Genomic DNA, 57,671 nt, shown 5'->3' on the forward strand with positions numbered 1-57,671 from the left:
GGGCTGTCGGTGTCGTGGGCGATGGTCGAGGCACCTCGCCAGTCGGTGATGGACCGCGTGCTGGTTCCGCTGCTGGCTGCGGGCCCGTTCGCGCGGCGGATGACCCTGCTCTACGAGCCGCTCTCGGCCGGTGCCGCCGCCGACGAGGTCGAGCGCGAGATCACCAACACCCAGGTCCGTCGGATGTGGGCGCACAAGACCAAACGCGACGAGACCCAGCGTGACCGTGACGATCTCTCGCGCGCGGTGCAGAGCGCCCGCGAAGAGGCCGAAGGCGCCGGCGTCGGCCGGTTCACCCTCTACGTGACCACCACCGTCTTCGACGCCGAGCAGATGCCCGCCGCGACCGCCGACGTCGAACAGCGCGCCGGGCAGGCCAAGGTGCGGCTGCGGCGCCTGGCGCGCAGATCACCGGGTTCGCCGCCTCCCTCGGTCTCGGGATCAACCCAGCCGAACTGGCCCGCCGCCCCCGCAAATGACCCACCGGTGCGCCTCGCTCACCTGCCTGACCAGGAGCCTTCCGTGACCACGATCTCCCTGCCCCCACAGCAGCAGCGCGACCCCGGTGCGCCGTATCGCGGTCGCCCGGTGCCCCGGGCTCTGGGTGGGCGCTGCCCGGTGCCGGTCGCGGCGAGCGCCGAGCCCGGGGTGATGTGGCAGGGCACGACCACCCAGGTGTGCGGGATGTTCCCGTTCGCGGTCAGCTCGGGTGCGGCACCGCCCGGGTGCCCATCGGCCATCACATGCACACCGCCGAGCCCGTGGGACTCGACCCGGCGGAGTGGCTACGCCAGGGGCTGGTGTCCAACACCGGCATGTGGATCCAGGGCCAGCCCGGCATCGGCAAGTCGACGATCGTGAAACGCCTGATGACCGGACTGGTCGCGTTCGGGTTCACCGCCGTGGTCCCCGGTGACGTCAAGGGCGAGTACACCCGCCTGGTCGAGCACCTCGACGGCCGCGTGTGGCGGATCGGGCGGGGCCTGCACTCGCTCAACCCGCTCGACGCGGGCCCCCTGCGGGCCGCGCTCGCCCAGACCAGCGGCGACGAACACGCCCGGCTGGCGGAAACCATCCGTGCCCGGCGGCTGTCGCTGCTCGAAGCGCTCGTGGTCATTGTGCGCCGCGCCGAGATCAGCGTGACCGAACGACGTCTACTCGGTGCCGCACTCGACCTGTGCGTGGATGGCACCACCGTCGGCGAGGAGCCGATCATCCCCGACGTCGTGCGGATCCTGGTCAGCCCGCCCGCGCTGCTGCTCGACATCGCTGCCTGCGACTCCAAGCTGGCCTTCCGCCGCGACGCCCGGGACCTGGTCAACACCTTGGAGCTGCTCTGCGCCGGCGCGATCCGGGGCCTGTTCGACCGCCCCTCCTCGATCACGGCCGACCTCGACACCCCGGCGTTGTCGCTGGACATCTCCGCCCTCGACGACGACGAGGACGAAGTCGTGGCCGCAGCGATGCTCTCGTCCTGGGCGTGGGCGGCCGCGGTCATCGACGGCTCGGCGGCGACGGGCCGACACCGCAACATCTTCCGCATCCAGGACGAGCTCTGGCGCGCGCTGCGCGTCGCCCCCGGGCTGGTGGAACGCTCCGACCGGGTCACCCGCTTGGGCCGCCACCGCGGCGAGATCTCCGCGCAGGTCACCCACTCCCTCGACGACCTCGAAGCACTACCCACCGAGGCCGACCGAGCCAAGGCCCGCGGCATGGCCCAACGCAACGGCGTCATGGTGCTCGGCGGCATGGCCGACAAGGAACTCGCCGCGATCAACGAGATCAGCCCGCTCACCGCAGCCGAGGCCGCGATGGTACGGGCCTGGGCCGCACCGCCGACCTGGATGACGGGCAGCACCCACCCCGGCCGCGGCCGGTACCTGATCAAGTCCGGTGAACGGATGGGACTACCCGTCGCCCTGTCACTGATGCCCAGCGAACGCGACCTCTACAACACCGACACCGCCTGGCAGCCCCGCACCGGACACGCCTGATGAGCACGCCTACGCCGCCGATCCCGTGGCAGCAGCTGGCCGTCCCCCTGATCGGGCTCGGGGCCCTCGGTACAGGGTTCGCGGCTACGACGTGCTGCTGGGTAGCAGCCACCGCCGCGGCCGAGGCTGCCCCGGGCTTCGGGGGCCGACGCTGCGGGCGATGGTCTCCGCCGCCGGGACGGGCACCCTCGACCCCCTGATCGGGGTCGACGGCTCGCGCCCGGTGTTCTGGTCCGTGCTGGCCGGGGGGTTGGCTCTCCCACTCGGCCCCATCGCCGGCGGCGGGGTATGGATCGGTTCCCGCTCGGCTCGGCGCAGCGAACCGCGCTCGGTGATGGCAGGGCATCGCGCCACCCGTGACATGCGCGGTCGTGCAGCGCGGAAGCGAGCACAGCAGCTGCGGCCCTCCCTGGCCGGCCTCGACCGCATCGACAACCGGGACCTGGGGCTGTGTCTGGGGCGCCGGCTCGGCGGCGTCGGCGAGTCGCGGCTGCTGCATGCCTCCGAGGAAGACGTGATGCTCATGATCGCCGGGCCGCGGTCGAACAAGACCTCTGCCCAGGTCGTGCCCGCGATCCTCTCCGCGCCCGGCCCGGTCATTGCGACCAGCAACAAGGTTGACGCCTACACCTTGACCATCGGGCCGCGCGCCGAGCTGGGCCGCTGCTTCGTCGCGGATCCTCAGGGCATCGCCGGGGTCGAGCAGAGCTGGTGGTGGAACCCGCTCGCCGACATCAAGGACCTGGCCGACGCCGGGTATCTGGTCTCCCACTTCTCCCGCACTGTCGGTGCCGGCAACTCCAACGACGCCAACCCCTTCTTCACCAGAGGCGCCGAGCGGCTGCTCACCCAGCTCGTTCTGGCCGCCTCATGCAGCACCGGCAAGAGCCTGCGCGACGTCCGCTCATGGCTGGCCACCCAAGCCAATGAACCGGTCGGTCTGCTGGAGGCCGGCGGCTTCACCGAGATCGCGGAGGGCCTGCGGGGTCTGCAGGAAGCACCGGCAGAGACTCGCGGCGGCCTGTTCGAGACCGCGCTGACAGCCCTCGGCTCCCTGGAGTCCGAGGCCGTCGCCCGCCTGATCACCCCGCCCTCGACGTGGCGGGAACCACCCCGGGGACCGGTCGAGGAGTTCGACCCGTGGCGATTCCTGGTCGGCTACCAGACCGACAGCTCCGGTAACCCGGTCCCCCGCGACACCCTCTATCTACTCACCTGCGAAGGCGCCGGCAGCGGTGCCCCGGTCGTCGCCGCCCTGGTCGATCACCTGCTGCGCATCGCCGCCCAGGCCGCCACCGCCCAGGGCGGGCGACTCGATCCCCCGCTGCGCCCGGTACTGGACGAGGCCGCCAACGTGTGCCCCATCGCGAACCTTCCCGACCTCTACTCCTACTTCGGGTCGATGAGCATCCAGGTCATGTCGTTCCTACAGTCCTACCAGCAGGGCGTCGCGGTCTGGGGCAAGTCCGGGATGGACAAAATGTGGTCAGCGGCCACGATCAAACTGGTCGGCGCCGGAGTGCAGGACCCCGAGTTCGCACGCTGGATCAGCGACCTCATCGGACCACTGGAGGTACCGACCTACTCCCACCAGTACGGCCGCGGCGGAAGATCCACATCGACGTCGATGCGGGAGAAACCGGTGATGACTGTCGCCGACGTGGGCTCGCTCGACAAACGCCACGCCATCCTGCTCTCCACCGGCCGCCGCCCGGTGCTGCTGGAACTGATGCCCTGGTACCGCGAAGACGACGCCGACACGATCAGCGCCCACGCCGCCGAGGCCACCGCCCAGGTCCGCCAATCGGCGGTGACCGCGCTCGGCCCCCGCAACCCACTCGCCCAGCTCCTCGCCGCCCGCGAGCACGACCCCCACAGAGGAGGCCATGATCGGCCCGGATCCCAGCGGCGACCTCGCACCCGGTGACTGGGCGGCGATACTCGCCGCACTTACCCAGCTGCGCACGGAGAACGCGACTCTCACCGCCCGACTGGGAGAACTCGACCACCGAGTCGAGAACATCGAGGGGGCCTTCGACGCGATAGAGGACGCCCCGCCGGACACCGGGCTGGACATGCGTGAACTCGTCCCGTGGGTACGCGACCACATCGCCCAGCTGCTCGAACGCCGGCTGCCGCAGAACAAGGGCCGCCTGCGGTGGTGTCGTAGCTGGTGGCTACACCCGGAGGCGATCGCACGCTTCGACGCGCTGCACCGCTCCTGGACCGAAGCGACCGACGCCAGCCGGGGCAACGCCCTGGCCACCTACTACGACCACCTCGACCGCCAGCTCGCGACCTTGATGGACGAACACGGCCCGTTCAGCGCCTGCGAAGGCGGACACCACGGCACCGAGCGTTTCGTGACCAAGCTCGGGCAGCTCGACCCGCCGGCGGAATACTTCGACGTCTTCGACGCGAAGATCGACCACATATAGCCAGCCTCAACCATACGGCGGTAGCACTGGGAAGCAGGAAATATCATCCATATGTATCTAATGTAGTCACCGAAATGATACGTTTTGCTGGTGCGTGCAGCTGCGGCCAGCGGGGCCCTCGCGCTCGGTGTGGTCCTGTCCCTCGGGTTCCTCCTGATCGTGGCCGTGGCAGGTGACGGCGGCCGGCTCGTCCCTGGCCTACCCGGTGTGGTGTGCGCGCCGCCGGGAGCCGATCCAGCGCAGCTGATCGAGGGACTCGGCCCCGAGCAGGTCAGCAACGCCGGACTGATCGTGGCCACCGGAGTCGAAATGGATGTCCCGCGGCACGGGCGGGTCATCGCGTTGGCGACCGCGATGCAGGAGTCGAGCCTGAAGAACCTGGCCAACTCCAACGTCCCCCAGTCGCTCGAACTGCCCAATCAAGGCGTCGGCAGCGACCACGACTCAGTCGGGTTGTTCCAGCAGCGCGAGGCCGGCTGGGGCGACGTCGCCACCCGGATGGACCCGCGCCAGTCCGCCCGCCTGTTCTACAACGCGCTCCTACAAGTCCCCGGGTGGGAATCGCTGCCCGTCACCCGAGCCGCCCAGCTGGTCCAGATCAGCGCGTTCCCCGATGCCTACGCCAAGTGGGAGCAGGTCGCCGCCACCCTCGCGGGGGCGTTGGAAGGGGTCGAGTGCGGGCCGCAGACCAGCTCCGTCCCTGCCGCCGATCCACAGATCCAGCGCGTCGTCGACCGCGCCATGTCCCAGCAAGGCCAGCCCTACGTGTGGGGCGGTGGTGACGCCAACGGGCCGACCCGCGGCGGGTTCGACTGCTCCGGGCTCATGGTCTACGCCTTCGCCGAGATCGGCATCGGCGTGCCCCACCAGACCCAGGCCATCTGGAACTCCTTCCAGCCCGCGATCACCGACCAGGCCGCGATCCAGCCCGGCGACATGGTGCTGTTCTCCTCCAACGGCCAGCCCGGCGGCATCCACCACGTCGGCCTCTACCTGGGCAACGGGCAGATGCTGCACGCCCCCGAAACCGGCGACGTAGTCAAGATCGAGCCCGACATCTGGTCCCACACCTACTACACCCAGGAATTCATCGGAGCTGTCCGCGCGACGAACCCCACCGCGGCATGACGTGTGCCCGGCACTGGGTCCCGCGCCTGCCGCTCCTCGACGACTCCGAAGTCAACGAAACATTGACGGCACTCTTCCTCTTCTCGGCCTGGCTCGGCTGGCCGAGGAGCTCAGGTGAGGGTGCCGAGGGCGAATACCGCGCAGGCCAGGGTGAACCCGACCAGGGAGATGAGGGTTTTGATCACGCTCCAGGTGCGGAAGGTGGTGGGGACGTCCATACCGAGTAGGCGCCCGATCATCCAGAAGCTGGCGTCGTTGACGTGGGGGAAAATCGAGGACCCGGCGGCGAGTGCCAGTACGACTGCGACGGTCTGAACGGGTCCGAGCCCGGCCGCGACGACGGAGGCGCCGAGGAGCCCGGCGGCGGTGGTGATGGTGACGGTCGCGGTGCCGAGCGCGATCCGCAGGATCGCTGAGACCGCGAACACCGAGACGATCACGGGTAGGCCGGTCGCGCTCAGGGTCTTGGCGAGTGCATCACCGATACCGCTGGCGATCAGGACCGCGCCGAACATGCCGCCGGCGCCGGTGATGAACACGACCGACGCGATCGGTTTGAGAGCGTTGTCGAGCAGGTCTTCCACGACCGCTGCGGGTTGACCGCGTCTGGTGCCGAGTACGTGGCTGGCGATGAGCACGGTGATCAGCAGTGCGATCGGGGTCGACCCGATGAACATCACGATTTCTGCCCACGCTGCTGCGTGATCGATCGTTCCGGTCTTCCCGAGAGTGGCGACCGTGGTGTTCGCGAAGATCAGCACCAGTGGGAGTAGCAGCAACGCGACGACCGTGCCCGGCCGCGGCGGTGGTGGCGGCGCTGTGCCGTCGGCGGCGTGGTCGACCAGTGGCCCGCCGGTCAGCAGGTCCGGGACCGGGAGCACGATCCGCTGCCCGATCCAGACGCTGTAGAGGTACGCGCCGAGGTACCAGGTCGGGACAGCGACCAGGACGCCGATCAGGATCACCAGGCCGACGTCAGCGCCGAGTAGCACAGTCGCCGCGACTGCCCCTGGGTGCGGTGGCAGGAACACGTGCACCGTGGACAATGCCGCCGCCGCGGGCAGAGCGTGGATCAACACACCGCCGCCGACTCGCCGGGCGATCGTGAAGATGATCGGCAGCATCACCATGAACGCGGCATCGAAGAAGATCGGGAACCCGAACAACAGCGACACCACACCCAGCGCCAACGGTGCCCGTTGTTCGGTGAACCGGGCCACCAAGGCATCCGACAACGCCCGCGCGGCCCCGCTGGTCTCGGCGAGCCGTCCGAACATCGCGCCGAGCCCGACCAACAGGGCGACCTCCCCGAGGGTCGTCCCGAAACCGTCGACGAGGACATCGAGTACCGCGCCCGGTGGGATCCGGGCCGCGAACGCCGTCGCCGCAGACACGACGATCAACGCCAGCAGTGGGTGCACCTTGAACCGGATGATCGCCACCAGCAGAACAGCGATCGCCCCCACCGCGATACTCAGCAGCCCGCCGGTGCTCAACGGTGAGACCCAGTTCTCCACCACCAGCTCCTGTCCACGCAAGAGGACCTGTTCGAGACAAGACGCCACGAGGACACCGCTGTCCTCTCGGAAACACTTCGAGGACGAAGACATCCTGCCGCACCAGAACGGCGCCGGCCAGCTACAGAGCGAAGCCACCTACACCGAGTGACCCCTGGGGACGGTGGCGGTGGGGACGTATGGCACCTTCCGCGACATGAAGGCTCGGTCATCCTGCTCTCCCCAGAACGCGGAGGTGCTCCAGAAGGCTGTTTCCCGATCGTGGTGGGGGCAGGCTGCGTGCGTCTCGATGGACACCGAGATGTTCTTCCCCAGCCCTCACAAGACCGGGGCAGATGCCGCCGCGAAGCAGACGTGTGCAGCGTGTCCGGTCAGTAGGCAGTGTTTGGAGCACGCCTTGTCCGTGGGGGAGTACTACGGGATATGGGGCGGTCTGGCAGCTCACGAACGTCAGAGGCTCCCCAGATGGGGCCCTCAGGGCGGGGTGACCCGCGAGTCGAGATCCCAGGCGGGGTAGCGGCTGAGCGCCCCATGAAGGTGACGTCACCCCAGACACCCTGGTCAACAAGCCACAAATTGCGCACAGTTAGCACATGAACACCCACCGCGACACCTCCCGCGATCGTCGACCCACGCGGGCCAGCCCCGGCAGCTATTCAGCCTCTACTGAGAGCAGCGATGAGGTCGCCACCATCGTGTTCACCAGAGCCGCGCTCGACGACGCCCTGCGCACCCCGCCTCGTCGTACTGACCGGCGCCGCACCGACCGACGACGGCAACAAGACCAGCACCGCGCCGCCGCCTCGGCAACCGCACCGACGCCAGCGAACCAGGGCTCCTGGCTCGCCCTCGTTGTCCTTGGGCTTGTCCTGGTGATCGTCATGCTGGTCATCACCATCACCTGGACCTGACCACCATCACACCGGGCTCTACACCAACCACGACGTGACCGAACACCGCTTCAACCGACTCCCCTCTCCCATACACGCGTATTGAGGCGTGGATATTGAGTATGGGCAGGTATGGATCTAGGGTCTCGGTCATGCGGATATATGCGGTGGCGAACCAGAAAGGCGGGGTCGGGAAGACGACCTCGACCATCAACCTCGGGCGCGCACTCTCAGAACTGGGGCGTCGGGTGCTCCTGGTGGACTTCGACCCCCAGGGACACCTGACGGAGGCGATCGGTGCTCCAGCGGCGCCGGCCGAAGGCGCGAACCTGGCACGAGCGCTACTGGGACAGTGGTCCGGCGAGCTCGGCGACCTGCTGCACAAGGTGTCCGACAACCTTTTCGTGCTGTGCACCAGCGACGACATGTTTCTGCTGGAACCCCAGATGTACGCGCGGACCGGGCGGGAACAGCTACTTTCGCGGTTCCTGGACGCGCTGACCGACGTGTTTGACGACGTCGTGATCGACTGCCCTCCCAGCCTGGGCGCAATCAACGACTCAGCGCTGGTCGCGACCCGCCGACGCACCACCGGCGGCCACTCCGAGGTCACCGGGAAGATCATCATCCCGGTCGGGGCCGAGGACTCCAGCATCCGCGCGCTGCGCCTGCTCCTGCGCCAGGTCCGCACGCTGTGTGAAGCACTGAACATCGAACTGAACATCGCAGGCCTACTGGTAAACCTCTACGACGCTCGCCGCGGCAAGGTCGCCACGACCACTCTGGAGGCGTTCAAGAACCACCCGCTCGGCGTGGTCGAAGTGATCCACGACCGTGCGAAGGTCCGCGACTCCTGGCGCGAACGCACACCGCTGATGGATTACGCGCCCGACTCCGAGAACGCCGAGGCATTCCGCAACCTCGCCCGCCGACTGGCCGTCAACGAGATCCCTGGCACGACGGCCGGAGCGACCACGGCGGTGACGGCATGAGCAAGAACTACCCACTGCCACCGCCAGACATGAGCGACACCGACCCCGACGCGGTGCTGCGGCGGCGCATCAGCATCCCCGACTCAACCACGCCCACACCTGCTCATACACCATCCAGACCTAGCCATACACAGGAAGACCCGAGTCCGCATCAAGCACGGAAAAGCAAGGAAGGTAAACGCGCCCAGCCCGATCCGGTCGGGATGCGACGAGTGTCGCTGTACGTCACCGAGGAGGCCGCCGACGCGTTGGAGACAGCAGCAGGCCAGGTACTCGCCACCCTGGGCGGCAACACGCCCCGCCACCTCGCACTCTCCGCGCTGCTGATCGCCGGCGCCGACCAGACACAGCCGGTCACCCGACACCTCGCCGCGCAGCAGGCCACCGAACTCACCGCCCGCCTGGCCGCGCTCCAGCAGGTCAACGACACATAGCCTCCACCGACCCACACACAGACACACACGGCCATACACGCCCGTACCTCCCCATTCCCGGAAGATGGGCGAGGTACGGGGCGCCCATGAAAGCGGGGATCGCTGCAGGCCACCGAGGAGGCCGCCGACGCGTTGGAGACAGCAGCAGGCCAGGTACTCGCCACCCTGGGCGGCAACACGCCCCGCCACCTCGCACTCTCCGCGCTGCTGATCGCCGGCGCCGACCAGACACAGCCGGTCACCCGACACCTCGCCGCGCAGCAGGCCACCGAACTCACCGCCCGCCTGGCCGCGCTCCAGCAGGTCAACGACACATAGCCTCCACCGACCCACACACAGACACACACGGCCATACACGCCCGTACCTCCCCATTCCCGGAAGATGGGCGAGGTACGGGGCGCCCATGAAAGCGGGGATCGCTGCAGGCCACCGAGGAGGCCGCCGACGCGTTGGAGACAGCAGCAGGCCAGGTACTCGCCACCCTGGGCGGCAACACGCCCCGCCACCTCGCACTCTCCGCGCTGCTGATCGCCGGCGCCGACCAGACACAGCCGGTCACCCGACACCTCGCCGCGCAGCAGGCCACCGAACTCACCGCCCGCCTGGCCGCGCTCCAGCAGGTCAACGACACATAGCCTCCACCGACCCACACACAGACACACACGGCCATACACGCCCGTACCTCCCCATTCCCGGAAGATGGGCGAGGTACGGGGCGCCCATGAAAGCGGGGATCGCTGCAGGCCACCGAGGAGGCCGCCGACGCGTTGGAGACAGCAGCAGGCCAGGTACTCGCCACCCTGGGCGGCAACACGCCCCGCCACCTCGCACTCTCCGCGCTGCTGATCGCCGGCGCCGACCAGACACAGCCGGTCACCCGACACCTCGCCGCGCAGCAGGCCACCGAACTCACCGCCCGCCTGGCCGCGCTCCAGCAGGTCAACGACACATAGCCTCCACCGACCCACACACAGACACACACGGCCATACACGCCCGTACCTCCCCATTCCCGGAAGATGGGCGAGGTACGGGGCGCCCATGAAAGCGGGGATCGCTGCAGGCCACCGAGGAGGCCGCCGACGCGTTGGAGACAGCAGCAGGCCAGGTACTCGCCACCCTGGGCGGCAACACGCCCCGCCACCTCGCACTCTCCGCGCTGCTGATCGCCGGCGCCGACCAGACACAGCCGGTCACCCGACACCTCGCCGCGCAGCAGGCCACCGAACTCACCGCCCGCCTGGCCGCGCTCCAGCAGGTCAACGACACATAGCCTCCACCGACCCACACACAGACACACACGGCCATACACGCCCGTACCTCCCCATTCCCGGAAGATGGGCGAGGTACGGGGCGCCCATGAAAGCGGGGATCGCTGCAGGCCACCGAGGAGGCCGCCGACGCGTTGGAGACAGCAGCAGGCCAGGTACTCGCCACCCTGGGCGGCAACACGCCCCGCCACCTCGCACTCTCCGCGCTGCTGATCGCCGGCGCCGACCAGACACAGCCGGTCACCCGACACCTCGCCGCGCAGCAGGCCACCGAACTCACCGCCCGCCTGGCCGCGCTCCAGCAGGTCAACGACACATAGCCTCCACCGACCCACACACAGACACACACGGCCATACACGCCCGTACCTCCCCATTCCCGGAAGATGGGCGAGGTACGGGGCGCCCATGAAAGCGGGGATCGCTGCAGGCCACCGAGGAGGCCGCCGACGCGTTGGAGACAGCAGCAGGCCAGGTACTCGCCACCCTGGGCGGCAACACGCCCCGCCACCTCGCACTCTCCGCGCTGCTGATCGCCGGCGCCGACCAGACACAGCCGGTCACCCGACACCTCGCCGCGCAGCAGGCCACCGAACTCACCGCCCGCCTGGCCGCGCTCCAGCAGGTCAACGACACATAGCCTCCACCGACCCACACACAGACACACACGGCCATACACGCCCGTACCTCCCCATTCCCGGAAGATGGGCGAGGTACGGGGCGCCCATGAAAGCGGGGATCGCTGCAGGCCACCGAGGAGGCCGCCGACGCGTTGGAGACAGCAGCAGGCCAGGTACTCGCCACCCTGGGCGGCAACACGCCCCGCCACCTCGCACTCTCCGCGCTGCTGATCGCCGGCGCCGACCAGACACAGCCGGTCACCCGACACCTCGCCGCGCAGCAGGCCACCGAACTCACCGCCCGCCTGGCCGCGCTCCAGCAGGTCAACGACACATAGCCTCCACCGACCCACACACAGACACACACGGCCATACACGCCCGTACCTCCCCATTCCCGGAAGATGGGCGAGGTACGGGGCGCCCATGAAAGCGGGGATCGCTGCAGGCCACCGAGGAGGCCGCCGACGCGTTGGAGACAGCAGCAGGCCAGGTAGGGCCTTACCCGTGCGTGGGCGGTGTTGATGGCCTTCTGGTTCGCTGACAGGGGCCGGTAGCGGCCGGTGTCGAGGTCACGGCGACGGCGGCGGTGAGGGACGGTGATCGCGGGGCCTCCGCCCTGGTATGCGGTGTCAGCGAACGCCTGCGAGCAATCGTCAAGACCTGTGGATGAAGATCTTTAGGCGGCTTCCGGTTGGTGGTGGTCGTCGGGTCGTTCAACGAGTCGTCCGGCTTCGAAGACTGCTCCGGCGCGGACGAGCGCGACCAGGTGCGGGCCGTTGACCGCGCGCCAGCGGTCCTGGGCGGCTTCGATCAGCTTGAACGCCATCGCCAGCCCGGCCGCCCGGGATCCCGGCCCCTTCGTGATCTTCGTGCGGTGCCGGACGGTGGCGAAGGTGGACTCGATCGGGTTGGTGGTGCGTAGGTGCTGCCAGTGCTCGGCCGGGTAGTCGTAGAACGCCAGCAGCTCGTCGAGGTCATCGGTGATCTTGGAGACCGCGTTGGCGAACTTCGCGCCGTAGGTGGTCTCGAAGGACTTCACGACGTCGAGGGCGTGACGGCGGTCCTCGGCGTTCCAGATCTCGGCCAGCGCCTTCTTCGCCCCGGGTTGGGCGGAGCGCGGCATGGCGCCGAGCACGTTGGCGATCTTGTGAAACCAGCACCTCTGCTCCCGCGTGGCCGGGAAGACCTCGCGCAGCGCGCCCCAGAACCCCAGCGCGCCGTCGGCGATCGCGAGTACCGGGGCCCGCATGCCGCGACGCGCGCAGTCGCGCAGCAGGTCTGCCCATGACTCGGTCGACTCGCGGTAGCCGTCGGCGAGAGCGACGAGTTCCTTGCGGCCGTCGGCGCGGACCCCGATCAGCACGAGCAGACACAGCTTGTGCTCGGCGAGGCGGATGTTGACGCGGATCCCGTCGGCCCACAGGTAGACGTAGTCCACTCCGGACAGGTCGCGGGCGGCGAAGGCGCGTTGCTCGGCCTTCCAGGTCTGGGTCAGCTTCGTGACTGTGGCCGCGGAGAGCCCGGCCGTGGAGCCGAGGAACTGCCCCAGCGCGGGCCTGTCCTCATCGACGATCACCAGGCTGACCGAGACCTGGAAGACCGAGCAGCAGGCGTTCTCCCACCGGGACCTGTCCAGGGTGGACTACGTGTACGTGTGGGCCGAGGGCATCCACGTCACCATCGGCCTCGCCGAGCACAAGTTGTGCCTGCTCGTGCTGATCGGGGTCCGCGCCGACGGGCACAAGGAACTCGTCGCCCTCGCCGACGGCTACCGCGAGTCGACCGAGTCCTGGGCGGACCTGCTGCGCGACTGCGCGCGGCGCGGCATGCGCACCCCCGTCCTGGCCGTCGGGGACGGCGCGCTCGGGTTCTGGGGCGCGCTACGGGAGGTGTTCCCCGAGACCCGTGAGCAGCGCTGCTGGGTCCACAAGACCGCCAACGTCCTCGCCGCACTGCCCAAGAGTGCGCACCCGGGGGCGAAGAAGGCGCTGGCAGAGATCTGGAACGCCGAAGACCGCCGCCACGCCCTGGACGCGGTACGCGCGTTCGAAGCCGCTTACGGGGCGAAGTTCGGCAAGGCCGCCGCGAAGGTCACCGACGACGTCGATGTACTGCTCGCGGTCTATGACTTCCCCGCTGAGCACTGGATCCACCTGCGCACCACGAACCCCATCGAGTCCACGTTCGCGACCGTCCACCACCGCACCCGGGTCACCCGCAGGCCGGGCTCACGCGCGGCCGGGCTGGCGATGGCGTTCAAGCTCATCGAAGCCGCCCAGGACCGCTGGCGCGCGGTCAACGGCCCGCACCTGGTCGCGCTCGTCCGCGCCGGAGCAGTCTTCGAAGCCGGACGACTCGTTGAACGACCCGACGACCACACCCACACCGAAGCCGCCTAAAAGATCTCCATCCACAGGTCTTGACGATTGCTCGACGGCCGGGCCGCGAGCACGACACCACCTGCGCCCGCGCCCATCCCGAACTGCTGCCCGCCCTCGACGCCTGGACCGACCAGCAGCACGTCACTCTCCCCGACCTGGGCTACGAGGGCGAGACCACCCGACTGGCCTGCCCGATCACGAAGAAGCCCCACAGACCAAACGGCGACCGGCTCAACGTCGACCAGCAGACGGTGAACATGCTCCACTCCGCCGTCCGGGCCACCACCGAGCGCGGGAACTCGCTACTCAAGACCACTCTCAAAGCGCTACGCCGGGTCAGCCTGCGCCCGTGGCGGATCGGCCACATCGCCGCCGCCGCGCTCGTCCTTCTCCACATCGAACACGGCCGCACAACATGATCAACCGCCTACCGGGAAAGGCTCAGTGAGCGTTTTTCATCCTGGTTGACGACACCAAGAGACAGGCGCTCGCTAACAGCGGAGGTGCGCGCGTGGATGCTCCTACCGCAGGTCATGCGGGCGATCATCCGGCGGGGGGACACCGCGGGAGCGTCGCTGTGACCTGCACGAACGGCAGGCTGGAAAACACTCAGTGGACATCACGCACCCACCACAACCCGACCGCATTATCGCGGAGTCGAGAAATGCAACTCCACCCGAACAATCCTGAACGTCATATCCCGATCATACGGAGGGACCGACCACTGCATCCGCTGAATATCATCGATAGCATTCATCACAGACACCGTACGCTCATTCCGCGCGAAGCCATCCTCCTGCTCCATCGTCACCGTCAAATACGCAGTAGCACGAGGCGGAACATCGAAACTCACCGACGTCACATTCCGAGCCCGATCAATATCCATCGCATCAGGACACATCGCCGGCCACGCCGCATCCTCACCCGGACACCGCATCACATGATCAACACCCGCATACGCAGGAGACGCAGGAAGAACCAACGACCCCGCCACCACCGCCCCCATCACTCCCACCGACACAGCCACCTGACGCGCAAACTTCCGAATCCTCACTCACCAACTGAAACCCGACACTTCAACCACTGTCAAGATCCACACTGTGCGGCCCGCGCCACTCGCGACCTGATGCGCCGCACCGCGTGTTTTTACGCTGAGCCTTTTCCATCGTGAGTTCGCTGGTCAGCGGCCCGTTGGGGGGTAGCGGGGCTGGGTGAGGCTCCCGGTAGGACAGCAGTCGACCAAGATCGACCATCCTGACCGGGAGCCTCGTCGTGTTGTCCTACCCTGCTGCGATCGCGTTGTCGACCCACACACTCACCCAGCTCAGCACGCTGATCCGGCGCCGTCGGCGGGATAGCACGGGTCGGTGGTGGCGGCTCACCGCAGGCCACCAGGCCCTGCTCGTCCTCGCGTATCTGCGCAACGGTGACACCTACGCCCGGCTTGCTGTCGGGTTCGGGGTCGCGATCAGCACCGCCTGGCGCTACGTCCACGACACCCTGTCCCTGCTCGCTGCGCGGGCCGAAAACATCGACCAGGTCAGCCATCGAATCGGGGCGCTGGCCTGGGTACTGCTGGACGGGACCCTGGTCCCGATCGACCGCGTAGCCGGGCAACGCCGTTTCTACTCCGGGCGCCATCGCCGGCACGGGATGAACGTCCAGGTCCTCGCTGATCCGTTCGGCCGACTGATGTGGGCGGCCCCACCGTTACCGGGGTCCACCCACGATCTGACCGCCGCCCGCCGTACCGGCGTCATCGAGGCTGTCACCAGCCAGAACATCCAGGCGTGGGCGGACAAGGCCTACCAAGGCGCCGGGAGCACGGTCAGGACCCCCACAGCAGCGTGCTGTGACCGATCGGCAAGGATCGGTCACAGCACAACCACGCCATCGGTCACAGCCACTCCCGAGCAAAACCCCAGTTCACAGCCCCACAGCACACCGCTGTGACCAATGTGCCCGCTGCGACCGATCAACCCAGACACCCCCCACCTCAGACTCCCTCCCCACTCCCTCGGGCTGTGCGCCCCGGGCGCCCGGCCCGCTTCTCGGTCAGACCCGCCCGGCTCAGCGGGTCGGGCGGGGCCCCCGCGGGAGCTGCAGCGGCTCGAACCTCGGCGGCGACTGCACCTCGGCCCGCCCCGGCCGCGCCGCCCTCGCATCCGGGACTGCCGCATCCGGGACGGTCGACGGCGGCCGGTGCGCGACCTCGACACGCAGCGCGGCCGCGGTCGGTGCCCCGGTCTCCTCGGCGTGGGCCAGCGCGCGATCCCGGTCGGCGCGGCGCTGCTCGGCACCGGCCTCGACCTCGGCCTGGCCGATGAGTTCCTCTCTCGGCCGGGTATCCGGGTCATCGAGCGTCCGAGCCTGCACCTCTGCCCACTCCTCAGCCTGATCAGCACGACCCCGCGCCCCGTCGGCCCGGTTGAACCGCATCCACACCTCTCCCGGGTCCGGGGCGAGCAGGATCTGCTCGATGTAGTCGTCGTCCTCGACCGTCCCCGCCCCACGCGCCATCTCCAACGCGGCACGATCGACCGCGTTGGTCGGATCGAGCTGGTAGATGTCGAACGGCGGCTCCGGCACGCCGTCACACATCTCCTCGGTGATCACACCATTCGACGACGCCCCGTACCCCCTGCTCGCCTCCCGCACCCGGGCAGCATGGGCGGCGTCGCGGCGCGACCGCTCCGACTCGCCCGCCTCCGCGGCCTGGTGCTCGCGGAACTCGATGCCGCGCCGCAGCACCGACTTCACGTACGAGGCCGGGGTCTTCCGCGACGAAAGACGCGACTCGACCGACAGCGCGGTCTGCGTGAGTTCCTGCGCGATCGGTGCGCCCTGCTCCTTCCACACGAGTAGCTGCTTGGCCAGACCAGGCCACGCCCGACAGCTGATCACCGCGTCTGCGGACCGCCCGGAGAAGTGCCGACGGATCATCCGCTCGGCCTCCCCCAGATCGGATCCGCTCCGGTGGATCCCGGCCGCGGTCTCCCCCGCCGCCCGGCCCGGCTCATAGGTACTCGGCCCACCCGTCGGAACCGAGCGGGCGCGCTCCTCCACCACCGCCCGCAGATACGCCGCGGGATACTGGGCTTGGCTGATCTTCTCCGCCGGAAGATCCGCTAGCAGAGCATCAAGATCCCGGCCGGCGAAGCGCAAATCAGTCAGTTGCGCCCGCAGCTGATCGAAGTACTCACTCCGCAGCACCCCGTCGCGTGCAACACCCGCGTCCCTCAGACCTCTGTCCAGCGCCTCATCGACTTCCCTGGCCACGACCGGATCGACCGGATCAGCGTCGACAACCTGCAACTGGTCAGCCGTCCGCTGCACCATCCGGTCCACGAAGTCAGCCAGCAGATGCCACTCCACAACCTCGTACTGCTGGCGAACCGCACCAAGATCGAGCCGCCTCACGACATCGGTCATCGAGTATCCGCGGTCCTCCAACCCGCGCAGCCTCGTGGCCAACCTGTCGATCGCCCCGTACCTCTGCTCTTCGGAGCCGCCATCCCCATTCCAGTACGGGCTGGGCGTCATCACCGCCGCAGCCAAATCGAAGTCGTTCGGCCAGACCTCACACAGGTTCCCCCACACCCGCACCCGCAACTGCCAGGGTTCCTCACGCACCTCCGTGCGGGCGTGCACGGCCCGCATGTGTCCGTAGGTGCCCAGCTCGCCGAGGTCTTTGAGGGTCCGCTGCTCTCCCTCGGTGACCTCGTCACGCAACCGCAGAGCAGTCTCCTTGTCCGCGACCACGAACACCGACAGCTTCTTCTCAGCAAGCCAGCCGTCCGCCCACAGACCCCATGCACCGTGCATCCCCGACGGGGAGTCCTCCGGCATCGGCCCCGTCGTCGTGTGCACCACCCAGCCGAACTGCTTCTCACCGCTTGTCTTGTCCTCGAAGCTGGACGGGTCGCGTCGTCGCGCCGCCTGGAACGCGGACTCGTCGGCCTCAACCATCGCCCGCACCCACGGATCGAGGTCGTTCGAGTACCGCTGGGTCGCCCGTGCAGCCGCCCACTCCTGGCTCCACGCCGCCCGCTCCTGGTTGACCCGGTACTGCCGTACCGCGTTCGCGGTCACCAGCATGAACTGCGTCCATGCCTGCACCTGGTCCCGACCGAGACCGAGCAGCGGAACGTCCTGGTCGACCGGCCCCGTCACCGTCCTCTCCCTCGCCTCTGCTTCTCCTGATACGTCGGCTCGTGAAGTCCCGACGACCTCGCCGGCCCCGTCGCCGACGCCGGCGGGCGCTGCCCAGCCGATCGGGCCGCGCCTCCGCGGGCCGGCCCGCTCGCGGCCGCTCGTGCCGCGCTACTGCGGGCCGATGCCTGCAGCGCTCCGCAGCTGCGGTGCGCCGCCCGGGCCTGCGCAAGCCGTGACTGCGTCTCCCGCAGTGTTGCGATCTCGGCGACCAACGTCGCCAGCGCCAGCACCAACCGGGCCCCGTCGCCCTCACCGTGGCGGCCCACCGTTCGCACCGACGCCAGCCGCCACGCCGACTGCCGCAGCACCTGAGCCACCGGCGACCACCGTGCTGGCAGCACCTGCTCCGGCACTCGGGCCGCTCGGTCGAGGTCGTTGCCCGCCTCCCTCCGGACCCGCCCGTCCGGGTCCTGACGGCCCGTTACCACCCCCACCGCGCAGAGCATGTCCCCGGCCGCGTGCGCGATCCCGTCGGCACCCACCCCGGTCTCGCCCGATGCCAACGTCGCGGTGGCATGCTCCATCGACGAGACCGCATCATCGATCGCCGCCACCCGCTCCTGCGGACTCACCGACGCCCGATACGTCCGCCCCGGAGCACCACCCACCACCGGTGCCGGCGGCGGCGCCGAGCTCCACCGCCGCTCCAGGTTCGGCAACGACAGGTCTCGGGCCAGCGTCCGCCCGGAGAACCACACCGGCTGCCCCGCCGCGGTCAGATCACCCGGCGCGGCGACCGAGTAGCCCACCATCGCCGCACCTTGCCCCGTCGCCGGCTCCTCCGAGCTGCGGGCGCGCACCAGCACACCGAGGTCCTTCAACGCAGCCACGAACCCCTCCGGGTCCCTGGCCTGTACCGCCGCGACCCGCGACATCCGTCGCAGCCACTCCCGCGAAGTCTCCTCCACACCCCGGCGCAGCGCCTTCTCCTGCTCGGCCTGCGTCGGCCCGGTCACCGAGCTGCGATCCGCAGCCGCCGTCGGCGTCAACCCCAGCTTCCGCTCCCAGTCCCGGCACGTCTCGCGCGCCCGGACGAAGTCCCGGAACGGGTGCAGCCGCTTCCCGGACTCCTGACGCACCAGAACCGCCGCGACGTGCACGTGGTCATCGGCGTGCCGGATCGCGACCCAACGACAGCCATCGAGCTCACCCCGTGCCGCGATCCCAGTGCGATCCATCAGGTCCTCGACCACCTGAGCCCACTGCGCATCCGACAACACCGGATCACCCGGCGCGTTGCGCAACGAGCAGTGCCACACCGGCCCCCGCCGCACCCGGCCGCCGGCCTCGGCGCGCGGCTCCCGCAACCCGACCCCCGCCGCGACCGCCGGAGCACCGACCGCATCGACGAGACCGCGCAGATCCCATCCACCGGCGACGTCCTGCGCCGGCTGATACTTCTCCGGCGCCCCGTCCCAGCTCGCGACGACCCGCTGCCCGGTGTGCTCGTTGAACCGCCCCGGCCCCATCAGGTAACGGACCAGCCCCTCGACCCGCCAGCCACGGCTCACCTTCGCGATCACCGTCGGCTCCCCGACCGCCGCAGCTGCGCCGCCGCACCGTTGACCTGCCGGTCCACCTCGGCCACGGTCCGGTCGACCCGCTCCACCAACCGCGCCACCATCGCCACGACCTGCCCCACCGTCGACTCGAGCACCCCATCGGTGTTCGCGACCCGAGCGATGTCGTTGAGGTTCCCCCCGATGTTGCGCAGAACCCGCCGATCCTCCATCAACTCCGAACGCAGCCCCATCAACTCCTGCATCCGCGCACCAGCCGAACCCGCCGAGACCCGCCCACCAGGAACCACCGGTTCAGGCGGCTCCGCCGCCCGAACCGCCGCCTCACCCACCCACGCACCCGGAGCCATAGCCGCCGACGCAGCAGCCACCTCGACTCGAGCCATCTCCCAATCCGAGAACCAGACAGTCGTCCGGTGCGGACGCCCGCCTTCAGCCCGAGATCGGCGAGTTCGGCCAGCCAGAGACATCCAGACCCCCTCCACTTCCGGCCGAGAATCTCACACCGCCACCCCCTGTCAGTGTTTTCTCCGAGAAAACACCTAACTTGCTCCGCCGCAGGCGGACACCCACCCCGCTCCGCCGCAGGCGTCGCGGTCACCTACCGTCGACCAGACCTACCCGTCAGTAACCGTGTTTAGGTGAAACCCATGCACACGACTTCCCGCACACGACGCGCCGGTGCCGCAGCACTCCTCGCCGCCGCCGCCCTCACCACCGCCGGCGCACTCACCACCAGCACCGCCACCGCCGCCGCCACCCAGCCCGCCGCGGCCCAGCAGCCCTACTACGAGGTCTGGGAACCCGGACAGCACCAGCCCCCGCACCCCACCGCAGGAGTCCACGTGCCCCGACCCGACACCACCACCACCGACACCGACGGCCCCCACGCCGTCGGCCCCCTCCCCGCCACACCCGCCGCACTCACCACACCGACCGACCCGACTGCCCCGACCACGCTGCCGATGCCGACCGGCGCCCCCTCCGCGCATCCCCTGCAGCAGGCCCTGATCGGCCACTGGACCCCCGCGGACGACACCACCGCAGGACGAGCGTTCGTCGAGTTCACCCCCGACGGACACTGGACCGGCTCCGACGGCTGCAACCACCTGACCGGCACCTGGGGCGTCCACACCGACGGCACATTCACCGCCACCGCCAACCCGACCACCCTCATGACCTGCGAGAACATCCCCATCGCCGACTGGCTCACCCAGACCAGCCACGCCGACATCACCAACAACACCCTCGTCCTGCGCGGCCCCGCCGGCGACACCACCACCACCGCCCTGACCCGCCACCCCTGACACCCCGGCACCGCCCCCACGACAACACCCTTCCCCCGCGCAGTGCGATAGGTCACACTGAAGGTGTTCGGGTCTGCAGCGGTCGCACCCACCCGGCGCGCTGGGGAGCGCACGCCACCCGCGACCGCCCACCAGGGCCGGGCCGCCCACCCCTCCGGCGACGGCCCGGCCCACCCCCTCACCCAGCACCCCCCGACCCCGCCGGACGCCCCCGGAGGCCCTCGGAGGCCCTCGGAGGTCCCCGGACTGCGCCGAACCAGGACAGATCAGGACACACCAGACATAACTACAGTGCGTGACACGACCGTGTCCCGTGTCCGATTAAATGCCCCATACGGGTGGTCGAGACTTCGACCGCGGAAACAGTCCGCGCGCGCCGCGCGCGGGCCGGGTGACAGTGTTTGACCTGCAGTTACCCCACCTGAACCCTCTCGTTGCAGCTGGCACGGGCTCCCCTCGTATCCGACGTGCCAGCAACAACCAGGAGGACATACCCCATGTGGAAGAAGACCGGGATCGTCGTCGCCGCCTCGGCCGCATCACTGATGGCGCTCTCGCCGGTGGCCATGGCCCACGGCACCCACAGCGGTGACCACGGTGACGGGATCGACAAGAGCGCCGAGGGCCTGATCGCCGGCCTCAACGGCAACAACGTCAACGTCCCGATCCAGGCCTGCAACAACAACATCCCGCTCAACCTCATCGGGCTGCAGGTCCCCATCGAGGACGCCGCCGCCGCGAACGGCCTCACCGGCGCTCTGGGGATCCTCGGATCCGGCACCGCGAAGTCCGGACACTCGGTCACCGACCAGTCCGACAACTGCGCCCAGACCGGCGCCGCCGGAGACACCGTCAAGGGCCACAAGTAACAACCCCGACCCCACCGCACGCTGGGTAGAGCCTTTACCAACCCGGCGACCACGCGGTCTGCTCGCCTGACCACCAACAGCACACAGACCGCACACAGACAGAGCCCCGCCCCGAGGGACCACGGCACTGACGCACAGGGTGCCCACCCCCCGGAGCGGGGCTCTCCCACATCCCCTGAGGTTCCCCCGCTTTGCCGGAGTGTCTGAACACTGGCTCGATCTTGAGAACCAGGAAGGAAGACACTGAGTGTTTTCCAACCTGCCGTTCGTGCAGGTCACAGCGACGCTCCCGCGGTGTCCCCCCACCGGATGATCGCCCGCATGACCTGCGGTAGGAGCATCCACACGCGCACCTCCGCTGTTAGCGAGCGCCTGTCTCTTGGTGTCGTCAACCAGGACGAAAAACGCTCACTGGTGCCGGCTCCGACCCGAACCGGCGGCTCTACACCCGCCCCATAAAACTGGAAACGATCCAGAAACCCCCAGGACCCCCGGGGGCGGGTCCGGGCACAGCGGATCAGCCCGGACCGAGCCCACCACGACCGGGATCGGTCAACTCCGGATGCGCCCGCAGATACGCATCCCGCACCTGCCCCGACAACCGCCCCCGAGCACCCACCGCATACCCCTGAGCCTGCGCCCACGCCCGCACCGCCCCCACCGACGGGACAGACACCGCCGAGGCAGACACCGCCGGGACAGACGGGACGGCCACCGCGACCTCACCACCGGAGTCAGCAGGGCCGGCAGGGTCGGCGAGCGGCCACAACGCCAGAGGGACATCCCCGTCATGGGCGACGCCACGCCGGGCCGGCCCCCGACGACTCCGAGAACCAGCAGCGCCCGACCCAACAGCACCGGCCGGCGCCGCGCCACCCGCGCCTGCCGGGCCACCCGCGCCGGCCGGGCCGGTCGGGCGGTCCGCGGGATCCCCGACGTCACCACGAGCAGCGCGGTCACCACAACCGGAGAGGTCACCACAACCGACGCGGAAGCCGAGGGAACTGAGGGAAGCGAGCAGCGTGTCGGTGACCACCCGAGCGACATCAGTGTGAGCGTGATGATCCAGAAACGCCGCCACCACCCCCAGAGCCGACAGCGCATCCGCTTCCCGCTGCCCCCACACCGGATGCGGCTCCACCCCCCGCGCCGCCCGCCGAGCCGACCGCACCGCATCCCCGACCCGACGAACCCGCACGATCTCACCCACCGCAGCCCCAGCCGCCGCAGCCCCAGCCGCCGCAGCCCCAGCCGCCGCGGCAGCAGCAGCGTCGGCGGCGTCGGCGTCGGCGGCGTCGGCGGCGTCGGCGGCGTCGGCGTCGGCGGCGTCGGCGGCGTCGGCGGCGTCGGCGGCGTCGGCGCCGCCGGGGATAGTCATCCGCCCCTACTCACCGGCCGGGCACCGACCCGGCCGACGCAGCGAGATAAGCCGCCCGGACCTGCGCTGGGATCCGGCCACGCTCCCCGACCACATAACCGTTCGCGCGAGCCCACTCCCGCACCACCCGCGCATCCACCCCACCACCAGCCGGACCAGTGGCAGCCGGACCACCAGCAGGCTGAGGTGAGGCATGATCCGGGCCGGCACCACCCGCAACGCCGCCACGCCGCCCTGACTCAGGGACGAGAGCAGAGGCAGGGGGAGCAGAGGCAGCGGCACCCGCCGATACCGCAGGCGGCGCCACTGCAGGCGGGGCCGCTGCAGCGGCGACAGCGGCAGCGTCCATGATCGGGCGCAAGATCTTCGCCACCGCATACGCAGCAACATCACACGCCTTCATCTTCGCCCCCTCCGTCGCCGTACACGTGACCACCTCACCCGCAGCATCCCCGACCAACAGCCGCGCCGACACCGTCGCCGCGAACCCCTGCGGATGCCCCGACTTCCCCACCCCCGCCGGGACCGCACCGATCTCCAGATCCGTGATCCGCTCCACCTGCCGCCAATGATGCAACAACGCCCGCGGAGACGTGTACTTCCCCAACACCGGATCCTGACCCGGCTTCACCCCACCCGGCACCACCCCAGCCTTCCCACCAGCACCCTTTCCCCCGGCGCCCTTTCCCCCGCTGCCCTTCGGGCCGGTCGGCTTCCTCTGCCCCGGACCTGTCGAACCACCGCCCACACCGCTACCCTCACCCCGAGCAGACCCCGACCCGGACACCACACCAGCAGTAACACCAGCCGTAACACCGGCAGAGTGTCCCGCGCCCGGGCCCACCTGCGACGCCGCCGCGGCCTGCACCGCGCCGGCGCCAGCACGTCCCGCCCCAGCCGCCGGGGGCGGGACGCTGCCCGGAGCCGCGAACACCGGCGTCACCGCCGCCCGCGACGCCGCAGACCCCGCCACCGACCCCGCAGCAGATTCTGCAGAGTCAGGGACCACCGCGACCCCCGCGGCCTTCAACCACGTCCGCAACGCCGCCGGCGGCACCTGCAGAACATCCGCCGCCGCCTTCGCCGACATCCCCCGCCGGATCATCGTCTCCGCCCGCTCCAAAATCCGAGCACGATCCCGCTCCGCATCCGCCGGCGTCCCCAACCGCCCAGCATGCTCCTTCTCCCCGAGCTTCAGATCCTCCGCCGCGGACAACACACACCCCAACGAGCAGTACATCCCCAACCGCAGATGCCGCCCCCCACCACCCGGGGAACGCTCCAACAAATACCAACCGGTCGGGACACTGATCCCCACCGCCGTCAACTTGCACGAACGACAAAAATACGACCGCTCCACACCACCAGCCGGCGACGAACCCCACGGCCCCCACCCCGACCCAGACCCCGCCCACCGATCCGGCACACGCCGCCCCGACGACTGCCGCGACGGCTGCCGATCCGACGAACCCGACCCCGACGCCCTGGAACGCTCATACCCCACCGCAACCCCACCCATCAGAAATATCCACAGACCGAATTTCGCCCACGGTAACCGGACACGGCACAACACCGCCGGGACCCGGCCCCGACCATCCGCACCCCGGGCCACATCCCGGGCCGGTCCCAAACCGGTCCCGTTGCTGGCAGGGCCCCGGCAAAGTCGCGATCGGCAGCAGCGGACGGCGCAGACTGACCGCCGCGCCACACCTACCTGGGGCCAGCTATATCACCACTCTGCGCCGACGCGCCGCGGCTCGCTACAGGATCATCTAGCGACTCTGTCGGGGACCTGCGTTTCCTTCGCCCGGTGCGGGTCAGGACCGCCGGTCTCGGCCGGGCCCCGCGGCGGGCGCCGGCAGCGCTCTCGGCCCTCCAGCACGTGTCGTGCGACCCCGCGCCGTCCAGGCGGCAGCGATGATGCCCGCCCCGGCCACGGTAGGTAGAGAAGTGGGTATAGAAAAGGAGCTGGTCCCGGCACCTGCAGAGCGATCATGAAGGGGGCTGCAGGTGCCGGGACCGCCATCACCACGGGGAAGGAAGCCCCGTGGGAGATCCAGGCGCGGCGGAGCCCGCCGCGCCGACCAGCCCTAGACCCAGGCTGTGAGGTCCATAAAGCCTGTGAGGCCCGTGAGGGTGGTCAGTCGTTCCAGACCGGGGGGCAGCTGATCCCCGCATAAGAGCTCGGCTGCCCGGGGAGCTTGGACTCCTTGGTGTGGTTGACACACCAGTCCTTGACCCAGTTCCAGTCCTTGTTGACCCGCCAGGGCTCATCAGCCATGTCATCGCCGGACTTGCCCTGACCACCGGCCGCGCTCCAACCCCGGTTGTCCACCGGCGCCGTCGGCACCACTCCCTGACCGGGAGCCGAACCGGTGGTGTCAGCAGCCAGCGCTGTCCCGGCGAGACCGAGCATCGGCGCCGCAGCCAGCGCAGCAACCGCGAGACCACCACCGAAACGACGAGAGACCGTCATCACACACACCATCCTTCCTTGAACACCGCGCACCACACAAGTTACTGCGCGTAAATCACGGTCACTCTAACGTGGCCTGGAGGTCGGGACGCCCACTCAGCGACACGCTCCACCGACCGACACCACAGCCCGTCCCCCGACCACTCGCTGCTTGATCTCCTCCCGGGATCTGCTTCGGCACGACCAGCCCCCTTCCAGACTCACAAGGAAACGGCCTCACACCGTGGACGCAACCTGGACGCTCCTGTTGACCCGTCCCCCAGGAAGTGGTAGTCAGCTCATCACGGGACGCCCGGTGGGCACTCGATGGTGGCGCTCGGTGGGCGCGCAGGCCTGCTGAACTCCCCCGGGCGTGTCTCCTGACGGGTTGTTCATCTCCTTCAAGGGGCGTCGATGTCGCCGCACAGCCAGTACGACTCCATCGGAGCCGCCTACGACGCGGTGAAAGAGCTCCCCGCCGCCCGCTACGGGGAAATACCCGCTGTCCGGGCGCTCCTCGGAGACCTCACCGGGCAGAAAGTCCTGGACCTCGGCTGCGGAACCGGCCATTACGCACGCCTATGCCGCGACCACGGAGCCCGACACATCGACGGCGTCGACAACTCCACCACGATGATCACCGAGGCCCGACGCCGGGAACAGCCCTCCCAGCCCTCGGGTCCCTCCCAGGCCTCTCCCGCGCCGATCACCTACCACGTCCACGACGCCGCCGAACTCCCCCACCTCGGCACCTACGACGTGGTCCTGGCCGTCTACCTGTTCAACTACGCCCCCGACCGGGCAACGCTGGAGGCCATGCTCACCTCCATCCGAGCGAACTGCCGGCCCGGCACCCGCCTCGTCGCGCTACTCACCGACCCCAGCTCCCCACTGTCACGACCAGGCCTACGCCACTACGGCATCGAATTCGACATCACATCCGATGCCGACCCCGATGCCGACCCCGATGCCGACTCCGATGACGCGCAGGACTCGACCGCCACGACAGAAATTGTCTTCACAGCGCACTGCGACCCCCCGGTGTCGTTCCGGCTCCACGCACCGCACCCACACCTCATCGACGAATGCCTCCGCACGGCAGGGTTCAGTGAGATCGAGTGGGGCCGATGCCCGGTCTCCCCGCAAGGCCGGGACCTGTTCGGCGACGCCTACTGGGCCGAGTACCAGCACTCACCACCCTGGATCACCGTCACCGCGCTCGCCGGCGTCTGACCAGCCACGATCGACGCACCGGCCGGCGAGGACAGCGACACCCTCACCCAACCCCAACGCCTCGATCAACATCGAGGCATCAGCCCCGTCCACCGCCCGCGCCAGCACGACCCGCGCCGCCGCGGCAGCGACCTGCGGGTCATGACCTGCCTCGGTGCGATACCCCAACGGCACCATCCGGTCGGCCATACTCACCGCCCACCACCCCGAACTCCACCAGCAGCACCAGACACGGTCCCAGACGCGGGCCCAGACGCGGTCCGGGCGGTGGCGCCACCGCGGGTGACCACATGCCGGATCCGCAACCCCACCAGCAACTTCGGATTCCACGCCCCCCGCACCAGCAACTGATGCTGCGACAACCACGCCACCGCCACCGGGAGCCGACCCTTCAGCCGTTCCCGATCCGCCTTCCCCAACCCGTTCGGGCCCGCTTTCCCCTTCTCCAGCAACGCCCCCACCACCGGGCCCAACGCCCGACGCACCTCCAACGACGGTGCTCGCCGCGCCATCACCGCCCCGATCCGCTGCTGCAACACCGCCTTATCCAGCGGATGCACCATCGTCAACGGTGTCACCTTCACCGGCCCCGACGACCCCACCAGCAGCCAGCCACCCTTCACCGCCTTCGACGCGTTCGGATCCGGCTTGGGCTTCGGAGGGGGCGGCGGCTGACGCTTCCGCTTCGGTGTCGGGCGACCCTTCGGCGGGACCTCCCCCACCAACCCCCCCACCGGGGCCAGGCCCAGCACACACACCGGGCCCGGGAACTCCTGCTGCGCCACCCCCTGCAGATACCCATCCCAGGACCGGCACTTCGTGAACGACGACAACTCCAGCCCCGCCGCCGCAGCGACCTGCGGCACCATCGACACCTCCGGCACCCGATGACACTGCCGCACCCGCAACGACAACCGCGCCGCCCCACCAGGCACCATCGCCATCACCACATCACCCACAGCCAGCTCATGATCAGCACCAGCCACGGTCGCGGTCTTCCGCCCATCGACCAGACGCGTCATCGCCCCCCGACCGAAAATCAACACCGGCGCCGAGTCATCGCCACCCGCGCCAACAACACCAGAGTCAGCGGCAGAGTCAGCGGCAGAGTCAGCGGCAGAGTCAGCGGCAGAGTCAGCGGCAGAGTCAGCGGCAGAGTCAGCGGCAGAGTCAGCGGCAGAGTCAGCGGCAGAGTCAGCGCTCATCAGGAATACCCCCCAGCCCGTCATCTCACCCGTGAACGACACCGATAATCGCATCCTGACGCTGCCAACACCCACACCAGAACACGGGATCCTCACCGACCCCGCCCCGGTCACAGCCGCGCCGACCCGTGAGCTCTCGTCGTGATCGCAGCCCGCCCCCGGGCGGGCGAGGAACCGGAAGCGGCTCCCGCGGCTCCCGCGGCTCCCGCGGCTCCCGCGGCTCCCGCGGCTCCCGCGGCTCCCGCGGCTCCCGCGGCTCCCGCGGCTCCCGCGTCCACGACAAGAAGCGAGCACCCCGTGGACGCTTCAACGAGAACCGAGCACGACCCCATCACCACCCGACCAGGTGACTGCTTTCACGACACACGACCACCTTCCGGTCACGCACAGTCCGTGATCTACTTCCATTCCGTGACGATCACACTCCCTGAACACGACCAGAGCTCCCCCCGACGCCCCCTGGTTCGACGCATCGTGACCGGGCTGGCCACCGCCGCCGCACTGGCCGCGGCCCTGCTCCTCTCCCCCGTCGCACCCGCTGCCCACGCCGACACCCCACCGCCAGGACAGCCCTACGGCAACAGTGGCTCCAGCCAGTCCACCGTGCGCCCCGGCGGGAACCCCGAATGCCGCCAAGGCGACCCGCTGTGGTGCGAGATCGACGGCGGATTCATCACCATCCGCTTCTACGAACCCGGCACCTACGAGTTCGAGTTCACCATGAGCGACGCCGACGGCCGCGGCACCTACACCACCCGCCACACCGTCAGCAACAACGGCCACAGCGGCCCCGTCACCATCCAGGTCGTCAGCCCCTACTTCCGCGAAATGGGCTTCAAGATCGACAAATTCAGCTACCGCTGGTGACGGCCCTCCCACGACGACAGCTCGACCTGACCTGAGCTTGATCTTTAACCTGTGCACTGATCCTTTTCCAACCTGACGTTGGCCCTGGTCGGAAGCTTGAGACGCGATGTCGGAGGCTGGCGGAGTCACCGGCGTGACCTGCATCGACAGGGAACGGGCGGGCCATCGGGCGGCCTTGGAGGACGTCCACCCACCCCGTCCCAGCCAGGTTGAAAAAGGCTCACTGAGCCTTTTTCAACCTGGCGTTTGTGCTGGTCAAGCCGTCGAGTGGGCCTCCCCGGACCGCGACCGCGCGGCGGCCTGACCTGCATCATCGGGGATCTGGCCGCTGCCGACGGGGCCCCTGCCGCCGCTTCGCGGCGGGTCCTCGGTCAGGTTGAAAAAGGCTCACTGAGGCTTTTCCAACCTGGCCGCGGAGCGTCTGCAGAGCAGCACCGAAGCCGCTCCGGCAGCACGACGGATAACCGCTGATGCAGGTCAGCCCTCTACCGGCCGACCCGGTGCGACGGCCCCGGAACGGCCTGACCTGGTCAAACGGCAGGTTGGAAAAGCCTCGCTCAAGATCGAGCTGCTCTACTGGCCCGGCACCACGTTCGCGACCCGCCGCGCCGCCGAGCACGCCTTGATCCGCTACCTCGACGGCTGGTACAACCCGCGCCGCATCCAGGCCCGCCTCGGCGGGCTCTCACCCGGCGAGTACGAAGACAACTATCGTCGCGCCCAGCGCGACGCCGACGGATAACCCGCACTCCGGCGAACCGGGGGAAGCTCAGCTTCACTCGGGCGACCTGCGGAAGTTCCGCCAGCCTTCGTGTTCCGACCACGCGGGAGCTACTTCGGCGAGGACTTTCCCAACACACACTAAAGGATATATGAATGTCAAACGTTTCCTTCTCGAAGGGCAAATTGACCCGTCGGCAGCTGGGGGCGTATTTTGGTGCAGGGGCCATGGCGCTCAGCGCAGGCGCGCTCCACGAAAAGCAGCCGTTGATGGAATTCATGGACGGGCATGTACGGGGCCTGCGATTGATTGTCCCAAACTCACCGGGCAGTGGATACCATATCAATGCCCAGGCCATGGCCGAAGCGCTCGAGAATGCCGATCTGGCTCACGATGTTGAAATTTTCAATGTTATCGGCTCCAGCGGCGTCGAAGGCCTCTATCGCCTCCTCGGTGATACCGGTAATTCTCGACTGCTGATGTCCATGGGGCTAGGCCTCATAGGAGGAGTGATTGCGAATAACGCTGACTCGTCACTGAGTGAGGCCGCTCCTATTGCTCGCCTCACGACAGAGCCTGAGTTGATCCTGGTGTCCGCCAATTCTCCGTACTACAACTTCAGCGATCTATTAAAAGATTGGAAGGACAATCCTTCTGCTGTTGCAGTGGGGGGCGGCTCCTCTCCGGGGGGGCCTGATCACCTGACGCCGATGCTGACCGCTGAATACATCAACCTGAAGCCAAAGCTAGTTCGCTACGTCGCCCACGACGGTAGAGGGCCCCTCCTGAGCGCGCTCCTCGATGGCAAGGTCTCGTTCGCGGCCGCAGGAGCTGGCGAGTTCGCCTACCAGCTCCGCACGGGGGAGCTCCGGGCCCTGGCGGTCATGGCCGACAGCCGCGTGAAGGGATTGGATGTACCCACTGGGCGAGAGTTCGGAGTTAATGTTGAAGTATTAAATTGGCGTGGCGTGCTCGGATCTCCTGGCGTAAGCCTGACAGAGCGATCTGGGCTGGAGCAACTCATATGGCGACTTGCAACCTCTGCTGAATGGAAGACTTATCTCGCCAGTAACAATTGGCAAGATGGGTACCTGTCTCCCTCCCAGTTCCACTCATTTTTGAATGTCGAGCGCTTGCGTGTTCGTCAAGTACTCGGCGAGATTGGAATATTATAACTATAAATTTTACGACCAAGGATGGAGTCTTTTCCGTCGTGTTTGTGCTGCATCTCGTGACGGCGAGTTGCACAACGACCCGAACACCTGCTGCGTGAGCTTCATCGACAGATTCACGGATCTCCGACAGCGAGAACTGCGGCTCGTACACAGCCTTTTCCATCGTGAGTTCGCTGGTCAGCGAACTCACGATGGAAAAGGCTCAGCGTGGACCACAGGTTCTCGGCGAGGGGTCAGCTCGACGCGTGAATGGACCGGGCCGTCCGCGCACAGGACGGCGTCACAGAGCTCGAACAGCGCATCCGCCCGCGCGGTCAACGAGTCGTAGAACTCCTGCCGGAACCCGGCGAGATCGCCCCGCCGAGCCGGAGTGTCGCCGAGCACCACCGGCCCGGCCACGGCACCGCCCCAAGGTTAAAGATCAAGCTGAGGAGCCTCGACCTCGGCCGCGCCAGAAAACCCGCCGTCGCTCTACACGCCGGTGGGGCGGCCCCCGGGGAGTCGGGGCCGCCCCACCCGGGGGAAGGCGATCCAGCGCTGGTCAGCCCAGGGGGATGACTCCCAGCGCAATCGCCGTTGCCATCATCACCAGCGAGCACACCGCAGCCCGCCAGATGACCTTCTTGTGGTGATCAGCCAGATCGACCTTGGCCAGCGACACCAGCAGCAACATCGCCGGGACCAACGGGCTGGTCATGTGCACCGGCTGCCCGATGATCGACGCACGAGCCATCTCCACCGGCGAGATACCGTAATGTCCGGCCGCTTCGGACAGGATCGGCAGGATCCCGAAGTAGAACGCGTCGTTAGTCAGGAAGAACGTCAACGGCATGCTCAGCACACTGACGATCACCGCGAACCACGACCCGATCTCCGGCGGCACCATCGCGATGATCCCGTTCGCCATCGCCGCGACCATCCCGGTCCCCGACAACACCCCGACCAGCACCGACGCAGCGAACACCATCGCGACCACCGCCACGATCGACGACGCGTGCGCGGTCACCGCCGTGACCTGATCAGCCGGGCGGGGGAAGTTCACGACCAACGCGATCGCCGACGCCGCAACGAACACCAGCGACAACGGCAACACATCCAACCCCAGCACCACCAGCAGCGCCACGGTCAACACCAGGTTGAACCAGATCAGCTTCGGCCGCAGCGTCGGGCGGGTCGGATCCAGAACCCCACCCGCATCGATGAACCCCACCCCCGACGCAGACTCCGCCCCACCGACACCCCCGGCACCGGCACCGGCACCGGCAACCTCGGCGGCGGCGACACCGGCGGCGGCGTGCTCGGGAACCCGGTCGAACTCCGAGGCCACGACCGGCAACGGCCGCCCCGCGGCGGCGAGCCTCTTCCGCTCCGAACGGCCAAGGAGCCAGGCCAGGACCAGCACCGTGACCATCCCCAGCACCATCCCCGGGATCATCGGGTTGAACAACTCCGAAGGCGACACGTTCAACGCCGTCGCCGCCCGCGCGGTCGGCCCACCCCACGGCAAAATGTTGAGGACCCCGTTGGCCAGGTTCGCCACCACCGTCAACGTCACCGGGCTCATCCCCAGCCGCAGGTAGATCGGCAACAACGCCGACACCGTGATGATGAACGTCGTCGACCCATCACCGTCGAGGGACACCGCGCCGGCCAGCACCGCGGTCAGCACCACCAGCCGGACCGGGTCGTTGTTCACCGCCCGCAACACAAACCGGATCAACGGGTCGAACAACCCGACATCGATCATCGTCCCGAAGAAGATGATCGCGAAGAACAGCAACACCGCCGTCGGCGCAAAGTCCTTCATCGCCGACGTGATCGCCTTGACGACCCCGTCCTCCCCCGACTCCGCGACCCCCGTACCGACCGCGACCAGAGCAAACGTCAACGGCACCAACACCAGCGCCAACGTCGGAGCAAGCCGCTTCGACAAGATCAAAAACATGAAGACCGCGATCATCGCGGACCCCAGAGCGATAAGCACGTGGACCCTCACCATTGTCGGTCGATGTGCGAACACTGGCCAGCCAGCCCCCCCACCCGCAACATATGATCACAAAGAAACTAACGATCACGTTGCAGACCGAAACTCCCCGGCGTCCTCACCACCCTCACCGGACCGACGAAAACCCCCGTCACGGCACCAGCACCGCAGACACCGCCCACGACGACTGCGACTGCGACTGCGACTGCGACTGCGACGACAGAGCCCAGTAGCGGCCGGTCTTGGTCACCAGCCCCGCAGCGGCGAGAGCGGTCAACGCTTTCGACACCGCCGGCGCCTTCCGCCCCGACGCCGCAGCGATCTCCCCGGTCCGAGAACACCCCGCAACCAGAGCGGCGTACACCTCGGACTGCGCCGGCGACAACCCACTCACCTCAGCACCGACCTCAGCGCTGAGGTCAGCGCTGAGGTCAGCGCTGAGGTCAGCGCTGAGGTCAGCACCGAGGTCAGCACCGAGGTCAGCGCTGCTCCCGAGGTCATCGAGGCCGGGCCCATCGCCGGCCACAGGCCCCCCACCCCGAACAGGCACAGACACGACATCGGCGGCCGTCAACGCCGCCGGCACCGACACACCCGACCACCCCGGCAACACCACCGAAGCCGCAGACTCCACGACCGGGGCGACACCACCGCCGACGCCGACGCCACTGGCCCTGGTGGCGGTGCTGGTGGCGGTGCTGGTGGCGGTGCTGGTGGCGGTGCTGGTGGCGGTGCTGGTGGCGGTGCTGCGGCGCCAGGCAGCCAGTTTCGCCGTCTGCGTCTCCCACCGCGCCCTCGGCGACAGCCCCTGAGCCGGCTGGAACCGCAGAACCGCCGCCGCGGTGTCCGGATCCAGAGCGGCACCGGGCACCGACCGCACCCACTCCCCCAGATCAGGCGCCCACGCCACCCGGCCCATCGCCATCCGCCCACCCGAACTCGCGAAGCAATACCCACCACCGGCCGGCAACGACGTCGGCGCCACGGCAAGCCCGTCGACCACGACGTTCTCACTACGGTTCATGTTGCGGAAAGCAAACAGGTTCCGGGCGGACAGAAAGCTCCGCAGCACCGTCGACCCACCGAAGTCCGGCGCCAGCAGAGACTGCGTCCCGACCACGACAGCGACCCCGTACTTACGGCCGATCCGCACCACCCGCTCCACCCGTCCGATGAAATCCGCCGCCACCAACACCGGATGCGTCGACAGCCGATGCAACTCATCGATGACCCACACCAGCCCCGGCAACCCCGGGGCGGGCAACAGCTTCCGCGCCGACGGCTGAACCGCCGGGTCCGTGATCGCCACCAGCACCCCGGGCACGCCGTCCGGGGCGGACGGGCCCTCAGTGAGCGTGGACTTCAGCAACGACCGCACCTCCAACGCGGCCTCCACCGCCCCCAGCTGGGCCAGGACACCCTCCGGGCCCGACTCCGCCCAATCGGCGACATCATTGAGCACCGGGCTGGAGCCGCCATCAGGGTCACCGTCACCGAAGAACACATGCCAGCACCCCGACGACGCCAGACCCAGCCCGATCGCCTCCAGACACGCCGACTTCCCCGACCCCGGCTCCCCGGTCACCAGACCGTTGCGCACACCGACAGCCTCCACCGCGTGGAAGACCATCTCGCCCTCCCCGTCGGCATACGGGCCCAACGGGATCGCACCGTGCTCATAACGGGGCCCGGTGAACGCGATCCCGCTCGAGAGCACGTCAGCGATGATCACCGTCAGCTGCGCCCAGCCCTCGTCATCGGGATACGGCTCCACCACCAGCTGTTTCCCCGACACACCCAACGCCGAGGCGATCCGGCCCCGACGAGACAGAACGTCGTCGAAACACAGCTCACCGGGCGGAGTCCGCACCGTCCACCGCACCGCCCGCGCCGAATCCGCACGGTCGGTCAACAGTGACCCGGGGAGAGCTTTCCCGCGGCCGGCGACGTTCTCAGCCCACCGCCACGCCAACCCGTCCCCCACATCTCCCTCGACCTCTTCGTGGCCCAGCACCAGGCCAGACGCGGGCACCGTGACCGGGTGAGCGGCCATCCACCCCGACCAGCACGCCGCCGATCCCGCCGCCAGCATTCCGAGCAGCGCCGGATCCGCCGGGCCGACCACCGCCGCCGCACCCACCCACACCCCCGCACCCACCACACCCGCCCACGACGCCGTCGTCCACGACGACGGGATCCGGCGCCGCCACCACCCCCGCGCCCCGGCCACCCCGGCGGACACAGTGAGCCCGGCACCAACGGCGGTCACCGCCGACGCCCCCGGCCCGCCCGAGACCGCGACCAGATCACACACCGCCCAGCCCAGCGCCCCAGCCGCCGCGGCCGCGGCCGTGGCCAGATACGGCACCCGCCGCGCCCACACCCGAGCCCGCACCCGCTCCGCCCGCTCACTCACCACAACCTGACCAGGGGATTCCCGCCGCAACACCGACCCCCGTGCCCGCACCACCACCTCCCCACCCGCGACAGGCTCGGCGGCGGTCAGGCGCTGCAACGCCGCAGCCAGAACCTCCGGACTCACCCCAGCCGCACCGGCCACCCCTGACTCGATCGCCGCACTCATCGATCCTCCAGACACTGAGTGTTTTCCAACCTGTCGTTCGTGCAGGTCACAGCGACGCTCCCGCGGTGTCCCCCCCCGCCGGATGATCGCCCGCATGACCTGCGGTAGGAGCATCCACGCGCGCACCTCCGCTGTTAGCGAGCGCCTGTCTCTTGGTGTCGTCAACCAGGATGAAAAACGCTCACTCAGCCATTCAGTGCTGTTCGGTGCTGTTCGGTGCTGTTCGGTGGTGCCCCGCACCGCCACGACACGGCCGCTCGACAGCCAGTACGCGCGTACCGGTTTCCGAGGACGGGGCTGACCCCGATGGGCTCCGACCTGCGTATTCACAAGCGAGAGCCCATCGAAGACGCGTCAGGTGCGGGTGCCGATGTAGGTGCCCGACACTGTCGCTGCCAGGGAGTCATCGGCCAGGACCTGGTCCTGGGTCGACAGATGCCGCGCGAAATGGCTCTGCGCGCTCGAGGCGCTGTCGCGGAACAACGCCGCGTGCTCCTGCATCTGCCCGAGCAGCGCGATCGGGGCACCCGACACCCCCGCCGAGGACAACGACGACACCGACTGCTCGATCTCGGTGAACATCCGCTCAGCCAACCCGCGCATCTGCTCACAGAAATGATGCGCACTCCCCGGATCCAGGGTCTCCCCACTCCCCATCGACGCCCCCGAAACGCCGACACTGCTGCTGCTGGCGCTAGCGCTGGTGCTGATCGCGGTCATCAGACCGTCCTTCCCATCGTCACTACTGGTCACGTCACTGCCGGTCACAGAGCTGTTGGTCGTGCTGGTCGGGTCCGGGCGGTGGAGCGGATGCACCGTCGCCCACCCGACACCCACACCGCTCTCGGTCTCGGTCTCGGTCTCGGTCTCGGTCTCGGTCTCGGTCTCGGTCTCGGTCTCGGTCTCGGTCTCGGTCTCGGGAACGCTGCCGTCGGTGGGCAGGTCCTCGGCTTCCTTCCCCGCGGGCTTCTTCCCCGGGGCCGTCCCGGTCACGGGCGGGTCGACGGTGATCACCATCAGCTCCTCCTCCGGAGTCCGGCCGGTGTCACGTTCCGCGGGTCGTGGCGGTCCCGGGCGAGCCGTCCACTCGCCGCGGCCACCCGCACCACGCCGCCGCGTCGTCTGCCCGGCGCGGTCGCGCACCGCGCGGGCCCAGCGTTGCCGCCGCAGCACCCCGGCCGCGGCCCGCTCATGACGGCGGCGCCGGCGCTCGGTGGCGTAATCCCAGCCATCAGCCCACCACGCACCCAACGCTTGCCGGGCCGGGCCGGGCTCGCGCCGACCCCGCGGGTGCGCGATCCGCTCCGCCACCCGCCCGGCCAGGGCTTCAGCGATCGTCGGCCCCAACCGGCGAGCGTCTTTCGCCATACGCCGTTCATGCGCACGTTCGGCGCGACGGCGCCGATCCCGCAGGCGGGGTGGCTCGGTGCCCCGAGCGGTCGCGATGACCTCCGCACCCGCGTATCTCACCAGGCCCCAGACGACCAGGGCGACCAGCAGGATCGTCTCCACCCGCGATCACCCGGTGATCCACGTCGACGCCACCGCACCCGCACCGCCGACCCCGCGAGCCAGGACGCTGTAGAAACCCGCCAGCAACGGCGCACCGGAGGCGACCGCGAGGGTCGGTGCGGTCAGCGCCAGCCACGGATGCCACGACTTCGGGCGAGCGGTCTTCGGCAGGATGCCCTTCACCACGACCTCCAAGGTGGCGACCACACACACCGCGGCCAGGACCGTCCCCCCAGCCACGCCCAACAGCTGGGTGACCGTGGAACTCGCCCCCGACACCGTCGTGAACACCCGACCCAGCAGCGTGCCCAGTACCCCGCCGATCCCGGTCCCCGCGACCAGGAACAACGCGTTCGTCGTCTTCGCGCAGTTCTGGTTGTACTTCAGCCACCCACCCAGGACCAGCGCCAACGCCGCGACCACCCCGGTCGACGCCCACCCCGCCGCGTTCACGACGTGCCCCCGGCAGACGAGGCCCCCGACAGCCAGGTCCCCAGCGACGCCGGCGTCCAGTAGGACCAGGTCACGAACTCCGGCACCAGCAAACCCACGACCGGGACCTGATCCAGTACCGACGCGACCGTCACCGCCAGCGGCCCGACCGTCCAAAGCCGGCCCGGGGTCCGTGACGCCCACCCCACCACCCCCGACACCACCAGAGCGGGGGCCTGCACCACCCAGAAATGGACGACGGCGACCTGACGCACCATCGGATGCTCCGATGACGTCCAGTCACCACGACGGGCCAGCTCCAGACCCTCGGCAACGGTCACCGGACGCTCCACCACGGCCCGGCAGCCCGCCACCGCATCGACAACTGCTCTCGACACACTGCGGGCGAGTCGCGCCCACCACGGCGGCCCCGCCGCCGGGACCGGACCCCACCCCGCCTTCCCCGCCACAGCCGACACCTCTGGAGTCACCCTCGGCGCCGACTCACTCACCGACGCCGCGCTCGCCGCTGTACTCGCTGCCGCGCTCATCGCTGGGCCCTTCCCGTCCTCAGCGGCTCCCGCGCCTGCAGCTCCAGGAGCCGATCCCCCACCGTGACCAGCGCCGAGGTCGCCGACTCGACCAGCCGCGACGCTTCAGCCGGGTCCGGATGCCGCCTACTCGCCGCACCCCGGGCGTAATCGAACGCCGCACACAGCCGCTCCACATCGCTCCCCGCCGCAGCGAAACGCACCACGAACCGCGACCTGCGCCGATCACGGCGACCACGACGCAACACCGTCTCCGCCTCCCCACCGGACAACACAGCGGCGCGACGGCGATACCCGCTCACCGCCGACCACCCCGACCCACACCACGCCCCACAGCACGCCGGTACTCACAAGCCCGGACCACCAGCCCGGCGACGCCGCACCACACCACCACCGCCGCCACCCCCATCACGACCCGCGGCACCGACCAGTCCCCGGCCGCCGGGAACATCGCCCCCACCAGCACAAACACACTGAACCCGACACCACCGGCACCGAGCAGCACCGGCACCGACGACACCACAGCCACCAGCCGCGGCACCCACCGCGACACCGCAGCCCGCACCGGATGCGGCGCGAACCGCGGACGACGCACCCGCACCCGCTCCGGCGGAAGCAACGACAACTGACCCGGATCGCTCGGGAGACCCGACCGGCCCGACGGGTGATCCAGCGAATGGACCGGCGAACGACGAGAAACCTGACGAGACAGCCCCGATGACGACACGACAACAGACACGCAAACCTCACCCCAAAAAGGAAGAAGCAGGAGATAACGGACACCTTCGCTCGCACAGCCACCCCTACAGCAGCTACAGCCAGACGAAGACAGCCCGAGAAAGAACGAGACAGAACGAGACAGACACTCACACCGAAACGGTCAGGACTGACCGCCCAGAGGGGGCGGGGACGCAGCCCGGCTAGGCCAGAGCAGCGACCCGGACACCGTTCACACGCCCCGACACCGCACGACCAGACGCAGCCGGCGAACCGAACGCCGTAGCGGCGGTCGACGCGGCGGCGCGGTGCAGGAACGCGGTGACGTGGTCATAGGCGTCACCGGCCAGCTGAGCCCGGGACTTCCCCACGCCGAAGGTCTTACGGATCGCCTCCCGCGACACCGACCCCGCACGCTCCCCCGACACCCCCGGGGCAGGAATCAGACCGTCAGCCACAGCGCGGCGGGTCCGCTCATAGAGCACCACGGTGTCCGCCGCGGCGTCATCGAGACGCGTCGGGGCGAGCTCGTCATACAGGTCGGCGAAGATCGGCCGGAACACCGAATGCAACACATGCTGGACAACGACCGCGGCGGCAACCAGCAGCGGCGGCAACACATGAGCCAGAGTCGACCCCGGGTCGAAGCCATACCGCACACCCCACGGCACCACCGTCAGGGCAAGCGACGCCGCCGCCAGGCCCGCGTCGAGGACATACAGGCCGCGGGGAACCCGGCGGCCGTGCTGCACCGCAGTGAAACCCACGAACAACGACACGACCAGCAGCACCGACGCCAAAGGCTCGATCAGATACCCGTACCACGGGCCGTCCACACCGACCACACCGTCATGCACGGTCACCGACATGAACAGCACACCCGCGGCGATCAACGCCGGCGGCACCATCGACAACCCGACATAGCGCCGATACGTCGACGTCAGCCGACGATCGGGGTTCAGCAGACGATCCCGGGACGCGACCGCACGCCCGGCCCAGCCGGCCTCCCGACGCTCCCCACGAGCAGCGGCGATCTCACCCATCCGCACCCGCCGGGCCTCCGCCCGCTCCGCGCCACGCAGCTTCTCGGCGACCCGGCGGTCCGCGCGGCGCTCACGCGCCGACCGCGCCTGCACCAGAGCCGGATCATCCTGCAACGCCACGACCGCGCGGGCCTGAGCCACCTCACGAGCCAACAGCCGGGCCTCACCGATCAGCCGCGGCGCCGCCACATCAGAGCCATCGGGACCGGCGCCCGGATCAGCGCCAGGGGCCGCAGTGGGGATCAGGCCCTCTGCCCACCCCTGCGGCCGGGAACCGTTCGAGCGAGAGCCGTTCGGGCGAGAGCCGTTCATCGGGCCCACCCCGGCGACCAGACCGACGCAGAACCACGCGGCAGCGGGATCGACGCCCACAGGCGATCGATCAGCGTCTCGGTCCACCCATCCGGGAACCAGCCGAGCCACTCACAGCCCAGACCCTCATCCGGAAGACTCGCCCCACCCGGGGGTGGAACATTGAACATCGTGCAGGCAGGATGCCTCACAGCCGATCACCTGTTTCGTTTCAGCAGGTTGGTTGGTGAGACCGGCGCCCCGGATATTGATCCGGGGTGTCGGTCGCCCACCCAGCAGCAGCCGGGCGGTCTTTTCCATGTCTAGCACCCCGCCCGACCCGGTGACAAGACCGGACCTCGACCCGCCGTCACCGCCCGGACACCCACCGCATCCGATACCGCACCCAGCCGACGGCCCATGCGGGACCCGGCGATCACAGCCGCAGCGGATGCCGCCGAGGGGAAATTTTCCGGGGCGCCTCGCGCGCGAGCGCGACGCGCGCCCACGCGCACATCGCGTTGAGACCCGCACCAGCCACCGACCACCGAGGAAATTTCCGCCAGGAAAAACCCCAGGCTCACCCCGGCGGGCCCCGGCGTCGAGGGCCACCAGCAGCACCGGCCACGCACCCGCCGCGACCAGCCCGACAGGCTGGCACAACCGGCACCCCCGGCAGAGACCCACAGCCAGCGATCCGGCCGGACGCGAGCCGGCCGGCGGCGAGCCGGCGACCGGCGCCGCACCACGATCCGACCGAGGACCGCGACCGATCGCAGCCGCAACAACCACACCGGCGGCGGCGGTGTCGGCGGCGGTGTCGGCGGCGGTGTCGGCGGCGGTGTCGGCGGCGGTGTCGGCGGCGGTGTCGGCGGCGGTGTCGGCGGCGGTGTCGGCGGCGGTGTCACGTGTCGGACGCTCGAGAGATCCGGCGGCGCCGACCGAGATGCCGGCGAGGAAATTTCCTCGCCAGACACACCGACGGGCCGGATCTCAACGCGATGCGCGCGTGAGCGCGCGTCACGCACGCACGCACGCGAGGAGCCCGGGAGATTTCCACCGGAGACACCCACCGAGACACCACAAGGAGACACTGCGGCGCGGGACCGTGACACGAACCTGGAGGGCGCCACCCGCGCGGTCTGAGGTTCCCCCGCTTTGCCGGAGTGTCTGAACACTGGTTCGATCTTGAGAGCCAGGAAGGAAGGCACTGGTGCCCGCACCGAAGAAGTACCCCGATGAGCTGCGTGAACGAGCGGTTCGGCTGTATCGGGAGTCCGACCCTCGCCCGACGTTCCGTGGGCTCGGCGAGCAGCTCGGGGTGCATCACGAGGCCCTGCGCAGCTGGGTCCGCCAGGCCGAGGCAGACACCGGTGAGCGTCATGATCGGCCGTCGACCGACATGCTCGCCGAGAACCGCCGGCTGGCGAAGGAGAACGCTGAGCTGCGGCGGGTCAACGAGGTCCTGCGCGCGGCGAGCGCCTATTTCGCCTCCGAGATCGGCCCGACCCGGAGGTGGTCATGAGCTTCGTCGACGCCCATGACTTCCCCGCCGGTCTCGTACTACGGGTCCTTGGTGTGCCGGTCTCGACCTACTACGACTGGCGCGCCCGCCGCGCGAACCCCTCGCAGCGCCAGCTTGACGACGCCGTGCTGCTCGAGCAGATCGTGAAGATCCGCTCGGTCAGCGAGTTCGCCACCGCCTACGGATCCCCGCGGGTCTGGCTGGAGCTGCGCCGCCAAGGCGTGCACGTGGGCCGCAAGCGCGTCGAGCGGATCATGCGCGAGCACGGCCTGCAGGGCGCCCACCTGCGCCGCGGCTGGAAGGGCGGCTCGACCCGGCAGAACCCCGCCCACCGGCCGGCGCCGGACCTGCTCGAACGCGACTTCACCGCGGCCGCCCCGAACCGGGTGTGGGTGGCCGATCTGACCCGGATCGTCACCGGCGAGGGCGTGTTGTGGCTGGCCTCGGTGCGTGACGCGTTCTCCAACCGGGTCGTCGGCTGGGCCACCGACCCCCGCGCCACGACGGTGCTGGTGCTCACCGCGCTCAACCACGCCCTGCGCTCGCGGGACCTGCGCCCCGGCCAGTTGATCTTCCACAGCGACAAGGGAGCCCAGTACACAGCGCTGCGGTTCACCCAGCGCCTGGTCGACGCCGGTGTCGCCCCGTCGACCGGGTCCACAGGAGACAGCTACGACAACGCCCTCGCCGAGAACCTGTGGTCCACCCTCAAGATCGAGCTGCTCTACTGGCCCGGCACCACGTTCACAACCCGCCGCGAAGCCGAGCACGCCCTGATCCGCTACCTCGACGGCTGGTACAACCCACGCCGCATCCAGGCACGCCTGGGCGGGCTCTCACCCGACGAGTACGAAGACCACTATCGTCGCGCCCAACGCGACGCAGACAGGTAACCCGCACTCCGGGAAACCGGGGGAAGCTCAGTCACGGCGGCCACGCCGGTTAGGCGGCAGCCGGCGCCGCGAGCGACGGTGACGGGAACGGGGTGGCCCACGATCCGGCGCCGGCAACCTCCCGGCCGGCCACAGCCGCTGGGTTCGGCCCGAGGGGCGGGCGGCAGCGACCCGAGGCGGCCCGGGATCGGCGGCGGATAGCAGGGCACGGGCGCGGCCGAACACGCCAACACCGAACGTTCCGACACTGAGTGCTCCGCCGCGGACGACCCGGGCAGCTCTGCTCGCCTGGCCGCGCAGAAGGCGTCCCATGATCGCTCCACAGGTAGCGGGACCAGCACTTTCACCTCACGCATCAGACGTCGGGCGGTGCGTCGGACACGGCCGGATGACACCGGCACCGAACCCGGCACCAAGAGGAATCCCCAGGTCAAGGCGTCGCGGCCCTACGGGTCGCGCCGAGCGTCAGGGCCTGACGGTATCCATGATCGTTTCTGTGTGGCGTTTCCGCTGGTCCCGACACTTACCGACACCTGATCGCCCGGAGCGTCGCGGGCGGCGGGCGCGAGTGGTGACTCCCCCCGGGGCGGGCCACGTACGGATACATCCGCAGGTCAGAGGAGCGATCCAGGGAACGAACACCTCACCCGGAGGGCCTCCGGCGCCCGGTGGGGCGATCATGAAACGGATCGTTTCCGCTGGTCCCGGTATTTGTCGATGCCCTATCGCATATCGGCATGAGGGTGGCGCGAGCGGCCGGCGGCGGTGAGCGGCCGACCTGAGCCTGAGAGAATCCCCAGGTCAGAGACCCAACCTCGCCGGGTCATCGACTCCGAGGGCCGGACGCGCGGAGCCACTGGTTGACCATGCATCGGCTTGTTTGCGCTGGTCCGGGCAGTTGTCGATGGCGTATCTCCCCCGTCCGGAGGTGAAGTCGGGGCCGGAGGTGTTGCTGCAGGGCGGCGGTGGGTTCGGGAGGATTCCCAGGTCGGTGCCGGTGCAGTGGTGGCGAGTGCCTCTCTGGACACCACTGGCGCGGACCCTTGCCTCGATCATGGTGTGGGGTGTTTGCGCTGGTCCGGGCGGGTGTGATGGCGCCTGGGTGATGGTGCCTGGGTGATGGTGCCTGGGTGATGGCGTTGTGGGTGTGGACGAGGAGCGGAGCGAGGAGCCGATGAGGAATCGGGTGTGGGCGGCGGGGCAGGTTTTCGAGGTCACCGACGAGACCGCGCGGGCGGTGGTGGTGCCGCTGCAGGCAGCGTTGGAGGCCGAGGCGCGCGGCCCGGATGCCCACCTGCTGCAGGACTTCTACGTCGAGGGCGGTGCTGAGCTGCGGGAGCTGACCGGGAGTGCATTGGTGATGCAGGTAGTGGTCGGGGCCGGGGACCGGCGGCGGGGGCGGGCGGCGGCGCAGCGGGTGTTGCGGCGGGCGTTCCTTGCCGCGGTGGTCGATCCGGGCGGGCCGTTGAGTCATCTGCCCGTCGAGGAACGCGGCGACGCCGCGGAGGCCCTCTACGAGTCCACAGGGGCCCGACCGGTCGTCGATGAGGAGCCGATCGGTGAGCAAGTGGCCCTGAGACCTGACTCGTAACAGCCGCCGCGCAGCAGGCCAGCTTCGACAACTACATCAAGATCGCCCCACAGGTATCGGGACCAGCACTTTCACCGCCCGCAACACGCGGCGCGCGGCACGCTGCACAGCGCTGGGCGGCACCGCCGGCGAAGTCCTTTCCGGGAGGGATCCACAGGTCAGAGCATCACGGGCGGTGCAGGTGTCCGGCAGCATGCCACCCTCCAACGTTCATGATCGCTCCCCTGGGCCGTTTCCGCTGGTCCGGGCACTTCCCGATACCCGCTCGGCGGGATCGGCGCGGGAGTGGCGCTCGGGCGGCGGCGGCAGCCGTGAAGGCCCCGGGGCGAGTGAATGCCCAGGTCAGCGACATGAAGATCCCGGCGAGCATCGCCGGGCAGGACCGGCACCGAGGGGGTCGGTTGATCACCGATCCAGGGGGTTTCTGCTGGTCCGGGCACTTGTCGATAGCATGTCGCCCTTTCCTGGCGGGACATGCGCGGCGCACGGCGACACCCGGGCCAGGGGCCTTCTATCGCAAAGATCTGCAGGTCAGAGCCCTCGGAGCCGGGCCCGCAGGGCGCCGGGCGACACCGGAGACCGGAGGCGCGACCCCACATGATGATCATGGATTGGGGTTGTTTCTGCTGGTCTCACTACTTCTCGATGTCTGGTCGCGGTAATGGGTGCAGGGTGTGCGGGCGGCCGGTGCTGGGGCCCGGTCAGCCCGGCGGGTTCACGAATCCCCAGGTCAGAGGGCTGTTCAGAGCTATCGGGCAAGGATGGATAGCAGCACCCTCCGCGGCGTGTGTCGATCATGGGGCGGGTCGTTTCCGCTGGTCGGGGTAGGTCAGCCTGGAGAGGGGATGCCTGGGCCGGGTGCTGGTGCTGGTGGAGAGTCCGGGTGGATGCGGTCAGGATGCGGTGGGGATGCGGGCCTCAGCGCAGGGCGACGAGGGAAGAGGGCGATATGCGGTCGTGGGTGGTGGTTCAGACCTTCGATGTTTCTGATGCGGCGGCGGAGGCGTTGGCGGTGCCGTTACGGCAGGCGTTGCGGGCCGAGCAGGCCGGTGCGGTGGGTCGGGTGGTGGAGGATCATGACGTCGTGGCGGGCGCGTCGGTGCGCGCGGAGATCGGGCGGGCCCTGGCGGTGATGGTGGCCGTGACCGCTGGGGATCGGCGGCGGGGGCGGGTGCACGGCCGGCGGGTGCTGCGGGCGGCGTTCCAGGCTGCCGCGCAAGCCCCGTGGGGGCCGTTGGCTCAGGTGGCCGCCGTGGAACGCGCCGAAGCCGCGGAACAGCTCTACACCCGCACGGTGGACCGGCTGGTCGTCGCCGAGACGGCGCCCGGACCGCTGCGGCAGATGCTGAAGCAGCAGCTGGGCGTGGACCTGATCCGCGGCGGCTTCCTCTGACCACTTCCACCCGAAGAGCCCAGTCGGTGTCACAGCGCGTGTCGGCGTTGACACCTGATAGGGCGATCTGCCTGATTGAGCCTGATTGAGGTGGTGATGGTGAAGGTCAGGAATGTTGTTCGGCGGGCGATGCTCGGGTTGGTCCTGGGTGGTGCGGTCCTGGTGGGGGCGGTGGTTTTCCCGGGTCCTGCCTATGCGGGTCTTCCGAGTGATCCGGAGACGTGTGCGGCGGAGAACGCGGTGGTGTTGGTGCCGTGTCCGCCTGCGACGGATTTTGATAGATCGTTGAACGTGACGAGGCTGCGGTTCACGTTGGCACCGCAGCTGCGGGCTCATCTGACGGTGACGTTGGAGACTGAGAACGGGCAGGGTCGTCACCAGCAGACGATCCCGTTCGTCAACGCGAGCGATCGTGTCGTGGAAAGTTCGTGGAGCGTCGGTGCCTATGACCAGGGCATGGGAGTGCGGATCGTGCGCGCCGAGTGGCACCCGGGCTGAGTCTCCAGGCGCCCCGGTTTCCTGGCTGGGGATCCTGACCGGACCTGCTGTCTTCCGCCGTGGCGCTCGTGTTGTCCTGGCCGGGTGACGGTCGGGAACGTTCGAGACCGCAGCAGAGGTGTTCGTAGCGGCTGCTGAGGTGTTCCCGGTGGTGTGAGGGGCGGCGGGTGGTCGTGGGCAAGCCGACCCGGACCGCAGCCCGCGCTAGCGGGCGAGGACCGGAAGCGGCGCGGCAGCACCGTTCGTGCGACGCGGCAGCGCGCGGCCGGGTGCGGGTGTTGGTGTTCAGCATGACGCTCCGGTCGAGCTGAGGCGTCGGGACCGCCGGTCGGCGAGTAGCGCGGTGATCTGTGCGTAGGCGGTCTCGCGGGCGCCAACGGAAATGACACCGTGGTCGGGGACGAGCCCGGTGAGGAGTGCGTGGCGGTCGCGGGCCTGGTTACGGACCAGGGTGGCCCGGGCCTGAGTGCGCTGCTGATCGTCAGCGCGTAGCGCGGCAACGGTGAGCTGGGTGTGGCCGTAGGGCAGCCGCTGGGCGGCTGCGTGGCCGTGCCGGGCCGCGAGGCCGGCGCGGTGGGTGGCGTCGACGTGGGGGGCGGTGAGGGGCCCGGACGGGCCGGTCCAGGGTGCGAGGCGGTGGCGGAGCCACGCCGACGGCCAGCGCACCTGGGAGGCGGGGCAGCGCTCGACCCGGCGGGCAGGTCCGTCGGTGCTGGGCTGGTGTGCCAAGGCGTGGCGTAGGTCGTTGTTGGTCCATCCGGCCCGCCAGAACGGCTTGATCCGTGCCCGGATCGCCCGCGGCGAGAGCCGCGCGAGGTGTGGGTCGTCGCGGAGCTGTCGGGCTGCGGCGAGCATCTCCCCCCCGGTGAGCGGCACCCGGTCATCGAACCAGTCCCCGTAACGGCGGGCCTGGCGGGGCGGCTCGGGCCGCACCGGCCGTTCCCGCCGCCACGGCCGCGTAGCACCCCAGGCGCCGTCCCGGCCCCGGCCTCTGGCCGGGGTGTGGATGATCGTTTTCGCGCGCGTGTGAACAGAACTCTTACCTTCGGTAAGAGTAAACCCCGTTGGGGTCCAACTTTCGCCGCGCAACGACCCCGACGAGGTCTCGAGAGGGCCCGCCGACGTGGTTTCGGAGGGGATGTCGCCGATCTCGGTGAGGGGTGCGTGGCGGGCGTCGTCGGGCGCCGCGGCGGTGTTCGACGCGGTGACCGCGTGGTCGGGCAGGCGGAGTTGGTAGACCGCCGCGCGGTTCCCGGACCGGCCGTGGATCGCGGTCTGGAGCGGCCCGCGGTACTGCGGGGTCGAACCGGACTCGACCAGCAGCAACCAGCCCGCCTCACGCAGCTTCGCGAGCCAGGACGCGACCGAGGACCGCGCCCACCCCGACACCTCCTGCAAACGAGCCCAGGTCGGCCACGTGTAATGATCAGCCCAGTCCGCACGGCGGGCGAGCTCGTCGAGCAGAAGATCCGCACGAGGACGGACATCACCACGCAGCTCCCGATACCAGGCCGAAGCACGGATCGCGCCCACCCAGTCCCGGGCAGTCCGCGGCAGGACCCCGGCGGCCTCGTCGTCACCGGCCCCGGGAGCATCGTCATCGGTGGCAGCCTCGTTGGTGACCGACGCCCAACACCGATCACAGACCACCGAGTCCAACACCGTGTCCCGCGACCGCCCGGACCGACGCACACAACCCGTACACATCACCGGCGCCGCAGACACCGCCGCCAGCTCACAGACAGAACGCCACTCGACCCCGGCCACCGCGGCCGCTGTAGCGGCCAACTCCCCCGGAGCAAGCTCGACCAGAGGCCAGAGCCCGACGTCGAGACCGGCCCGAACCGCACACCCACAGACGCTCTGAGCGTCCTCGACCGGGGGGGTTGATGAGCCTTGACCGGTCGAGCTATGGTTGTCCTGCGCATGCAACGCGTATCCGCCCCTCTTGGTGGGGGCTGAAGGGATCGGAGCTACTACTCCGTTGCACTTCCTACATCGGGCCCGACCTCTTTAAGGGGTCGGGCCCGACGTAGTTCTAGCGTGCCTCTGATCCTCAGCCCGGGATGTTCAGTAGTTGGATGGGTCTAGGTCTGCATCGCGCTGATCCTCTCATCGTGCGTGTCGTGCGTGTCGTGCGTGTCGTGCGTGTCGTGCGTGTCGTGCGTGTCGTGCGTGTCGTGCGTGTCGTGCGTGTCGTGCGTGTCGTGCGCCGAGAAGCCGAGAAGCCGAGAAGCCGAGAAGCCGAGAAGCCGAGAAGCCGAGAAGCCGAGAAGCCGAGAAGCCGAGAAGCCGAGAAGCCGAGAAGCCGAGAAGCCGAGAAGCCGAGAAGCCGAGAAGCCGAGAAGCCGAGAAGCCGAGAAGCCGAGAAGCCGAGAAGCCGACCGACGGTGGATCCTAGCGGTTCTGGCGTGGGGTCGAGTGTCCGCCGCGCTGGTCCCGACCGAGCTCTTGTGTGTCGTTGATCATGCGATCATGTCCATGAGTGGATCGAGGATGTTCTGGGCGGCGCGTAGGTGTCCGACTGCGGTTGCTTGCGCTGGCGACTCGGCTAGCGGGTCAGCGACAGTCTGCGCGGCGTGGAGGACTTCATGAGCGGCGCGGAAGAGCTCGCCTCGGAGCCAATTATCGCTGGCGCCGCTTGCGGGGGCAGGATCGAGGGCGGGGTACATGTCGGGACCTCATCATCGTCTACTCGGGGCCGGCGGTCACCTGTTCGGCGTGGCGGTGCTTACTTGGGGAACGACGGCCACGGCGTCTAGTGACGCTCGGTAGCGCTTACCTCACCACACTGCACCACCGTCGTCAACGGGGTGTGTCATGCTGCAGTCCAAGGCTTGCAGGACGCGAGGTCGAGCGCGCATACCAAGGGGGAGACTGGTGGGTCAGGCGGCGGTGGAGCTGGGTGAGCGGCTGCGATCTGAGATCAAGGAGTACGAGCAGCGAACGGGACAATCGTCGCTGTCTATGCGGAAGCTGGCTCGACAGATGCGCGATGCCGGCGTGCAGATCTCACACGAGAGCCTGAGGCGAGCCCTTGCAGGGACCCATGTGCCGCCGACGATGAAGTTGCAGGAGATAGCCGCATTCTTCGGAACTAGCTTCCTGGCGTTTGACGTGAATCTCGACCCTCGTTGCGTTCGGGTGATGGGCCGCCTTGCGCGTCTTGATGATGCAGGTCGTGTGGCTGTGGAAAATTTTCTTGACACGTTGGGCCAGTCGGATTCCCCCGAGTCGAGTTCGCAGTGAACCTCTGGTTGAGAAAGTCCCAGATCGACCCTGTCGCAGCCCCGGTCACGGCGATACCTCGCGGGGTGAATATGCGTGCGGCGAAGCGGGCACTGCGCTGGTCGCGAGAGCAGCTTCACTCAGTGCCGGAACTCCCTTACCCGTGGGATGTTGACAAGTTTATCGAGGGTCTCGCCGCGAGCCGAGGTCGAGAAATAGTCATATCTTCTATTCGAATGAGTGACAGTTCGGCTTCTCCTTCGGCTCTCTGGTATGAGCATCCAGATTTCGACGAGATCAGGCTCGATGAGTGCGGCGGCGATTGCCTGGAGCGCGATAATCGCATCATCCACGAAGCTTCGCATATGATCGCAGGACATCGGGGCGTCGTGATCTCAGAATCGAGTGCGGGAGCTGAGCTGGAGGAATCTGCTGATGGCGGGGGTCGATCCTCATCAATCAGGGTTCTCCATCGTAACCACTATGCCGACTATCGCGAGTTGCAGGCCGAGACTCTTGCGTTCTCGATCTGGGAGGCAGCAGGGGCTCGCTTGTTCCCGGACGGCGATGTTGATGCCGCCCGTCTCGTTGGAGCGTTCGAGTACCGGCTCGGGCGGTGCGGGTCGGGGTGGTGACAGCGCACGACGCGATCCAGTTCATGCTGGTCGGCCTTATCGTCGGCGCGGCGATCGCGAAACTCTTCCAGCTGCGCTTCCCGGTCGCGGAGACGAACCGTCCAGCTGCTGTCGCGATGTGCGCTGCGATCATTTTCATGGGGATCGCTACGTTCCAGGAGAGCATGGTCGTCACAGACTTTCTGGGGCGGTCGCTCGACACCAATATCTCCTATGCGCAACGGCACACTCCGGCCATAATCTCGTTCGCGTGTGTGCGGATGGCGTTTGTGTGCTGGATCTGGTCTCCGAGCCGTCGTCGCCGCCGCCGTATGGCCATGCACTTCGCTGTTCTTGTAGCCGTTCTAGCGATGAGATGGTCGATTGCGGTGGTGTCATCACCGCACGATGCTGCTGCTGCTTTGGCGGGGGATTGGACTGCGGCACCGTGGACAACGGCGGCCGTCCTGCTCTACATCGTTTATGTTGGCTCCGTATTTGTGGCTACGGCTTTGATGGCGTGGGGATGGGCTCGTGAAGAGAGCATCGCGCGCCGATGGACGGCGACCGGATTGAAACTTATCGCGGCATCGGCGTGCGGATTCTTCGTGTATATTGGACACAAGGCGCTGTTCCTGCTTTCGGCGTACACGGTGGGGCGTCCAGGCTATGATCCACTTGCGGCGGAGCGCCCTATTTTGGTGACGTCGGTGTTCCTGCTTGTAGTCGGTTTGGGGATGCCGTTGGTGGCGACGGGTGTCCCGGCCGTGGCTCTCTTGGCTCGCCAGCGAGTGGTGTATCGGAAAATGGGCGGAATGTGGCTGTCGCTGGTGCGGTTCCGACCTGATGTGGTGTTGATGACGTGGGCCCCGTCGTGGGTTCCTAATCGGTGGATCGGGTTCTGGGAGGCCGTAGATATTCGCGAGATGGCGTTCCGGCTGTTCCGTCGTGTTATCGAGTGCTGGGATGTCGTCCGGTGTCTTCGACCTCATCTCGATGTGTCGTTGCGGGCTTGGGCGTTGACCCGGGCTCGAGCCGAACTCGACGAGTTCGCCGCCGCTGGTGTCGGTGACGCAGTCATGTTGCGTGTGGCGCTCACCCGGGCTCGTTCTGGTGCCGCTGCGCTGGAAGAGGCGCAGCGCGCCTTGACCCCGGCCGGCCTTCGCGAGCTCGGCCAGAACGCGTCCTGGTGGCAACGTGTCGCCCGAGCGTGGGATCACCCACTCACCCTCCGTCTCACCGCTGAGGTCGATGCTCGTGCGACCGTGTCCACATGAGCATGGTCGTGATCGGCGGGTAGCCGGGCGATGGTGGTGCCGGTCCCGTTCCGACGGCATGATCTACGGTGTGATTGTCAGTTTCGATGAGCAGTTCCAGGCCGACCCGTACGCGAGCTGGGATAAGCTACGACGGAGTGGCCCCGTCCATCGTGCGATGACGCCGGATGGAGCTCCGGTCTGGGTGATTGTCGGCGACGAACATGTTCGGGCCTTGGCTGCTGATCCGCGGTTGACCCTGGACCGCAGATATTCTCTCCGCGGGTACACAGGATTTTCGTTACCGCCGGATCTGGACCGGAACCTGTTGAATATGGACGGCGCCGACCACCGCCGGATCCGCCGCCAGGTCGCCGCAGGACTCACCTCACGGCGCGTTGAGGTACTCGGGCCTGCAATCAGCGCCGCCGCGGCCGAGCTGGCCACGAACTTGCGGATCCAGCTGGCGGGCGGCGCACCGGTGGATGTGATCGCCGAATACGCTTCCCCGTTCGCTCTTCGTGTGATCGCAATGATTCTAGGTATCCCGCCGGCAGATCTGTCTGATTTTCGTGGATGGACCGATGAACTTCTGGCCCCATCAAGTCAATCGGCATCGGCTGATGCAGTCAGAGAACTTCATCGCTACATCTGCACTCTAGTTGAAAGATTACGTAAAGAAAAAGAGGGCAGCGCCGACAGTTTCCTGGGGGGGCTGGTGCGTGACGCTGACAACGATCCGGAGCGACTGTCGATGGAGGAGCTGACCTCGGCAGCGTTTCTCCTGCTGTTTGCCGGGTACGAGAACACCATCCGAGTGATCGGGAACGGTCTGATCGCTGCCGCGGACGAGACGGGGGGCCTGGAAATGTTACGGGATGCCCTGGTGGAGGGGGAGTTTCCGCAGGCAGTGATTGATGAGTTGTTGCGTTATGATCCGCCGCCGCAGTTGGCGATCCGCCGGTTCACCCGTGAGGACGTCACCATTGGCGGCATGGGGATCGCTAGAGGTGAGACGGTCATGTTGTCATGGGCCTCGGCTAACCGCGATCCGCTGGTGCACTCTGGTGCTGATCAGTTACGTCTCGATCGCTGTCCGAACCCGCACCTGACATTCGGGCATGGGGAGCACGCCTGCCCCGGAGCGGCCCTGGCTCGGATGGAACTTAATATCGGACTGGCGACTCTGTTCAGGGAAATTCCGGGTTTTCGGTTGGCGGCTCCGATGAGTCATGTGTGGCGTTCATCGTTTCGGAACCGGGGCGTCATCGAGTTGCCGGTGGTCATGGGGTGATTGAAAGCACGGCAGTTCAGGGTGTGCCCCGGGCTGGGGCGGCGCCGGAGTTGTTGTCGTCAACTATCCCCGCCAGGAGTCTGTGGACGGCGTCCTGCTGGCCTGGAGTGAGTTGCGCATAGAGCTGAACCAGTTCCGCGGCACGGTTGTTCCTGAGCAGGACAACGGCACTCTGATGCAGCCCATTGATAGGGGCGGGCTGCACCTCTCGGAAAAAACTGACAGGAACCGCAAAGAATTCACTGATCCAGCGGAGGTAGTCTTCGCCCGGATTTTTACCGCGTTCACCAGTGAGGAGCTTCTGCATGTAGACGGTGGTGATGTGTCCGCCGTTTGCGTTGATCCAGCGGGCGACATCTGCGGCAGGATAGGGGCGCTTGGCGGGTCCGACGATAGTGGTGAATAAGTAGTACAAGCGTTGCGGGATTGATCCAGATCGGTAGCCGTCGAGGCGCTGTTGAATGCGTTGATCCTGGCGGGGGCCGTCGATGGGTGCAGGTTCGGGATCGGTGAAATATGCGGAGGGCAGGCAGAAGAACTCAGTCAGAACGGCGAGCTCGTCAGGGGCCGGTGCCGGTTTTGGCGGCTTCCCGACGCGCCTCAAGGCGGTGATTCGCTCCCGGCTGGTCGGCGTTCGGTGAGCGTTGATCCACCGCACGACCTCGTCGGTGGAATAGGAAGTTCCATCGGTGTGCCGGATAGTGACGAATAGATGATCCAGTCGTCCGGCGATGTCTTGCTTGGCGAGGGGTACTGCAGGTTGACTGTGGGCCTCGGGCACGGGTCCTCACCTTCGTGGATGACATCGCTGGTCGGTGGGGCGATCCTAGATCGCTGGTCGGGTAGTGGTTTCCGAGGAGATGCGAGTGTATGAGCGGTGAGGGTGATGGGCTGGTCCTTGCGGGTGGAGTGCCGCCGGGCGGCTGGGGCGGCCGCGGCGCGACGCCCCAGGTCGGCCCGGCCGCGACTCCGGGGTGGGCTGCCCCGAGTTCCACTCCGGAGGGGGTGGGCCAGGCGCAGTTGGCGGCCTCGTGCGTCACCGCTGAGGGCGGGCTGGATCTGTCGCCGCCGCGACGAAGGGGCCCCCGGGCATGGCTCTCCATCGCCTCCGGCGCGGCCGCGGTCGCCGGCGGGGTGTTCTCTGCGGTGGTGTGGCCGGGCTGGGCCATCAGCGTCATCTTCGAGCAGGAGGCGTTGCAGTCCGGCGTGCGCGCGGTCCTGGTCGAGGACTACGAGCTGACCGTGACCGCCGACATGCAGTGTCCCGCCGAGGTCCCCGTCGTTCTTGGGCAGCGGTTCACCTGCCAGACCATGATCGATGGTGAAGCTACCGAGATCACGGGAGTCGTGCTGACCCCAGACGGCAGATACCAGGTCGATCGGGCCTGATCCCCGGCCCAGCCTGTCCGGGCAACACCAACCCATACTAGTGTACTATCTCTGCTGGACGGAATGTACATCTGGTGGTTGTGGGGCGGTGGCGGTCGACAGGCTGGTCGACTTCGCGTCCCGTCCGGGCCTGGTGGATCGGTGGCGGTGATGGTGAAGACACGGCGGGTACGTCCGGAGCCGGCGGCACTGCCGCCGTGGTGGTCGAACAACGCCGCGATACCTCTCGGGGGCCGCCGCTCCGATGACGACCGGGCATCGCTGGAATCGATCGTGGCCGTCCCGGCCGTCGAGCCGCCGCCGGAGCTGTGGGAGCAGGTAAGCAGTCAGACGGTGGCCGCCGGTGATCTCGTCGATGCCCGCGGCCCGGCCGCTCCCAGCTCGGTGTTGGCGCCGTCGACAGGCGAGCTGCCGGTGTCACTGTCTGAGCATCGAGCTGCGGCGTCCGATCCGGGTATGCCTGCGCTGCCCTCGTGGCGGCCGGCTGATGACGAGCGCAGCACCCAGACCACGGTGGACCGCCCCGTTGAAGCGTTGCGCCCGATCGACCCGGCGGAGGCCCGCCAGCTTGCGGAGTGCTTCGCGATGGACTACCTGTCCTGCGACGCGGAGGATCCAGGTCGTCGGCGCCTGGCGTTGGAGCCGTATCTGGCGCGGCAATCAGATGCTCTGCTGGGGTGGCCGGGTGGCGTGCACGGTCACGGGCGACGCCGCGCGGTCCACGCGAGAGCCGGTGAGGTGCTGGCGCACGGCTATGTCCTCACCGTCGATGTGAAGGCACTGGTCGAGATCTTTGATCCTGTTCCATCTCACGCTGGATTTGTCAGCATGGACGGTGCCGCCGAGGCTACCGCCGCCGAGGCCACCGGCGCCGGTGAACCGCAGCAGGGGGATCCTGCGCCGGTTCCGCGGTTACCGGTAGGGGCCCGATGGTCGGCAGTCCCACCATCGATCGCGGAGGGCTGGGCGCCGGTGATGGCGGTGTGGCAACGTCTCGGAGTCCCAATCCGCCGCCACGATCACGGTCATCTCGTTGTGGAGCTGCAGCAACTGCCCTCTCCCGACGATGACCGCCTGCAGTCCTCGCCTGAGTCTGGGATCTGTTGATGACCGACGCCGTTGCTGATTCCGACCCTTTGCGCCGCACGTGGGATCTCCCCACCGGTGCCTCTGATCCTGATCTGGCCACGTCGGCCGTCCCGCTGCCGCAGGCGGTGCCGCAGTCAGGATTGGACGTCGGCAGTGCAGTGCGGTGCGGTCGTCGTCCGGGGCCACGATCGACATCGTTGCCCTGGGACAGCGACCTCTGGGCGGGGCCGGCACCGGTCGGAAGCCTCGATGCCGTCTCGATCAGGCCGGCACCGGTAGCTCCCGTACCTGCCACCACTCCTGTTCTGCAGTCGGACCCATCACCCCGGGAACGTTCTGAGTCGGTCCCCGCTGGGTTGCTGCCCCGGGACCTGGGGCCGGCGCGGCTCAACGCGTTGCGGCCTCGGCAGAGCGCGCCGACCAGCGGCTGGCGGGCTGCGGCGTTCCGGCTCAGCGGCGGGAAGTGGAACCCAGGCCCCTCCGCGGCGGAGGAGCGATACACCGACCTGGCCCGGCGTATCGGTAACACCCGTCTGGAAGGGCCGCACTCGGTCATCGTCGGCTCGATGAAGGGCGGCGTCGGGAAGACCACGGTGTCCTGCTTGCTCGGCCTGTGCCTGGCTGAGCACCGCGGTGATCGAGTCGTGGCCGTCGATGCCAATCCCGATGCCGGCACCCTCGCCGACCGGCTTGTCGGTGAAGAGTTCGCCGCGCAGGTGACCGTCCGCGATCTGCTGGCCCACCTCGATGAGGTCGAGACCTTCACTGATCTGTCGAAGTATGTCCACTTGACCCGCCGGTTGCAGGTCGTGGCCTCCGATCAGGAACCGGAGTCCAGCGAAGCGTTCTCGCTATCTGACTACGAGTCGGTCGTGCGGGTGTTGTCCCGGTTCGCGCAGGCGATCATCACCGACCTCGGTACGGGAATCGTGCACTCGGCCGCCCAGGGGGGCCTCAAACACTGCGACAGCCTGGTCATCGTGGGGACGCTGACCCAGGACGGAGCCTCGCGCGCCCAACGAACCCTGGACTATCTGGCGAACTACCGTGACCCCGCCGGCGGGCTCCCGCATCGGCACCTGGTCAAGGACGCGGTCGTTGTGCTCTCCGGTGATCGTTGGAGCGAGTCGATCGACGCCGAGGTGATCCGTGATTACTTCCGCGGCCGAGTCCGCGCGGTATTGGAACTTCCTGCGGACCGGCATCTAGCCAGCGGCGGCCCGATCGACCTGGCACTACTGCAGCCGGCTACTCGTGACGCCGTTTTGGAGATCTCCGCGACCGTCGCGGACGGTTTCTACGGCCGTGACACGCACGGCCTCGCCGCACACGGCTTTAGAAGCAGCAGTAGCCACCGGTGAGCGTCGACACCAGAGGTGCCGATGGGCCCGGTTAGCGCGATCACAACGCTCGTAACGTCCGCGGTACTGGCGTTCGGTGGAGCACCAGCCGTGTCGTCACCGGACGAGCTGGAGGCGAGGTGCGGGTGGCGTATCACGGCTGCCCGCGTCTTCGCTGAACTGGCCCCCGACGCCAGGGACACTGCGGGGGCGTTGCGTGCGGCGCTACTCGCTCTCGGCGCGGGCACCCCGGGTTTCGTCCCCGCTCGCTGCTACGCCGCTGGACCTGATGATCAACGAGCGCACACCGGGGAGGACTCGCCCCCGTCAGTCGGATCACCCCAGTGGTTGCCCGCGCAGGACACCACAGACATCACGGGGAGCGGCGCGGGTGGCAGCAGACAGGACACGGCCCAGGCGGTGTTCGGATGGGGCGCCCCCGACGTCATCGACGACTTCACCGGCACCACCCTGGGTGCGGGGTGGAATGCCTATGACGGCCCGGGTCATGCCGGGAACGGCACCCGTTCCCCCGCCGCAGCCACCGTCACCGACGGTGTGCTGACCATCGACGGCACCGGGGACGGCACGACCGCCGGGCTGGCGTGGACGGCGCACTCCCAGAAGTACGGACGCTGGGAGGTCCGGATGCGCGCCCCGACCGGGTCGCCGTCCTACAACGCGCTGGCGCTGTTGTGGCCGACGCAGGAGAACTTCCCGGTCGGTGGGGAGATCGACTTCGCCGAGATCATGAACCCGGCCCGCGACACGATCGAACTTTTTCTGCACTACGGCGCGGACAACTCCCAGGTCCACGGCGAACTGAAGGTCGATGCCACGGCGTGGCACAACTACGCCGTGGAGTGGACCCCGGATGGTGTGACGGCGTTCGTGGACGGCCGCGAGTGGTGGAAGACGACGGATACCTCGATCTTGCCGCCGGGTCCGATGCATCTGTGTCTGCAGCTGGACTGGTTCCCGCGCGGGGACGGCGAGACCGGGCAGGTTCAGTACGACTGGGTCAAGCAGTGGGGCCTGGCCGCCGGCGAGGGCGCCTCCACCGATTCGTCGGGCAGCGAGGGTTCCACGGATGCGGACTCGTCGACGTCGATCACTGACGAGGTCAACAACGTCGGTAGTCGCCGATGACTCGGCTGCCGACCTGCGCTGGGGCCTGCGACTCGCCCTATCTGTTGATCATGAAGGAGATCTTCTGATGTTCTCTCGTTCTGCTGCTTTTCGTTCGGCCTCGGTGTCGTCGGTGGTAGTGCGTCGTTCGGCGGTCGCCGCGTTGGCGGCGGGTGCGATGCTCGGCGGGACCGCGCTGACCCCGGCCCTGCTGGGTCCGGCCGCGGCGGCGGAGGAACACGCTGCGGTCGCACTGCGGGTGACCGCGACTGGCCCGAGTCCGGCGGTGGATACGGCTCAGGTGCATGCCCAGGCCCGTGCTCTGCTCACTGACCTGGCCTTGTCGGACAGCCCGCACGCGCAGGAGCTGGCCCGGAAACTGGTCGGGCTCGGGGTGAGCCCGGCGACCCGTCCGGCGGGCTGGCGTCAGCAGGCGGTCGATGTGTCGGACCGGTTGCATGCGGTGCACGGCACCCACCGGTCCCTGGATGTGGTCGCGGTGGAACTCGCCGCTGCCGGCTTCGGCCCCACTCCGGCCAGCCTGCGCATCCTGACCGAGCCGCCGCCCGCAGCGCCTCCGGGGGCCGGACCGGTGGGTGTCCTCGGCGGTCTGACGGATGCGGGCCACGCAGCCGTGGACGCTGTCGGCGCCGCCGGTGGTGCGGTCGCCGATGTGGTGACCGGCCCGGCTCCGGTCCCGTCATCGGCGAC

At 68.5% G+C, this 57,671-nt stretch carries 53 protein-coding genes and 4 pseudogenes (1 of these 57 running past the window's edge); 39 read left to right on the forward strand and 18 right to left on the reverse strand.

Translation table 11 applies throughout. The features are described from left to right. From Ae717Ps2_RS37520 to Ae717Ps2_RS29180, 5 genes are all read left to right on the forward strand, one after another. The coding region (locus tag Ae717Ps2_RS37520; protein ID WP_369804886.1) for an SCO6880 family protein at positions 1-861 on the forward strand (861 nt) is incomplete at its 5' end. Continuing rightward, positions 762-1,994, forward strand: coding sequence for a hypothetical protein (locus Ae717Ps2_RS29165; RefSeq protein ID WP_143510577.1), 1,233 nt, complete (start codon positions 762-764; stop codon positions 1,992-1,994). The genes Ae717Ps2_RS37520 and Ae717Ps2_RS29165, both read left to right, overlap by 100 nt. A 160-nt stretch (positions 1,995-2,154) precedes the next feature. Then, complete coding sequence (locus tag Ae717Ps2_RS29170; protein WP_075334409.1) at positions 2,155-3,921, forward strand: type IV secretory system conjugative DNA transfer family protein; 1,767 nt, start codon at positions 2,155-2,157, stop codon at positions 3,919-3,921. Further along, positions 3,881-4,432: a DUF4913 domain-containing protein gene (locus Ae717Ps2_RS29175; RefSeq protein WP_075334410.1), complete on the forward strand. Its 552-nt coding sequence runs from the start codon at positions 3,881-3,883 to the stop codon at positions 4,430-4,432. Before Ae717Ps2_RS29170 ends, Ae717Ps2_RS29175 begins: the two co-directional genes overlap by 41 nt. 90 nt (positions 4,433-4,522) lie before the next feature. After that, complete coding sequence (locus Ae717Ps2_RS29180; protein ID WP_075313345.1) at positions 4,523-5,560, forward strand: C40 family peptidase; 1,038 nt, start codon at positions 4,523-4,525, stop codon at positions 5,558-5,560. A 110-nt stretch (positions 5,561-5,670) separates the two neighbouring features. Here Ae717Ps2_RS29180 and Ae717Ps2_RS29185 read toward each other — a convergent pair whose 3' ends face one another. Beyond that, a complete protein-coding gene (locus tag Ae717Ps2_RS29185) occupies positions 5,671-7,083 on the reverse strand; it encodes a gluconate:H+ symporter (RefSeq protein WP_075334444.1) in 1,413 nt (470 codons plus the stop codon). Positions 7,084-7,273: 190 nt separating this feature from the next. On the opposite strand from Ae717Ps2_RS29185, the gene Ae717Ps2_RS40580 reads away from it, so the two are divergent. The 11 genes from Ae717Ps2_RS40580 to Ae717Ps2_RS29240 all read left to right on the forward strand — a co-directional run bounded on the left by Ae717Ps2_RS40580 (position 7,274) and on the right by Ae717Ps2_RS29240 (position 11,619). Next, positions 7,274-7,594 carry a WhiB family transcriptional regulator gene (locus Ae717Ps2_RS40580; protein ID WP_075334445.1) on the forward strand — a complete coding sequence of 107 codons (321 nt, stop codon included), beginning with the start codon at positions 7,274-7,276 and terminating at the stop codon, positions 7,592-7,594. Between the two features lie 76 nt (positions 7,595-7,670). Next, entirely contained in the window at positions 7,671-7,988 is a 318-nt protein-coding gene (locus Ae717Ps2_RS29195; protein WP_075334411.1) for a hypothetical protein, read from the forward strand. A gap of 131 nt (positions 7,989-8,119) precedes the next feature. Continuing rightward, positions 8,120-8,959: a ParA family protein gene (locus Ae717Ps2_RS29200; protein ID WP_075334412.1), complete on the forward strand. Its 840-nt coding sequence runs from the start codon at positions 8,120-8,122 to the stop codon at positions 8,957-8,959. Then, positions 8,956-9,393, forward strand: coding sequence for a hypothetical protein (locus Ae717Ps2_RS36510; protein ID WP_143510583.1), 438 nt, complete (start codon positions 8,956-8,958; stop codon positions 9,391-9,393). Before Ae717Ps2_RS29200 ends, Ae717Ps2_RS36510 begins: the two co-directional genes overlap by 4 nt. Positions 9,394-9,525: 132 nt before the next feature. Then, the gene (locus Ae717Ps2_RS29210) at positions 9,526-9,711 is read left to right on the forward strand and encodes a hypothetical protein (protein ID WP_075313340.1); all 186 of its coding nucleotides are present in this window, start codon (positions 9,526-9,528) and stop codon (positions 9,709-9,711) included. A 132-nt stretch (positions 9,712-9,843) separates the two neighbouring features. Beyond that, positions 9,844-10,029: a hypothetical protein gene (locus Ae717Ps2_RS29215; protein WP_075313340.1), complete on the forward strand. Its 186-nt coding sequence runs from the start codon at positions 9,844-9,846 to the stop codon at positions 10,027-10,029. A 132-nt stretch (positions 10,030-10,161) separates the two neighbouring features. After that, positions 10,162-10,347 (forward strand): hypothetical protein, encoded by a 186-nt coding sequence (locus Ae717Ps2_RS29220; protein ID WP_075313340.1) that lies wholly within the window; start codon positions 10,162-10,164, stop codon positions 10,345-10,347. 132 nt (positions 10,348-10,479) lie between these two features. Then, positions 10,480-10,665 carry a hypothetical protein gene (locus Ae717Ps2_RS29225; RefSeq protein ID WP_075313340.1) on the forward strand — a complete coding sequence of 62 codons (186 nt, stop codon included), beginning with the start codon at positions 10,480-10,482 and terminating at the stop codon, positions 10,663-10,665. Positions 10,666-10,797: 132 nt separating this feature from the next. Continuing rightward, positions 10,798-10,983, forward strand: a complete 186-nt coding sequence (locus tag Ae717Ps2_RS29230; protein WP_075313340.1) for a hypothetical protein — start codon at positions 10,798-10,800, stop codon at positions 10,981-10,983. Positions 10,984-11,115: 132 nt separating this feature from the next. Then, positions 11,116-11,301 (forward strand): hypothetical protein, encoded by a 186-nt coding sequence (locus Ae717Ps2_RS29235; RefSeq protein WP_075313340.1) that lies wholly within the window; start codon positions 11,116-11,118, stop codon positions 11,299-11,301. A 132-nt stretch (positions 11,302-11,433) separates the two neighbouring features. Continuing rightward, a complete protein-coding gene (locus Ae717Ps2_RS29240) occupies positions 11,434-11,619 on the forward strand; it encodes a hypothetical protein (RefSeq protein WP_075313340.1) in 186 nt (61 codons plus the stop codon). Between the two features lie 339 nt (positions 11,620-11,958). Here the strand turns inward: Ae717Ps2_RS29240 and Ae717Ps2_RS29245 are convergent. Then, a pseudogene (locus Ae717Ps2_RS29245) lies at positions 11,959-12,837 on the reverse strand (IS256 family transposase); the annotation flags it as partial. Here Ae717Ps2_RS29245 and Ae717Ps2_RS29250 point away from each other — a divergent pair. From Ae717Ps2_RS29250 to Ae717Ps2_RS29260, 3 pseudogenes are all read left to right on the forward strand, one after another. Next, positions 12,833-13,681 (forward strand): annotated as a pseudogene (locus Ae717Ps2_RS29250) (IS256 family transposase); the annotation flags it as partial. The pseudogenes Ae717Ps2_RS29245 and Ae717Ps2_RS29250 overlap by 5 nt on opposite strands. 23 nt (positions 13,682-13,704) lie before the next feature. Further along, positions 13,705-14,082 (forward strand): annotated as a pseudogene (locus tag Ae717Ps2_RS29255) (transposase family protein); the annotation flags it as partial. A gap of 853 nt (positions 14,083-14,935) precedes the next feature. Beyond that, a pseudogene (locus Ae717Ps2_RS29260) lies at positions 14,936-15,502 on the forward strand (transposase family protein); the annotation flags it as partial. A gap of 231 nt (positions 15,503-15,733) precedes the next feature. Here the strand turns inward: Ae717Ps2_RS29260 and Ae717Ps2_RS29265 are convergent. From Ae717Ps2_RS29265 to mobC, 3 genes are read right to left on the reverse strand one after another with little or no spacing between them, the layout of a single operon-like run. Then, positions 15,734-17,836, reverse strand: a complete 2,103-nt coding sequence (locus Ae717Ps2_RS29265) for a hypothetical protein (protein WP_075334414.1) — start codon at positions 17,834-17,836, stop codon at positions 15,734-15,736. Continuing rightward, positions 17,833-19,401 (reverse strand): relaxase/mobilization nuclease domain-containing protein, encoded by a 1,569-nt coding sequence (locus tag Ae717Ps2_RS29270; RefSeq protein ID WP_075334415.1) that lies wholly within the window; start codon positions 19,399-19,401, stop codon positions 17,833-17,835. The genes Ae717Ps2_RS29265 and Ae717Ps2_RS29270 overlap by 4 nt, the downstream gene beginning before the upstream one ends. Then, positions 19,398-19,631 carry a plasmid mobilization relaxosome protein MobC gene (gene mobC, locus Ae717Ps2_RS37525; RefSeq protein ID WP_075334416.1) on the reverse strand — a complete coding sequence of 78 codons (234 nt, stop codon included), beginning with the start codon at positions 19,629-19,631 and terminating at the stop codon, positions 19,398-19,400. The genes Ae717Ps2_RS29270 and mobC overlap by 4 nt, the downstream gene beginning before the upstream one ends. A 417-nt stretch (positions 19,632-20,048) precedes the next feature. Between mobC and Ae717Ps2_RS40105 the strand changes: the two genes are divergently transcribed. Continuing rightward, positions 20,049-20,705, forward strand: a complete 657-nt coding sequence (locus Ae717Ps2_RS40105) for an META domain-containing protein (protein WP_075334417.1) — start codon at positions 20,049-20,051, stop codon at positions 20,703-20,705. 497 nt (positions 20,706-21,202) lie between these two features. Beyond that, positions 21,203-21,574, forward strand: coding sequence for a hypothetical protein (locus Ae717Ps2_RS29285; protein ID WP_075302833.1), 372 nt, complete (start codon positions 21,203-21,205; stop codon positions 21,572-21,574). 517 nt (positions 21,575-22,091) lie between these two features. Here Ae717Ps2_RS29285 and Ae717Ps2_RS40110 read toward each other — a convergent pair. The 3 genes from Ae717Ps2_RS40110 to Ae717Ps2_RS36525 form a co-directional block, all read right to left on the reverse strand. Next, on the reverse strand, positions 22,092-22,952 hold the full coding sequence (locus tag Ae717Ps2_RS40110; protein WP_075334418.1) for an Lsr2 family protein: 861 nt from the start codon (positions 22,950-22,952) through the stop codon (positions 22,092-22,094). Positions 22,953-22,962: 10 nt separating this feature from the next. After that, the gene (locus Ae717Ps2_RS40585) at positions 22,963-24,471 is read right to left on the reverse strand and encodes a histone-like nucleoid-structuring protein Lsr2 (RefSeq protein ID WP_369804887.1); all 1,509 of its coding nucleotides are present in this window, start codon (positions 24,469-24,471) and stop codon (positions 22,963-22,965) included. A gap of 621 nt (positions 24,472-25,092) precedes the next feature. Then, positions 25,093-25,440, reverse strand: a complete 348-nt coding sequence (locus tag Ae717Ps2_RS36525) for a hypothetical protein (RefSeq protein ID WP_233147826.1) — start codon at positions 25,438-25,440, stop codon at positions 25,093-25,095. A gap of 381 nt (positions 25,441-25,821) precedes the next feature. On the opposite strand from Ae717Ps2_RS36525, the gene Ae717Ps2_RS29300 reads away from it, so the two are divergent. Beyond that, positions 25,822-26,640, forward strand: a complete 819-nt coding sequence (locus tag Ae717Ps2_RS29300; RefSeq protein ID WP_075334419.1) for a class I SAM-dependent methyltransferase — start codon at positions 25,822-25,824, stop codon at positions 26,638-26,640. A gap of 191 nt (positions 26,641-26,831) precedes the next feature. Here the strand turns inward: Ae717Ps2_RS29300 and Ae717Ps2_RS37535 are convergent, their stop codons facing one another. Beyond that, positions 26,832-27,662, reverse strand: coding sequence for a hypothetical protein (locus tag Ae717Ps2_RS37535; RefSeq protein WP_158071565.1), 831 nt, complete (start codon positions 27,660-27,662; stop codon positions 26,832-26,834). Positions 27,663-28,319: 657 nt separating this feature from the next. Here Ae717Ps2_RS37535 and Ae717Ps2_RS36535 point away from each other — a divergent pair. The 3 genes from Ae717Ps2_RS36535 (at position 28,320) to Ae717Ps2_RS29320 (ending at position 30,608) form a co-directional block, all read left to right on the forward strand. Next, on the forward strand, positions 28,320-28,712 hold the full coding sequence (locus Ae717Ps2_RS36535; RefSeq protein WP_143510591.1) for a hypothetical protein: 393 nt from the start codon (positions 28,320-28,322) through the stop codon (positions 28,710-28,712). A gap of 562 nt (positions 28,713-29,274) precedes the next feature. Next, positions 29,275-29,454 (forward strand): IS3 family transposase, encoded by a 180-nt coding sequence (locus Ae717Ps2_RS39490; RefSeq protein ID WP_255407979.1) that lies wholly within the window; start codon positions 29,275-29,277, stop codon positions 29,452-29,454. Positions 29,455-29,588: 134 nt separating this feature from the next. Next, positions 29,589-30,608: a tripartite tricarboxylate transporter substrate binding protein gene (locus Ae717Ps2_RS29320; protein WP_083702612.1), complete on the forward strand. Its 1,020-nt coding sequence runs from the start codon at positions 29,589-29,591 to the stop codon at positions 30,606-30,608. A gap of 541 nt (positions 30,609-31,149) precedes the next feature. On the opposite strand, the gene Ae717Ps2_RS29330 is transcribed toward Ae717Ps2_RS29320, so the two are convergent. The 7 genes from Ae717Ps2_RS29330 to Ae717Ps2_RS29365 form a co-directional block, all read right to left on the reverse strand. Further along, positions 31,150-32,568: a CitMHS family transporter gene (locus tag Ae717Ps2_RS29330; RefSeq protein WP_233147827.1), complete on the reverse strand. Its 1,419-nt coding sequence runs from the start codon at positions 32,566-32,568 to the stop codon at positions 31,150-31,152. 175 nt (positions 32,569-32,743) lie between these two features. Then, complete coding sequence (locus Ae717Ps2_RS39920) at positions 32,744-35,176, reverse strand: helix-turn-helix domain-containing protein (RefSeq protein WP_075334422.1); 2,433 nt, start codon at positions 35,174-35,176, stop codon at positions 32,744-32,746. A gap of 354 nt (positions 35,177-35,530) precedes the next feature. Next, positions 35,531-36,523 carry a hypothetical protein gene (locus Ae717Ps2_RS38570; protein ID WP_198932371.1) on the reverse strand — a complete coding sequence of 331 codons (993 nt, stop codon included), beginning with the start codon at positions 36,521-36,523 and terminating at the stop codon, positions 35,531-35,533. 171 nt (positions 36,524-36,694) lie between these two features. Then, entirely contained in the window at positions 36,695-37,141 is a 447-nt protein-coding gene (locus tag Ae717Ps2_RS29345; RefSeq protein ID WP_075302849.1) for a hypothetical protein, read from the reverse strand. Next, positions 37,138-37,461: a hypothetical protein gene (locus Ae717Ps2_RS29350; protein WP_075302851.1), complete on the reverse strand. Its 324-nt coding sequence runs from the start codon at positions 37,459-37,461 to the stop codon at positions 37,138-37,140. Before Ae717Ps2_RS29350 ends, Ae717Ps2_RS29345 begins: the two co-directional genes overlap by 4 nt. A gap of 508 nt (positions 37,462-37,969) precedes the next feature. Then, positions 37,970-38,266 carry a hypothetical protein gene (locus Ae717Ps2_RS29360; protein ID WP_143510593.1) on the reverse strand — a complete coding sequence of 99 codons (297 nt, stop codon included), beginning with the start codon at positions 38,264-38,266 and terminating at the stop codon, positions 37,970-37,972. Between the two features lie 325 nt (positions 38,267-38,591). After that, positions 38,592-39,803, reverse strand: coding sequence for a hypothetical protein (locus Ae717Ps2_RS29365; RefSeq protein WP_143510595.1), 1,212 nt, complete (start codon positions 39,801-39,803; stop codon positions 38,592-38,594). A 1,132-nt stretch (positions 39,804-40,935) separates the two neighbouring features. Here Ae717Ps2_RS29365 and Ae717Ps2_RS29370 point away from each other — a divergent pair. The 5 genes from Ae717Ps2_RS29370 (at position 40,936) to Ae717Ps2_RS29390 (ending at position 45,622) form a co-directional block, all read left to right on the forward strand. Then, positions 40,936-41,247 carry a transposase gene (locus Ae717Ps2_RS29370; RefSeq protein ID WP_158071567.1) on the forward strand — a complete coding sequence of 104 codons (312 nt, stop codon included), beginning with the start codon at positions 40,936-40,938 and terminating at the stop codon, positions 41,245-41,247. Continuing rightward, positions 41,244-42,140 (forward strand): IS3 family transposase, encoded by an 897-nt coding sequence (locus tag Ae717Ps2_RS29375; RefSeq protein ID WP_075334447.1) that lies wholly within the window; start codon positions 41,244-41,246, stop codon positions 42,138-42,140. The genes Ae717Ps2_RS29370 and Ae717Ps2_RS29375 overlap by 4 nt, the downstream gene beginning before the upstream one ends. A 1,147-nt stretch (positions 42,141-43,287) precedes the next feature. Beyond that, the gene (locus Ae717Ps2_RS29380; protein WP_075334427.1) at positions 43,288-43,731 is read left to right on the forward strand and encodes a hypothetical protein; all 444 of its coding nucleotides are present in this window, start codon (positions 43,288-43,290) and stop codon (positions 43,729-43,731) included. A 964-nt stretch (positions 43,732-44,695) separates the two neighbouring features. Beyond that, positions 44,696-45,124, forward strand: coding sequence for a hypothetical protein (locus tag Ae717Ps2_RS29385; protein ID WP_143510597.1), 429 nt, complete (start codon positions 44,696-44,698; stop codon positions 45,122-45,124). A 90-nt stretch (positions 45,125-45,214) separates the two neighbouring features. Continuing rightward, a complete protein-coding gene (locus Ae717Ps2_RS29390) occupies positions 45,215-45,622 on the forward strand; it encodes a hypothetical protein (RefSeq protein ID WP_143510600.1) in 408 nt (135 codons plus the stop codon). Positions 45,623-45,907: 285 nt separating this feature from the next. Here Ae717Ps2_RS29390 and Ae717Ps2_RS29395 read toward each other — a convergent pair whose 3' ends face one another. Further along, positions 45,908-47,272, reverse strand: coding sequence for a hypothetical protein (locus Ae717Ps2_RS29395; protein WP_143510602.1), 1,365 nt, complete (start codon positions 47,270-47,272; stop codon positions 45,908-45,910). Between the two features lie 1,230 nt (positions 47,273-48,502). Here Ae717Ps2_RS29395 and Ae717Ps2_RS29400 point away from each other — a divergent pair. The 4 genes from Ae717Ps2_RS29400 to Ae717Ps2_RS29410 all read left to right on the forward strand — a co-directional run bounded on the left by Ae717Ps2_RS29400 (position 48,503) and on the right by Ae717Ps2_RS29410 (position 52,014). Beyond that, the gene (locus tag Ae717Ps2_RS29400) at positions 48,503-48,871 is read left to right on the forward strand and encodes a hypothetical protein (protein WP_075302869.1); all 369 of its coding nucleotides are present in this window, start codon (positions 48,503-48,505) and stop codon (positions 48,869-48,871) included. Positions 48,872-49,086: 215 nt separating this feature from the next. Next, positions 49,087-49,485, forward strand: a complete 399-nt coding sequence (locus tag Ae717Ps2_RS36555) for a hypothetical protein (protein WP_143510604.1) — start codon at positions 49,087-49,089, stop codon at positions 49,483-49,485. Further along, positions 49,482-50,741 carry an MAB_1171c family putative transporter gene (locus tag Ae717Ps2_RS29405; RefSeq protein ID WP_143510606.1) on the forward strand — a complete coding sequence of 420 codons (1,260 nt, stop codon included), beginning with the start codon at positions 49,482-49,484 and terminating at the stop codon, positions 50,739-50,741. Before Ae717Ps2_RS36555 ends, Ae717Ps2_RS29405 begins: the two co-directional genes overlap by 4 nt. A 58-nt stretch (positions 50,742-50,799) precedes the next feature. Then, positions 50,800-52,014: a cytochrome P450 gene (locus Ae717Ps2_RS29410; protein ID WP_075334431.1), complete on the forward strand. Its 1,215-nt coding sequence runs from the start codon at positions 50,800-50,802 to the stop codon at positions 52,012-52,014. 16 nt (positions 52,015-52,030) lie between these two features. On the opposite strand, the gene Ae717Ps2_RS36560 is transcribed toward Ae717Ps2_RS29410, so the two are convergent. After that, a complete protein-coding gene (locus tag Ae717Ps2_RS36560; RefSeq protein WP_139319137.1) occupies positions 52,031-52,795 on the reverse strand; it encodes a hypothetical protein in 765 nt (254 codons plus the stop codon). A 224-nt stretch (positions 52,796-53,019) separates the two neighbouring features. Between Ae717Ps2_RS36560 and Ae717Ps2_RS29420 the strand changes: the two genes are divergently transcribed. From Ae717Ps2_RS29420 to Ae717Ps2_RS40590, 5 genes are all read left to right on the forward strand, one after another. After that, positions 53,020-53,403 carry a DUF4333 domain-containing protein gene (locus Ae717Ps2_RS29420; protein ID WP_075334432.1) on the forward strand — a complete coding sequence of 128 codons (384 nt, stop codon included), beginning with the start codon at positions 53,020-53,022 and terminating at the stop codon, positions 53,401-53,403. Positions 53,404-53,544: 141 nt separating this feature from the next. Then, entirely contained in the window at positions 53,545-54,510 is a 966-nt protein-coding gene (locus tag Ae717Ps2_RS29425) for a hypothetical protein (RefSeq protein WP_143510608.1), read from the forward strand. Positions 54,511-54,848: 338 nt separating this feature from the next. After that, on the forward strand, positions 54,849-55,853 hold the full coding sequence (locus Ae717Ps2_RS29430; RefSeq protein WP_075334434.1) for a MinD/ParA family protein: 1,005 nt from the start codon (positions 54,849-54,851) through the stop codon (positions 55,851-55,853). A gap of 399 nt (positions 55,854-56,252) precedes the next feature. Continuing rightward, positions 56,253-56,981: a glycoside hydrolase family 16 protein gene (locus Ae717Ps2_RS29435; RefSeq protein ID WP_075334435.1), complete on the forward strand. Its 729-nt coding sequence runs from the start codon at positions 56,253-56,255 to the stop codon at positions 56,979-56,981. Positions 56,982-57,048: 67 nt separating this feature from the next. Next, a protein-coding gene (locus Ae717Ps2_RS40590; protein WP_369804888.1) for a transglycosylase family protein crosses the window boundary here: on the forward strand, positions 57,049-57,671 show its start. 1,303 nt of this gene lie beyond the right edge of the window; the window shows 623 of its 1,926 coding nt (coding positions 1-623); the start codon lies at positions 57,049-57,051; its stop codon lies beyond the right edge, outside the window.

The sequence above is a fragment of the Pseudonocardia sp. Ae717_Ps2 genome (assembly GCF_001932475.1).
Taxonomy (GTDB): Bacteria; Actinomycetota; Actinomycetes; order Mycobacteriales; family Pseudonocardiaceae; genus Pseudonocardia.

Coding starts and splice junctions, on each gene's coding strand:
- Ae717Ps2_RS40580 (WP_075334445.1), top strand. CDS start 7,274: ATGAAGGCTCGGTCATCCTGCTCTCCCCAGAACGCGGAGGTGCTCCAG.
- Ae717Ps2_RS29300 (WP_075334419.1), top strand. CDS start 25,822: ATGTCGCCGCACAGCCAGTACGACTCCATCGGAGCCGCCTACGACGCG.
- Ae717Ps2_RS29200 (WP_075334412.1), top strand. CDS start 8,120: ATGCGGATATATGCGGTGGCGAACCAGAAAGGCGGGGTCGGGAAGACG.
- Ae717Ps2_RS29320 (WP_083702612.1), top strand. CDS start 29,589: ATGTCAAACGTTTCCTTCTCGAAGGGCAAATTGACCCGTCGGCAGCTG.
- mobC (WP_075334416.1), bottom strand. CDS start 19,631: ATGGGGCTGCGTTCGGAGTTGATGGAGGATCGGCGGGTTCTGCGCAAC.
- Ae717Ps2_RS29170 (WP_075334409.1), top strand. CDS start 2,155: ATGGTCTCCGCCGCCGGGACGGGCACCCTCGACCCCCTGATCGGGGTC.
- Ae717Ps2_RS40110 (WP_075334418.1), bottom strand. CDS start 22,952: ATGACTATCCCCGGCGGCGCCGACGCCGCCGACGCCGCCGACGCCGCC.
- Ae717Ps2_RS29410 (WP_075334431.1), top strand. CDS start 50,800: ATGATCTACGGTGTGATTGTCAGTTTCGATGAGCAGTTCCAGGCCGAC.
- Ae717Ps2_RS36510 (WP_143510583.1), top strand. CDS start 8,956: ATGAGCAAGAACTACCCACTGCCACCGCCAGACATGAGCGACACCGAC.
- Ae717Ps2_RS36525 (WP_233147826.1), bottom strand. CDS start 25,440: ATGGTGTGTGTGATGACGGTCTCTCGTCGTTTCGGTGGTGGTCTCGCG.
- Ae717Ps2_RS29195 (WP_075334411.1), top strand. CDS start 7,671: ATGAACACCCACCGCGACACCTCCCGCGATCGTCGACCCACGCGGGCC.
- Ae717Ps2_RS29375 (WP_075334447.1), top strand. CDS start 41,244: ATGAGCTTCGTCGACGCCCATGACTTCCCCGCCGGTCTCGTACTACGG.
- Ae717Ps2_RS40105 (WP_075334417.1), top strand. CDS start 20,049: ATGCACACGACTTCCCGCACACGACGCGCCGGTGCCGCAGCACTCCTC.
- Ae717Ps2_RS39920 (WP_075334422.1), bottom strand. CDS start 35,176: ATGAGTGCGGCGATCGAGTCAGGGGTGGCCGGTGCGGCTGGGGTGAGT.
- Ae717Ps2_RS29330 (WP_233147827.1), bottom strand. CDS start 32,568: ATGATCGCGGTCTTCATGTTTTTGATCTTGTCGAAGCGGCTTGCTCCG.
- Ae717Ps2_RS40585 (WP_369804887.1), bottom strand. CDS start 24,471: ATGGGTGGGGTTGCGGTGGGGTATGAGCGTTCCAGGGCGTCGGGGTCG.
- Ae717Ps2_RS29285 (WP_075302833.1), top strand. CDS start 21,203: ATGTGGAAGAAGACCGGGATCGTCGTCGCCGCCTCGGCCGCATCACTG.
- Ae717Ps2_RS29175 (WP_075334410.1), top strand. CDS start 3,881: ATGATCGGCCCGGATCCCAGCGGCGACCTCGCACCCGGTGACTGGGCG.
- Ae717Ps2_RS37535 (WP_158071565.1), bottom strand. CDS start 27,662: ATGACGCGTCTGGTCGATGGGCGGAAGACCGCGACCGTGGCTGGTGCT.
- Ae717Ps2_RS36555 (WP_143510604.1), top strand. CDS start 49,087: ATGAGTGACAGTTCGGCTTCTCCTTCGGCTCTCTGGTATGAGCATCCA.